59 protein-coding genes (1 of these 59 cut by a window edge) are annotated in these 56,110 nt (G+C 63.4%); 30 read left to right on the forward strand and 29 right to left on the reverse strand.

What is annotated here, in order from left to right; genetic code table 11:
• A partial coding sequence (gene gatC / locus V7D81_RS07770; protein WP_324315580.1) for an Asp-tRNA(Asn)/Glu-tRNA(Gln) amidotransferase subunit GatC occupies positions 1-192 on the reverse strand: 192 nt, incomplete at its 3' end.
• A gap of 141 nt (positions 193-333) precedes the next feature.
• Between gatC and V7D81_RS07775 the strand changes: the two genes are divergently transcribed.
• The 10 genes from V7D81_RS07775 (at position 334) to V7D81_RS07820 (ending at position 10,684) form a co-directional block, all read left to right on the forward strand.
• Positions 334-1,377, forward strand: coding sequence for a rod shape-determining protein (locus V7D81_RS07775; RefSeq protein ID WP_324315581.1), 1,044 nt, complete (start codon positions 334-336; stop codon positions 1,375-1,377).
• 116 nt (positions 1,378-1,493) lie between these two features.
• Positions 1,494-2,495, forward strand: coding sequence for a rod shape-determining protein MreC (gene mreC / locus V7D81_RS07780; RefSeq protein ID WP_324315582.1), 1,002 nt, complete (start codon positions 1,494-1,496; stop codon positions 2,493-2,495).
• 42 nt (positions 2,496-2,537) lie between these two features.
• Entirely contained in the window at positions 2,538-3,017 is a 480-nt protein-coding gene (gene mreD, locus V7D81_RS07785; protein WP_324315583.1) for a rod shape-determining protein MreD, read from the forward strand.
• Between the two features lie 106 nt (positions 3,018-3,123).
• The gene (mrdA, locus tag V7D81_RS07790) at positions 3,124-5,124 is read left to right on the forward strand and encodes a penicillin-binding protein 2 (RefSeq protein WP_324315584.1); all 2,001 of its coding nucleotides are present in this window, start codon (positions 3,124-3,126) and stop codon (positions 5,122-5,124) included.
• A gap of 16 nt (positions 5,125-5,140) precedes the next feature.
• On the forward strand, positions 5,141-6,280 hold the full coding sequence (gene rodA, locus V7D81_RS07795; protein WP_324315585.1) for a rod shape-determining protein RodA: 1,140 nt from the start codon (positions 5,141-5,143) through the stop codon (positions 6,278-6,280).
• Positions 6,281-6,317: 37 nt separating this feature from the next.
• Positions 6,318-7,292 carry a lytic murein transglycosylase B gene (gene mltB / locus V7D81_RS07800; protein ID WP_324315586.1) on the forward strand — a complete coding sequence of 325 codons (975 nt, stop codon included), beginning with the start codon at positions 6,318-6,320 and terminating at the stop codon, positions 7,290-7,292.
• Positions 7,292-8,167, forward strand: coding sequence for a septal ring lytic transglycosylase RlpA family protein (locus V7D81_RS07805; RefSeq protein WP_324315587.1), 876 nt, complete (start codon positions 7,292-7,294; stop codon positions 8,165-8,167). Before mltB ends, V7D81_RS07805 begins: the two co-directional genes overlap by 1 nt.
• Positions 8,168-8,289: 122 nt before the next feature.
• On the forward strand, positions 8,290-9,519 hold the full coding sequence (locus tag V7D81_RS07810) for a D-alanyl-D-alanine carboxypeptidase family protein (protein ID WP_324315588.1): 1,230 nt from the start codon (positions 8,290-8,292) through the stop codon (positions 9,517-9,519).
• A 17-nt stretch (positions 9,520-9,536) separates the two neighbouring features.
• A complete protein-coding gene (locus V7D81_RS07815; RefSeq protein ID WP_324315589.1) occupies positions 9,537-10,403 on the forward strand; it encodes a D-amino acid aminotransferase in 867 nt (288 codons plus the stop codon).
• Between the two features lie 11 nt (positions 10,404-10,414).
• Complete coding sequence (locus V7D81_RS07820; RefSeq protein WP_324315590.1) at positions 10,415-10,684, forward strand: YbeD family protein; 270 nt, start codon at positions 10,415-10,417, stop codon at positions 10,682-10,684.
• Positions 10,685-10,906: 222 nt separating this feature from the next.
• Here V7D81_RS07820 and V7D81_RS07825 read toward each other — a convergent pair whose 3' ends face one another.
• The 9 genes from V7D81_RS07825 to V7D81_RS07865 form a co-directional block, all read right to left on the reverse strand.
• Positions 10,907-11,893 carry an NADPH:quinone oxidoreductase family protein gene (locus V7D81_RS07825; protein WP_324315591.1) on the reverse strand — a complete coding sequence of 329 codons (987 nt, stop codon included), beginning with the start codon at positions 11,891-11,893 and terminating at the stop codon, positions 10,907-10,909.
• A 49-nt stretch (positions 11,894-11,942) separates the two neighbouring features.
• Positions 11,943-12,608: a lipoyl(octanoyl) transferase LipB gene (gene lipB / locus V7D81_RS07830; RefSeq protein ID WP_324315592.1), complete on the reverse strand. Its 666-nt coding sequence runs from the start codon at positions 12,606-12,608 to the stop codon at positions 11,943-11,945.
• Positions 12,609-12,626: 18 nt separating this feature from the next.
• Positions 12,627-13,619, reverse strand: coding sequence for a lipoyl synthase (lipA, locus tag V7D81_RS07835; protein ID WP_349257631.1), 993 nt, complete (start codon positions 13,617-13,619; stop codon positions 12,627-12,629).
• Between the two features lie 168 nt (positions 13,620-13,787).
• Positions 13,788-15,038: a tetratricopeptide repeat protein gene (locus V7D81_RS07840; protein WP_324315594.1), complete on the reverse strand. Its 1,251-nt coding sequence runs from the start codon at positions 15,036-15,038 to the stop codon at positions 13,788-13,790.
• A gap of 129 nt (positions 15,039-15,167) precedes the next feature.
• On the reverse strand, positions 15,168-15,590 hold the full coding sequence (locus tag V7D81_RS07845; RefSeq protein ID WP_324315595.1) for an ExbD/TolR family protein: 423 nt from the start codon (positions 15,588-15,590) through the stop codon (positions 15,168-15,170).
• Between the two features lie 33 nt (positions 15,591-15,623).
• Positions 15,624-16,010 (reverse strand): ExbD/TolR family protein, encoded by a 387-nt coding sequence (locus V7D81_RS07850; protein ID WP_324315596.1) that lies wholly within the window; start codon positions 16,008-16,010, stop codon positions 15,624-15,626.
• Positions 16,011-16,091: 81 nt separating this feature from the next.
• Positions 16,092-16,844: a MotA/TolQ/ExbB proton channel family protein gene (locus V7D81_RS07855; protein WP_324315597.1), complete on the reverse strand. Its 753-nt coding sequence runs from the start codon at positions 16,842-16,844 to the stop codon at positions 16,092-16,094.
• A 75-nt stretch (positions 16,845-16,919) separates the two neighbouring features.
• A complete protein-coding gene (locus V7D81_RS07860) occupies positions 16,920-17,561 on the reverse strand; it encodes an energy transducer TonB (protein WP_324315598.1) in 642 nt (213 codons plus the stop codon).
• A 519-nt stretch (positions 17,562-18,080) separates the two neighbouring features.
• Entirely contained in the window at positions 18,081-18,695 is a 615-nt protein-coding gene (locus V7D81_RS07865; protein ID WP_324315599.1) for an energy transducer TonB, read from the reverse strand.
• A 174-nt stretch (positions 18,696-18,869) separates the two neighbouring features.
• On the opposite strand from V7D81_RS07865, the gene V7D81_RS07870 reads away from it, so the two are divergent.
• Together V7D81_RS07870 and V7D81_RS07875 are read left to right on the forward strand one after the other, a co-directional pair.
• Positions 18,870-21,167 carry a TonB-dependent receptor gene (locus tag V7D81_RS07870; protein WP_324315600.1) on the forward strand — a complete coding sequence of 766 codons (2,298 nt, stop codon included), beginning with the start codon at positions 18,870-18,872 and terminating at the stop codon, positions 21,165-21,167.
• Between the two features lie 87 nt (positions 21,168-21,254).
• Positions 21,255-21,935 carry a Fe2+-dependent dioxygenase gene (locus V7D81_RS07875; protein WP_324315601.1) on the forward strand — a complete coding sequence of 227 codons (681 nt, stop codon included), beginning with the start codon at positions 21,255-21,257 and terminating at the stop codon, positions 21,933-21,935.
• 3 nt (positions 21,936-21,938) lie between these two features.
• On the opposite strand, the gene murU is transcribed toward V7D81_RS07875, so the two are convergent.
• A complete protein-coding gene (murU, locus tag V7D81_RS07880) occupies positions 21,939-22,604 on the reverse strand; it encodes an N-acetylmuramate alpha-1-phosphate uridylyltransferase MurU (RefSeq protein WP_324315602.1) in 666 nt (221 codons plus the stop codon).
• A complete protein-coding gene (locus V7D81_RS07885) occupies positions 22,601-23,650 on the reverse strand; it encodes an aminoglycoside phosphotransferase family protein (protein ID WP_324315603.1) in 1,050 nt (349 codons plus the stop codon). Before V7D81_RS07885 ends, murU begins: the two co-directional genes overlap by 4 nt.
• Positions 23,651-23,902: 252 nt before the next feature.
• On the opposite strand from V7D81_RS07885, the gene V7D81_RS07890 reads away from it, so the two are divergent.
• From V7D81_RS07890 to V7D81_RS07920, 7 genes are all read left to right on the forward strand, one after another.
• Positions 23,903-26,047 carry an LPS-assembly protein LptD gene (locus V7D81_RS07890; RefSeq protein ID WP_324315604.1) on the forward strand — a complete coding sequence of 715 codons (2,145 nt, stop codon included), beginning with the start codon at positions 23,903-23,905 and terminating at the stop codon, positions 26,045-26,047.
• An 82-nt stretch (positions 26,048-26,129) separates the two neighbouring features.
• Entirely contained in the window at positions 26,130-27,437 is a 1,308-nt protein-coding gene (locus tag V7D81_RS07895) for a peptidylprolyl isomerase (protein WP_324315605.1), read from the forward strand.
• 46 nt (positions 27,438-27,483) lie between these two features.
• A complete protein-coding gene (pdxA, locus tag V7D81_RS07900; protein WP_324315606.1) occupies positions 27,484-28,476 on the forward strand; it encodes a 4-hydroxythreonine-4-phosphate dehydrogenase PdxA in 993 nt (330 codons plus the stop codon).
• 1 nt (position 28,477) lies between these two features.
• Positions 28,478-29,269: a 16S rRNA (adenine(1518)-N(6)/adenine(1519)-N(6))-dimethyltransferase RsmA gene (gene rsmA, locus V7D81_RS07905; RefSeq protein ID WP_324315607.1), complete on the forward strand. Its 792-nt coding sequence runs from the start codon at positions 28,478-28,480 to the stop codon at positions 29,267-29,269.
• Positions 29,270-29,333: 64 nt separating this feature from the next.
• Positions 29,334-29,765, forward strand: a complete 432-nt coding sequence (locus V7D81_RS07910) for a universal stress protein (RefSeq protein WP_324315608.1) — start codon at positions 29,334-29,336, stop codon at positions 29,763-29,765.
• Positions 29,766-29,851: 86 nt separating this feature from the next.
• Positions 29,852-30,235: a Co2+/Mg2+ efflux protein ApaG gene (apaG, locus tag V7D81_RS07915; RefSeq protein ID WP_324315609.1), complete on the forward strand. Its 384-nt coding sequence runs from the start codon at positions 29,852-29,854 to the stop codon at positions 30,233-30,235.
• Between the two features lie 112 nt (positions 30,236-30,347).
• Positions 30,348-31,190 (forward strand): symmetrical bis(5'-nucleosyl)-tetraphosphatase, encoded by an 843-nt coding sequence (locus V7D81_RS07920; protein ID WP_324315610.1) that lies wholly within the window; start codon positions 30,348-30,350, stop codon positions 31,188-31,190.
• A 1-nt stretch (position 31,191) separates the two neighbouring features.
• Here V7D81_RS07920 and V7D81_RS07925 read toward each other — a convergent pair whose 3' ends face one another.
• A complete protein-coding gene (locus V7D81_RS07925; RefSeq protein ID WP_324315611.1) occupies positions 31,192-31,869 on the reverse strand; it encodes a hypothetical protein in 678 nt (225 codons plus the stop codon).
• Between the two features lie 118 nt (positions 31,870-31,987).
• Here V7D81_RS07925 and V7D81_RS07930 point away from each other — a divergent pair, with 118 nt between their 5' ends.
• The 7 genes from V7D81_RS07930 to glmS all read left to right on the forward strand — a co-directional run bounded on the left by V7D81_RS07930 (position 31,988) and on the right by glmS (position 38,922).
• Positions 31,988-32,500 carry a 3-hydroxyanthranilate 3,4-dioxygenase gene (locus V7D81_RS07930; protein ID WP_324315612.1) on the forward strand — a complete coding sequence of 171 codons (513 nt, stop codon included), beginning with the start codon at positions 31,988-31,990 and terminating at the stop codon, positions 32,498-32,500.
• A gap of 7 nt (positions 32,501-32,507) precedes the next feature.
• A complete protein-coding gene (gene kynU, locus V7D81_RS07935; RefSeq protein ID WP_324315613.1) occupies positions 32,508-33,791 on the forward strand; it encodes a kynureninase in 1,284 nt (427 codons plus the stop codon).
• Positions 33,788-35,158, forward strand: coding sequence for an FAD-dependent oxidoreductase (locus V7D81_RS07940; protein ID WP_324315614.1), 1,371 nt, complete (start codon positions 33,788-33,790; stop codon positions 35,156-35,158). Before kynU ends, V7D81_RS07940 begins: the two co-directional genes overlap by 4 nt.
• A gap of 199 nt (positions 35,159-35,357) precedes the next feature.
• Positions 35,358-36,203: a PhzF family phenazine biosynthesis protein gene (locus V7D81_RS07945; RefSeq protein ID WP_324315615.1), complete on the forward strand. Its 846-nt coding sequence runs from the start codon at positions 35,358-35,360 to the stop codon at positions 36,201-36,203.
• Positions 36,204-36,290: 87 nt separating this feature from the next.
• Complete coding sequence (locus tag V7D81_RS07950) at positions 36,291-36,677, forward strand: hypothetical protein (protein ID WP_324315616.1); 387 nt, start codon at positions 36,291-36,293, stop codon at positions 36,675-36,677.
• 103 nt (positions 36,678-36,780) lie between these two features.
• A complete protein-coding gene (locus V7D81_RS07955) occupies positions 36,781-37,053 on the forward strand; it encodes a hypothetical protein (RefSeq protein ID WP_324315617.1) in 273 nt (90 codons plus the stop codon).
• Positions 37,054-37,101: 48 nt separating this feature from the next.
• The gene (glmS, locus tag V7D81_RS07960; RefSeq protein ID WP_324315618.1) at positions 37,102-38,922 is read left to right on the forward strand and encodes a glutamine--fructose-6-phosphate transaminase (isomerizing); all 1,821 of its coding nucleotides are present in this window, start codon (positions 37,102-37,104) and stop codon (positions 38,920-38,922) included.
• Positions 38,923-38,969: 47 nt separating this feature from the next.
• Here glmS and V7D81_RS07965 read toward each other — a convergent pair whose 3' ends face one another.
• The 3 genes from V7D81_RS07965 to V7D81_RS07975 form a co-directional block, all read right to left on the reverse strand.
• Positions 38,970-39,845 (reverse strand): MBL fold metallo-hydrolase, encoded by an 876-nt coding sequence (locus V7D81_RS07965; protein WP_324315619.1) that lies wholly within the window; start codon positions 39,843-39,845, stop codon positions 38,970-38,972.
• A gap of 280 nt (positions 39,846-40,125) precedes the next feature.
• Positions 40,126-41,169, reverse strand: coding sequence for a hypothetical protein (locus V7D81_RS07970; RefSeq protein ID WP_324315620.1), 1,044 nt, complete (start codon positions 41,167-41,169; stop codon positions 40,126-40,128).
• A gap of 82 nt (positions 41,170-41,251) precedes the next feature.
• Positions 41,252-41,674 (reverse strand): hypothetical protein, encoded by a 423-nt coding sequence (locus V7D81_RS07975; RefSeq protein ID WP_324315621.1) that lies wholly within the window; start codon positions 41,672-41,674, stop codon positions 41,252-41,254.
• A gap of 387 nt (positions 41,675-42,061) precedes the next feature.
• Here V7D81_RS07975 and V7D81_RS07980 point away from each other — a divergent pair, with 387 nt between their 5' ends.
• Genes V7D81_RS07980 through V7D81_RS07990 form a run of 3 tightly spaced genes read left to right on the forward strand, consistent with a single transcriptional unit; the run spans position 42,062 to position 44,695 of the window.
• Positions 42,062-43,333, forward strand: coding sequence for a peroxidase family protein (locus V7D81_RS07980; RefSeq protein WP_324315622.1), 1,272 nt, complete (start codon positions 42,062-42,064; stop codon positions 43,331-43,333).
• A gap of 52 nt (positions 43,334-43,385) precedes the next feature.
• Positions 43,386-43,661 carry a hypothetical protein gene (locus tag V7D81_RS07985; protein ID WP_324315623.1) on the forward strand — a complete coding sequence of 92 codons (276 nt, stop codon included), beginning with the start codon at positions 43,386-43,388 and terminating at the stop codon, positions 43,659-43,661.
• Positions 43,658-44,695, forward strand: a complete 1,038-nt coding sequence (locus tag V7D81_RS07990) for a hypothetical protein (RefSeq protein WP_324315624.1) — start codon at positions 43,658-43,660, stop codon at positions 44,693-44,695. The genes V7D81_RS07985 and V7D81_RS07990 overlap by 4 nt, the downstream gene beginning before the upstream one ends.
• Positions 44,696-45,099: 404 nt before the next feature.
• Here V7D81_RS07990 and V7D81_RS07995 read toward each other — a convergent pair whose 3' ends face one another.
• The 8 genes from V7D81_RS07995 to V7D81_RS08030 form a co-directional block, all read right to left on the reverse strand.
• The gene (locus tag V7D81_RS07995) at positions 45,100-46,071 is read right to left on the reverse strand and encodes a GGDEF domain-containing protein (protein ID WP_324315625.1); all 972 of its coding nucleotides are present in this window, start codon (positions 46,069-46,071) and stop codon (positions 45,100-45,102) included.
• Positions 46,068-46,769 (reverse strand): 23S rRNA pseudouridine(2604) synthase RluF, encoded by a 702-nt coding sequence (rluF, locus tag V7D81_RS08000; RefSeq protein ID WP_324315626.1) that lies wholly within the window; start codon positions 46,767-46,769, stop codon positions 46,068-46,070. The genes V7D81_RS07995 and rluF overlap by 4 nt, the downstream gene beginning before the upstream one ends.
• Before the next feature lie 105 nt (positions 46,770-46,874).
• Positions 46,875-47,249 (reverse strand): YkgJ family cysteine cluster protein, encoded by a 375-nt coding sequence (locus tag V7D81_RS08005; protein WP_324315627.1) that lies wholly within the window; start codon positions 47,247-47,249, stop codon positions 46,875-46,877.
• The gene (locus V7D81_RS08010; RefSeq protein WP_324315628.1) at positions 47,242-47,742 is read right to left on the reverse strand and encodes a dihydrofolate reductase; all 501 of its coding nucleotides are present in this window, start codon (positions 47,740-47,742) and stop codon (positions 47,242-47,244) included. Before V7D81_RS08010 ends, V7D81_RS08005 begins: the two co-directional genes overlap by 8 nt.
• Positions 47,743-47,749: 7 nt before the next feature.
• Entirely contained in the window at positions 47,750-48,316 is a 567-nt protein-coding gene (locus tag V7D81_RS08015; RefSeq protein ID WP_324315629.1) for an SET domain-containing protein, read from the reverse strand.
• A gap of 61 nt (positions 48,317-48,377) precedes the next feature.
• On the reverse strand, positions 48,378-49,172 hold the full coding sequence (gene thyA / locus V7D81_RS08020; protein ID WP_324315630.1) for a thymidylate synthase: 795 nt from the start codon (positions 49,170-49,172) through the stop codon (positions 48,378-48,380).
• Between the two features lie 4 nt (positions 49,173-49,176).
• Positions 49,177-50,046 (reverse strand): prolipoprotein diacylglyceryl transferase, encoded by an 870-nt coding sequence (lgt, locus tag V7D81_RS08025; RefSeq protein ID WP_324315631.1) that lies wholly within the window; start codon positions 50,044-50,046, stop codon positions 49,177-49,179.
• 24 nt (positions 50,047-50,070) lie between these two features.
• Positions 50,071-51,306, reverse strand: coding sequence for a class I SAM-dependent rRNA methyltransferase (locus V7D81_RS08030; RefSeq protein WP_324315632.1), 1,236 nt, complete (start codon positions 51,304-51,306; stop codon positions 50,071-50,073).
• Positions 51,307-51,347: 41 nt separating this feature from the next.
• Between V7D81_RS08030 and V7D81_RS08035 the strand changes: the two genes are divergently transcribed.
• Positions 51,348-53,423, forward strand: a complete 2,076-nt coding sequence (locus V7D81_RS08035) for a thioredoxin domain-containing protein (protein ID WP_324315633.1) — start codon at positions 51,348-51,350, stop codon at positions 53,421-53,423.
• Between the two features lie 127 nt (positions 53,424-53,550).
• Here the strand turns inward: V7D81_RS08035 and V7D81_RS08040 are convergent, their stop codons facing one another.
• The 5 genes from V7D81_RS08040 to V7D81_RS08060 form a co-directional block, all read right to left on the reverse strand.
• The gene (locus V7D81_RS08040; protein WP_324315634.1) at positions 53,551-53,949 is read right to left on the reverse strand and encodes a TfoX/Sxy family protein; all 399 of its coding nucleotides are present in this window, start codon (positions 53,947-53,949) and stop codon (positions 53,551-53,553) included.
• Positions 53,950-54,144: 195 nt separating this feature from the next.
• Positions 54,145-54,621 carry an HIT family protein gene (locus V7D81_RS08045; protein ID WP_324315635.1) on the reverse strand — a complete coding sequence of 159 codons (477 nt, stop codon included), beginning with the start codon at positions 54,619-54,621 and terminating at the stop codon, positions 54,145-54,147.
• A gap of 4 nt (positions 54,622-54,625) precedes the next feature.
• Positions 54,626-54,967: a DMT family protein gene (locus V7D81_RS08050; protein WP_324315636.1), complete on the reverse strand. Its 342-nt coding sequence runs from the start codon at positions 54,965-54,967 to the stop codon at positions 54,626-54,628.
• Entirely contained in the window at positions 54,964-55,686 is a 723-nt protein-coding gene (locus V7D81_RS08055) for a 2-phosphosulfolactate phosphatase (RefSeq protein WP_324315637.1), read from the reverse strand. The genes V7D81_RS08050 and V7D81_RS08055 overlap by 4 nt, the downstream gene beginning before the upstream one ends.
• A 169-nt stretch (positions 55,687-55,855) precedes the next feature.
• Positions 55,856-56,110, reverse strand: the 3' end of a protein-coding gene (locus V7D81_RS08060) for a type III PLP-dependent enzyme (protein ID WP_324315638.1). The gene runs 981 nt beyond the window's last position; 255 of the gene's 1,236 nt are visible here — the last part of the coding sequence; its start codon lies off the right edge, out of view; the stop codon is at positions 55,856-55,858.

Genomic DNA, 56,110 nt, shown 5'->3' on the forward strand with positions numbered 1-56,110 from the left:
GCGCATGCGTTGCACCTGGTCCTTGAGCGGATGCGCCATCGGTTCGACGCTCGCCGTGTCGGCCGCATCGAGCTGTTCGACCAGGTTGAGGATCTTCGACAAGCGGTCGACGTACTCGGGCATCTCGGCGTCGGTGATCGCAAGCCGCGCGAGATGAGCGATGTTCTCGACGTCTTTACGGGTAAGGCTCATTGACGGTTTCCGCGAGGATCAGAAAACAGGGAAAAATCCCGGAAAAAAGCGCGCGCAATCATACACCTCGCCTTGTGCAAAGTCCTACCCGTTGTTAGAGTACCGCACCTTTTTCGACCGTCGTTCGCCTGCACAACAACCATGTTCAAGAACCTTCGCGGCTACTTCTCGAACGACCTGTCGATTGATCTCGGAACGGCAAACACACTGATCTACGTGCGCGGTCGCGGCATCGTTCTGAACGAACCGTCGGTCGTCGCCATTCGCGAAGAACCGGGCCGCGCCGGCAAGAAGATCGAAGCCGTCGGCCAGGAAGCGAAGAACATGCTCGGCCGCACGCCGGGACACATCACCGCCATCCGCCCGATGAAGGACGGCGTGATCGCCGACTTCACCGTCACCGAGAAGATGCTGCAGTACTTCATCGAGAAGGTGCACGGCAATCGCATGATGCGTCCGAGTCCGCGCGTGCTGATCTGCGTGCCCTACGGTTCGACGCAGGTCGAACGTCGCGCCATCCAGGAATCGGCCGAAGGCGCCGGCGCCCGCTGGGTACGACTGATCGAAGAACCGATGGCCGCGGCCGTCGGCGCGGGACTGCCGGTGCATGAAGCCCGCGGCTCGATGGTGCTCGACATCGGCGGCGGCACCTCCGAAGTCGCGGTCATCTCGCTGAACGGCATCGTCTACGCCTCGTCGGTGCGCATCGGCGGTGATCGCTTCGACGACGCCATCATCAACTACGTGCGTCGCAACTACGGCATCCTGATCGGCGAAGCGACCGCGGAAAAGATCAAGATCGAGATCGGCTCGGCCTACCCCGGCCAGCAGGTCAATGAAATCTCCGTGAAGGGCCGCAACCTCTCCGAAGGCGTGCCGCGCAGCTTCACGCTCAACTCGAACGAAATCCTCGAAGCGCTGCAGGAACCGCTGGCCGGCATCGTCGGTGCGGTGAAGGTCGCGCTCGAACAGACGCCGCCGGAACTCGGCGCGGATGTGGCCGAACGCGGCATTGTGCTGACGGGCGGCGGCGCCCTGCTGCGCGACATCGACAAGCTGCTGATGGAAGAGACCGGCCTGCCCGTCGTGGTCTCGGAAGATCCACTCACCTGCGTCGCCCGCGGCGGCGGCCGCATGCTCGAACTCATCGACGAGCACGGCCCGGCCCTGTTCAATCTGGAATGATCGCCGGACATTCACTACTCCGCGTGATTCAACCCGCAGGGCATTTCCTCGCCACCGTCCTGCTTCCTTCTTCTCTGGCCAGCAGCCAGTAGCCCAGCGCCCAGCGGCCCTCTTCCGTGGTCACCCTCAGCTCCGACAGTCGTCCGATCATCGGCCACGGACCCGCGCTGGGGGCCCGCTTCTTTTTCCTCGCCATCGCGTCCATCGCGCTGATGGTGGCCGACCATCGCGGCGGCTACATGGAAGTGACGCGTTCCTGGCTGCAGACCGCGGTGAATCCGCTGTACGTCGTCGTGCAGGTGCCGGGACAGTTCTGGGGCTGGCTCACCGGCAGCTTCTCCGATCGCAGCCGCCTGCGTACCGAGAATGCCCAGCTCAACGATGAACTGCGTACCGCACGCGTGAAGCTGCTGCGCTTCGATGCGCTGACCGAGGAGAACCGCCGCCTGCGTGCGATCCGCAATGCCTCGCAGGGCATGGGCGAACGCACGCTGATCGCCGAGATCGTGCGGGTCGACGTCGATCCCTACCGGCATCGCGTCCGCATCAACAAGGGCAGTCAGGATGGCGTCTTCAAGGGCCAGCCGGTGCTCGATGCGTTCGGCATCGTCGGCCAGGTCACGCGGGTCGATGAAATCGGCGCCGAAATCATCCTGATCAGCGACAACGAACACGCGACGCCCGTGCAGGTGAACCGCAACGGCATCCGCTCGATCGCGGTCGGCACCGGCGACATCCATCGCCTGAACCTGCCGTTCCTCACGATCGAATCCGACGTGAAACCGGATGACCTGCTGGTCTCCTCCGGCCTCGATGGCATCTTTCCGGCGGGCTATCCCGTCGCCACGATTACGAAGGTCGAACGCGATCCATCGGCAACCTTCGCCGTCGTCGAGGCGCGTCCGCTCGCACAGCTGGACCGCGCTCGTGAAGTGCTGCTGCTGTGGGTCGATCCCTCGACGCAGCCGGCACCTCCCGCACCCGCGGTCAAACCGGCAAGGCCCGCGCCGTCCACTGCACCGGCAAGTCCTCCGCCCACGACGGCCTCGCCTGCAACGACGGAACCGACGTCCGCTCCCGAAGCATCCGACGAACCCACCACTCCGCCGCCCCCATGATGCACAGCACGGCCCTGGCCTTCGTTCACGGAGATCGCCTTCATGGCTGACGGCGGCTCGAGCGGACTGCGCATTACGATCACGACGCTGCTGGCGCTGATCTTCGCCATCGCACCGCTTCCCGACGTCATGAACCAGGCGAAGCCGCCGCTGCTGCTGCTGCTCGTCATCTACTGGTCGCTGAGCGCGCCGCGCATCGCCGGACTCATGTTCGCGTGGATGTGCGGGTTCGCCATCGACGTCGTGAAAGGCCCGCTGTTCGGCCAGCACGCGGTCGCGTACCTGCTGATCGCGTACCTGACGCACAAGTTCCAGCTGCGCATGCGCATCTTCCCGATCTACCACCAGACGCTGACCGTCTTCATGTTGCTGGCGCTGTACGAGTTCGTGGTGTTCTGGATCGACGGCATCATCGGCCCGGCCGTCACCGGCTGGATGCGCTGGGTGCCCGTCATCACCGGCACGCTGCTGTGGCCGCTGCTCGTTGCGGTGCTGGATACTTGGAACAGGGCGAGAAGATGAGCATGGCGACAGGCCACAGGCCACAGTCAGAACGGCTCCGTATCTCCGGCTCTCATTCTGGCCAGCAGCCTGTCGCCCGTAGCCTGTAAGCCTGTCGCCCCTCCCCATGTCCCGCTCCGTCCGCATCAAGGATCACCACGCCGAACAGCGGCTGTTCGACCAGCGCGCCATTGCCGCGTCGATCCTGATTGCGCTGGCGATCTGCGCCGTGATCGCCCGCCTGGTATGGCTGCAGATCGTCAAGTACGACTACTTCGTCGATCTGTCGCAGGGCAATCGCATCAAGGTCGAGCCGATTCCGCCGAACCGCGGCCTGATCCTGGATCGCAATGGCGTGCCGCTCGCCACCAACGCGCCCTCCTACCAGCTCGAACTGCGTCGCGAACAGGTGCCCGACCTGGATGCGACGCTGCAGGGGCTCGCCGATATCGGCCTGATCGATCCCGACGACATTCCCGCGCTCAAGAAAGACATCCGCGGCCGGCGCATCTTCGATGCGGTGCCGATCAAGCTGCAGATGAACGAGGAAGAACTGGCCCGGTTCGCCGCGCGCCGTTACGACTATCCCGGCGTCGACATCACGCCGCGACTGACCCGTTTCTATCCGCTCGGCGAAAGCAGCGTCCATGCCATCGGCTACGTGGGCGCCATCAGCGAGGACGACAAGAAATCGCTGAACATCGACGACTACGCCGGCTCGACCCTCACCGGCAAGAACGGCGTCGAGAAGCAGTACGAAAAGGAACTGCACGGCACGACGGGCCTGCAGCAGCTGCTGGTCAATGCCCAGGGCCGCACGGTCGAACGCATCGGGCGATCGAAGGTGGACCTGGTGCGCAAGGAACCGGTCGCCGGCAACGATCTGTTCCTCACCATCGATCAGCACGTGCAGCAGATCGCCGAAGAATCGCTGCGCGGACAGCGCGCCTCGGCGGTCGCCATCGATCCGGCCAACGGCGACGTCCTCGCATTCGTCAGCACGCCGGCCTTCGATCCGAATCTGTTTGCGCGCGGACTCAGCCGCGCCCAGTACGTCGCGCTCACCGACGATCCGGAACGGCCGATGTACGACCGGGCGCTGCGCGGCGTCTATCCGCCCGGCTCGACGGTGAAACCGCTGATGGCGCTCGCCGCACTGGAATACGGCGTCGTGACGCCCGAACACACCGAGTACTGCCGCGGCCTCTTCCGGCTGCCGCGGGTCAGCCGGCCGTGGCGCGACTGGAACTTCGACAAGGGCGGTCACGGCACGGTGAACATGGAGAAGGCGATCGCGACTTCATGCGACGTCTACTTCTACGACATGGCCAACCTGCTCGGCATCGATCACATTCACGACTACCTGGCGCAGTTCGGCATGGGATCGCCGACCGGCATCGACATTCCCGGCGAGAAGACCGGGATCCTGCCGTCGACGCAATGGAAGCGGAACAACTTCCGCCAGGCCGAGATGAAGGTGTGGTACCCCGGCGATACCATCAGCGTCGGCATCGGCCAGGGCTACATGTCGGCGACGCCGCTGCAGATTGCGCACTTCGCTGCGATCATCGCGGCCCGCGGCCAGCGATTCCAGCCGCGGCTCGTCAGCGCCATTCGCGACGTGAAAACCGGCGAGGTCCGCAAGCTGCCGCCAGTGCCCCTGCCTGCCGCCAGGACGTCCGATCCGCATGCCTGGGACATCGCGATCAAGGGGATGATCGACGTCACCAATGCGCCTTACGGCACCGCGCGGGCGCTGAGCGTGAATCTGCCGTACCTCCTCGCCGGCAAGAGCGGCACGGCACAGGTCTTCAAGGCCGCATCGAACCAGCGCGTCCGCAAGGCACACGAACTCGATGTGCACCTGCGCGACCACGCGCTGTTCATCGCGTTCGCGCCCGCCGACGCACCGATGCCGAAGATCGCGGTGGCCGTCGTCGTGGAGAATGCGCCCGGCGGCGGCGGCGCATTTGCAGGTCCCATCGCGCGACGCATCATCGATTCCTATCTGCTCACGCCGGAGCAATGGGAAGAACAGGAAGCGAAGCGCAAGGCCGCAGCCGCCGCGGCGGCCCAGCGCGCTGCACCGCGAACGACACCGCCGCCCGCTCCGGCCCGTACAGACTGATCCGGCAACGACGCTCATGGACATCGGCTCACTCGACTCCTCGCGAACGCAGCGCACCCTGACCGGATCGGCGCGGCTGCTGCTCGCGCTGCATCTCGACGGCCCGCTCTTCATCGCCCTGTCGCTGCTCGCCGGCATCGGCATCATCGTCGGCTTCAGCGCCTCGGGGCGCAGTCTCGGCATGCTCGAAGCCCAGGTCGCGCGCTTCATTCTGGCCATGCTGGCGATGATCATGCTCGCGCAGATTCCGCCGCGACTGATCCGCGGCGCGACGCCGTGGGTCTACGGCCTCGGACTCACGCTGCTGCTGATCGTGATGACGACGGGTCACATCGCGATGGGCGCGCAGCGCTGGCTCGACCTGGGTTTCATCCGCTTCCAGCCTTCGGAGATCATGAAGATCGCCGTGCCGCTCGCGTGCGCGTGGTATCTCAATGATCGACCGCTGCCGCCGAGTTTCACGTCGGTGATCGTCGTCGCCGCGGCCATCCTCATTCCGACGATCATCATTGCCGAACAGCCGGACCTGGGCACGTCGCTGCTCGTCGCCGCCGCGGGCGGCATGGTGATCCTGCTCGCGGGCCTTTCGGGAAAGCTGATCGCGGGTGTGATTGCGATGCTGATCCCGACGGTATACGTCGCGTGGGAATACCTGCTGCACGACTATCAGCGCCAGCGCGTGCTGACGTTCCTCGATCCGCAGACCGATCCGCTCGGTTCGGGCTACCACATCATCCAGTCGCAGATCGCCATCGGCTCCGGCGGAGTCTTCGGCAAGGGCTATCTCAACGGCAGCCAGGCGCAGCTGGAGTTCCTGCCCGAGAGTTCCACGGACTTCATCTTCGCCGTGATCGGCGAGGAGTGGGGACTCATCGGCCTCGTCACCGTGATCGCGCTGTATCTGTTCGTCATCGGCCGCGCGCTCTATCTCGCGGCGGAATCGCAGGACACGTTCTCCCGGCTCGCCTCCGGCAGCCTGGCACTCACATTCGCCGTGTACGTCTTCGTCAACACGGGCATGGTCACGGGCCTGCTGCCCGTCGTGGGCGTGCCGCTGCCGCTGATCAGCTACGGCGGTACCTCGATGGTGACCCTCATGGCCGGCTTCGGTATCCTCATGTCGTTGTGCGCGAAGCGGAAACTCGTGGGTCGATGAGACTGCAACCTTTGTTCTACTGCGGTGTCCCAACGACGTGACTCAGCCGCCTACAGCCACTGCCCTGCTTGCCTGCATCACACTGAGCAGCCCCGCTCTCGCCGTCGACACCAGTCGCAGCGAAGTCCGCGAGTTCATCGCGGAGATGCAGCGCGACTACGAATTCGATCCGGACGCGCTGACCCGGCTGCTGTCGAAGGCCGAGACCAAGCAGAACATCCTCGATGCCATCAGCCGGCCGGCCGAGCGCGTCGTGCCCTGGCACGAGTACCGCCTGCAGTTCCTGAACCCACAGCGGATCCAATACGGCGTCCGCTTTCGCGACGAGCATCCGGAACGATTGAAAGCGATCGGCGACGCACAGCTCGCCAACACGGTGCTCGGCATCCTCGGCGTGGAGACCTCGTACGGCAGGATCACGGGCAGGTTCCGGGTCATCGACGCATTGACGACGCTGGCGTTCGACTACCCGCCGCGCGGCGAGTTCTTTCGCAGCGAACTGCAGCAGTTCCTGCTGCTCACGCGCGAAGAAGCCGTGGATCCGCTCACCGCGCTCGGATCGTATGCCGGTGCGATGGGCTCGCCGCAATTCATCTCGAGCAGCTATCGCAAGTACGCGATCGACGCCGATGACGACGGTCGTCGCGACCTGTGGTCCAGCTGGGACGACATCGTCGGCAGCGTCGCCAACTATCTGCGCGCCTTCGGCTGGCGACAGAACGAAGAAGTCGTCGTCGAGGCCGCCGTGGCGGCCGAGGACATCGATCGCTTCAGCGCCGGCCGGATCGAACTGAACGAAACCGTGCAGTCGCTGCGGACCAAGGGAGCCAGATTCGAGACACGCATGCCCGACGACGCGCCCGCCATGCTCGTCATCGCGCAGGGCAAGGACGGTCCCGTCTACCGCGTCGGCTTCAACAATTTCTACGTCATCACCCGCTACAACCGCAGCACCATGTACTCGATGGCGGTGCACGACCTCGGCGAAGCCGTCGCGGGAGCATCGCGCTGATGCATCTCGCGCCGGCACAGAGCGGCTGCGATCCATCACGACCGACCGGCTGTCACGCAGCGCTGCGCATTGCAGCGGCCCTGGTTGCAATCGCCGTGATTCTCGCCGGCTGCACGACGCCGGCGCCGCGCCCCGCGCCGCGTGCTCCCAGCGAACCGACGCACGTTCCGATACCGCCGCCCACGCTGCCGCCGCCGAAAGACATCGAGGCCATTCCGGACGCCGTTCCCAGGCCCGAGCCGCGCTCGGCGAGAGGCAATCCGCCGTTCTACAACGTCCTCGGCAAACGCTACTTCGTGCTCGCGACCGCCGATGGCTATCACGAGCGCGGCGTGGCCTCGTGGTACGGCCCGGGCTTCCACGAAGCGCGCACCTCCAATGGCGAGCCCTACGACATGTACGCGATGACGGCAGCGCACAAGACCTTGCCACTGCCGACGTACGTGCAGGTGACGAATCTGAAGAACGGCCGCAGCGTCGTCGTGCGCGTCAACGATCGCGGACCGTTCAAGGACAGCCGCATCATCGACCTGTCCTACACGGCCGCCGCCAAACTGGACATGCTGCGCGAGGGCACGACGTTCGTCGAAGTCCGCGAGCTGACGCCCGTCGCGGACGTTCAGGAAGAGTCCGCACCCGCCACGGCCCTGTATGTACAGGCGGGCGCTTTCAGCGCGGAGAGCAATGCAGCGAACCTGCTGGCGCAGCTTCGCTCGAAAGGCATCAGCAAGGGATTCGTGCGGGCGGATGAAATCAACGGCAAGCCGATGTACCGCGTACGCATCGGCCCCATTCCCAGCGTGCCGGAGTTCGATCGGGTGCTCGCACGGCTGAAATCCCTGGGTATTGCCGATGCGCAACTCGCGCTCGACTGAGCGGATCGCCGGCAGGTCCGCTGCCCCGATCCGCCACATTTCCGCCTGGATTCGTCTACATTCCCGCAGCACTGCTCGTTAGAATCCGGCCTGCCTCCGCTTCGTCGAAAATGGTGATGTCGATGTCCGAACGCCTCCGCCACAGGCTTCTCGCCGCTTTGATTGCCGCTTCGGGTCTGCTCGTCGGAGCATGCTCGGATTCCTCCGCGCCCACCGCCACTGCCAGCGTTCCCGCGCCGATTCCGAACGTCATCGCGCAGCAATCCGGCGAAACTGCGCCGCCCCCCATCCCCGCGGCGCCGCAGATCCAGGCGCGCGCCTACTACCTCATGGATTTCGTGAGCGGCCAGGTGCTCACCGCGAGCAACGAGAACGAGCGGCTCGAACCCGCCAGCCTCACCAAGCTGATGAGCGCGTATGCGGTATTCCATGCGCTGAAAGATGGCCGCATCAAGCTGGCCGACCTGGTCACGATCAGCCCGCATGCGCGTGCGCAGGAAGGTTCGCGCATGTTCGTGAACGTGGGCACGCAGGTCAGTGTCGAGGACCTCATCCAGGGCATGATCGTGCAATCGGGCAACGACGCCACCGTTGCGCTGGCGGAGCACGTCGCCGGCAGCGAACCGGTGTTCGTCGATCTCATGAACCAGTACGCGCAGAAGCTCGGCATGTCGGCCACGCATTTCGAAAACTCGCCGGGCATGCCGCATCCGGAGCACTACACCACGGCGCGCGACATCGGCCTGCTCTCGGCGGCGCTGATCCGCGACTATCCCGAGTACTACAAGTGGTACTCGCAGCGTAAGTTCACCTGGAACAACATCACGCAGCCCAATCGCAATGGCCTGCTGGACCGCGACCCGACGGTCGACGGCCTGAAGACAGGTCACACCGAGAGCGCAGGCTACTGCCTGGTGTCTTCAGCCAAGCGCGAACGCATGCGCCTGGTCTCCGTCGTCATGGGCACATCGAGCATGCGGGCGCGCGAAGACGCCAGCGCCGCATTGCTGAACTACGGCTTCCGCTTCTTCGAAACGCGGCGCCTGTTCGCAACCGGCGAAACCGTCGTTTCCGCGCGGGTCTGGAAGGGGGAAGCCGAAGAAGCCAGCATGGGCGTGATCGAAGACGTGTACGTCACCTTCCCGCGCGGCCAGGAAAACACGCTCAGCGCTGCGGCGGACATTCCCGATCCGCTGCTGGCGCCGCTGTCGCCATCGCGCACCGTCGGCAAGTTGCGCATCCTGCAGAACGGTCAGCCGATCGGCACGTATGCATTGCATCCGCTGGCGGAAGTGAAGGAAGCCGGCTTCTTCGGGCGCATGATCGACGACATGAAACTCTGGCTGAAATAGTCCGTCAGGCAGCCTCCATGCCCTTCCCCGTCTGCTATCTCAACGGAGAATTCCTGGCGCTGCAGGAGGCACGCATTTCGCCGCTCGACCGCGGCTTCCTGTTCGGCGACAGCGTGTACGAGGTGTTGCCGGTTTTCGATGGCCGCATGTTCCGTTTCCGCGAGCACTTCGACCGGCTGGCACGCAGTCTGCGCGAGATCCGCATGGCATCGCCCCACTCGCACGAAGAATGGCTGGTGCTGCTCGAACAGCTGATCGAGCGCAATGGCGGCAGGAACATGTATCTGTACGTGCAGGTGACGCGCGGCACGGAATTCGGACGCAGTCACGAGTTTCCGGCGAATGTCCGCCCCACGGTGTTCGCGCTGGCTTCGCTGCTGCCGGTGTTCACTGCCGAACAGCTGGAAAAGGGCTTGAGCGCCATGACGGTCGAGGATTTTCGCTGGGGCCGCTGCGACATCAAGAGCACTGCCCTGCTGGCGAACGTGCTGATGAAACAGCAAGCCATCGATGCCGGCGCGCAGGAAGCACTGATCGTTCGCGATGGCGAAGTGCTCGAAGGTTCTTCCACCAGCGTGTTCATCGTGCGCGACGGCGTGCTGGTAACGCCGGCCAACAGTCACCGCATCCTGCCCGGCACGACTCGCGATACGGCCCTGGAACTGGCGACCGGCATGATCCCCATCGAAATCCGCAGCATCGCCGTCGATGAGCTGTCGTCCGCCGATGAAGTCTGGATCGCTTCGGCGACCCGCGATGTGCTGCCCGTCACCCGCATCGATGGTCGACCAGTCGGCAGCGGCAAACCCGGTCCGCTATGGCACAAGGTCAGCGCGGCATTCGGGCAGATGCGCCAGCGACTTGCCGGCACTCCTGCACTTTAGGTGAACCGCCCATGTCGGATGCAATAGACACCCTGTTCGAATTCCCCTGCGATTTCCCTCTCAAGGTGATGGGAAAACGCAGCGACGATTTTCGCAGCCTCGTAGTCGGCATCATCCAGAAGCACGCGGGCCCGGTGCCGCCGGACAAAATCGTGGAGCGCCCCAGCAAGGACGGGAATTACCTGAGCCTCACCTGCACGATCCACGCACAGAGCAAGGCCCAGCTGGATGCCATCTATCGCGAACTCACGTCCTGCGAGCGGGTGCTGGTGGCGTTGTGAGTGCGGAATCCGGAGTTCGGAGTTCGGATTTCACACGGAGTTCACGGAGGCCACGGAGATCGGAAGAAGAAATTTCCACGGGGAGGAATGGGAACACGGGGAGCACGGGGATAAGAAATTTTCTGTTCCGAACCCCGTGCTCCCCGTGTCCCCCGTGGAAATTTTTCTTCTCTTCTCCGACCTCCGTGCCCTCCGTGATCTCCGTGTGAAATTCTTTCTTCTTCAGTCGTCCGACGCGACGCGGATGACGACCTTGCCGGTCGAGCGTCGCCCGTTCAGCACGTCGAGCGCCTGCGTGAAGCTGTCGAGTCCGTTCATCTCGGTGATGTGTGGCTTGATCCGGCCTTCTTCGAAGAGCTGGAACAGCGCCTTCAGATTGGCCGCGTGAACCTCCGGCTCGCGACGCGTGTGCGCGCCCCAGAATACGCCGACCAGTGAGCAGCCCTTGAGCAGGGCGAGATTCAGAGGAACCGCCGGGATCTTGCCGCCCGCGAATCCGATCACCAGGTAGCGGCCGTTCCACGCCATGCTGCGCACGCATTGTTCGGCGTAGTCGGCGCCGACCGGATCGTAGACGACGTCGATGCCGCGATCAGCGGTGAACTCCATGACCTTCGACTTGATGGTGTCCTTCGTGTAGTCGAACACCGCATCGGCGCCGTGCGCTTTGGCCAATGCAAGCTTCTCTTCAGAACTCGCCGCCGCCAGCACGCGCGCGCCAAGCGCCTTGCCGATCTCGATGGCCGTGATGCCGACACCGCCCGCGGCGCCCAGCACCAGCAGCGTTTCGCCGGCCTTCAGGTTCGCTCGCTGTACCAACGCGTGATACGTGGTGCCGTAATTGACGAGGAAACCGGCTGCGGCGCTCATGGACATCGAATCCGGCAGCGGGATCAGGCTCGCCGCACTGACGACGCATTCCTCCGCCAGCCCGCCGGTTCCTGCCATGGCCAGCACGCGTGCGCCGGGCTCGATGTGCAGGATGTCCGGGGCGACCTCGGTGACCACACCGGCAGTTTCGTTGCCGGGCGTGAATGGCACGTCGGGTTTGATCTGGTATTTCCCGGCAACCTGCAATGCATCGGGAAATCCGAAGCCGACGGCGTGAACCTTGAGCCGGACATGTCCCGGCTTCAGTTGCGGGGCCGGCAGATCTTCGACGCCGATCTGGGGAGGAGGTCCGTAGCTGCGAAGAACGACTGCACGCATGACGATACTCGACTGCTTGTGTGGATCGACGTCGCGAACCGGCCCGCCATCACATCCAGTTCGGTGTGTCCGGCAGGCGCAGTTCACGCAACAGATGCGGCGCAAGGCCGCGGGCCGCCTCCGGCACACCGACCTTCACACCCTGCGCTTCGAGATCCGTGACCTCGAGGCCCGCATATCCGCAGGGATTGATGCGCCGGAACGGAGCCAGATCCATGGACACGTTCAGCGCGAGACCATGATAGCTGCAGCCGCGACGGATACGCAGGCCGATGCTGGCGAGTTTGCGTTCGTTGACATACACGCCCGGCGCATCGCGCCGACCGGCGGCAGCAATGTTCCGCTCTGCGCAAAATGCGATCACGGCATTTTCGAGTGCAACCACCAGTTCGCGCACGCCGATGCCGAGTCTTCTGACATCGATCAGGGGATAGACCACGAGCTGTCCGGGACCGTGGTACGTCACCTGACCGCCGCGGTCGATCTGCACCACAGGAATATCGCCGGGCGCGAGCACGTGCTCGTGCCTGCCATTCATGCCCAGCGTGAAGACGGGTGGATGTTCGAGGAACCAGATCTGATCGGCATCGGCCGATGAGCGCGTGTCCGTGAAGGACTGCATCGCGCGCCAGGTGGGCTCGTATTCGACCCGCCCGAGCCATCTCATCGCTGCGCGGCCGGCTGCAGGATGGCTGGACGCGGCACCGGATCTCATGACATGCGGCGCGACGGGTCAGCCGCCGGCTTGCGTCTTCGGTCGTGCGCCGAGACCGGCATTGTTGCGTTCGAGCGCGCGCTCGGCGCGGTAGCTCGAACGCACCAGCGGCCCGGAAACGCATTCCAGGAATCCTTTCGACAGGGCCCACCCGCGATAGCGCTCGAACTCCTCGGGTGTCACCCAGCGCTCGATCGGCAGGTGATTCGGCGTCGGACGCAGATATTGTCCGAGCGTGAGAATGTCGACGCCCGCGGCGCGGATGTCATCCATGGACTCGGCGATCTCGGCGTCCGTTTCGCCGAGCCCCAGCATCAGACTCGTCTTGGCGAGGACGTCGGGGCGATATGTCTTGGCATGTCCGAGCACTCGAAGCGTCTGTTCGTAGCTCGCTCGCGGATCGCGCACGGGGTGCGTGAGACGCCGGACGGTTTCGACGTTCTGCGCAAATACCTCCAGCCCGCTGCCGACGACGGTTTCCACGTCGGTGAGATTGCCCTGAAAGTCCGGCGTGAGGGCTTCGACTGCAGTCGCAGGATTCACGCGCTTGATCTCGCGCACGCAGGCTGCGAAATGCGCCGCACCGCCATCGTCGAGATCGTCGCGATTGACCGAGGTCAGCACGACGTACTTCAACTTCATCAGCTCGACGGTGCGGGCGCTGTTGCGCGGTTCATCCTGATCGAGCCAGCCGCGCGGATTGCCCGTATCCACCGAACAGAATCGGCAGGCACGCGTACATACCGCGCCCATCAACATGATCGTGGCCGTGCCGGCATTCCAGCATTCGCCGATGTTCGGACACTTGGCCTCCTCGCACACCGTGGCGAGGCGATGCTCCTTCACCAGAGCCCGCACGTCGTCGAACTTCGAACCTGCCGGCATCGGTGCGCGCAACCACTGGGGCTTGCGTCCGAGCATCAGGGGATCCGCTCCGGCAGTCGCCTTGATACCGTCCTTGATGGCAGAAAAACCCTGCGGGGTACGGTATTTCTCGCCGCTGCGGGTCATTGCAGCAGGCCGGCCGTCGGCCGAGGGGATGATCGGGATGCCTTTGAACTGACTCACGTATTGGATCGAACCCTTGTCTTGCTGCGGCATTCTACCGGCCGGCAGCGGGGTTCCCAAATGAAAAGCCCGGCAGAGCCGGGCCTTTCATCACCGCGGTTTCAGGCCGGGTTATTGATATGTGCGCAGCGTCCAGAGGTTGGCGAGATCAGCCCACTTGCCGTCCTGCTTCACGGCCTTGAAGCTCTGACGGGCTGCGTCCTTCTGACCCTTCTTCAACTGCGCCAGTCCGAGGCTGATCTGGGCCTCATCGATATCGGTCACGCCGCCCTTCTTGATGCCCGCCTGCAGCGAAGCAATGGCTTCGTCGTACATGCCGTAGCTCAGATACGCCTGGCCCAGGCCGACGCTGGCCTGTCCCTGCGTCGCCTTCTCCGCGTCCTTGGCCTGCTGGGCCAGGGATGCGCGGTCGGAGGCAGCCTGTTTCTTGGCTAAATCATAGAGGCGCGTATAGCGGCCCTGTTCGGTCTTGTCGTCGCTCTTGAGCGTGCCGTTGTCCATGCCCTTCTGCATGGTCTGCTCGGCCTCGCCAGGAACGCCCGCCTCGATCGCGAGCTGCGACATCTCCATGTAGTCGCCCTTGTCCTTCAGGACGCCGACGTCGCTCATCAGGCGATAGAAGCCCAGCGCCACGCGATCACTGTTCTGCTTGCGACGATAGATGTCGGTGAGGTTTTCCCAGTATTCGGGTTTCGGGTAGTAACGGACCATCTTTTTCAATGCGTCCGCCACGCCATCCTTGTTGTCGAGCTTGAACTGCGAGCTCAGCACGATCTGGATGTAGTTTTCCTTGGGCACCTGGCCGTTCTTTTCGGCGTGCGACACGACACCGTTCATGACGCTCGCCGCGCCCTTGTAGTCTTCGAGCAGGTAGTTCGCCTGACCAAGCAGCACGGCCACGTCTTCGGAATTCGGGTTCTTGGCGAGCCATTTCTTGGCCCACTCGGCAGACTTGCTGTACTGCTTTTCCTGGAAATACATCTGGGCCACGGCCTTGGTGCGGTCGTCGACCTGATCGGCAGGAACCAGACCGGAATTCAGCATGCGCTCGAATACCGGCGCGGCCTGGCCGTACTTCTTCTGCTGAACGAGGATGTAGCCGAGAAACTCATCGATCTGATAGTCCTCGGCGGGAGTCTTGCCCGAGACGGCCTGCGCCTTCTTGATCTCGCCCAGCGCGGTGTCCCATTGTTTTGCGGCCATCGCCTTCTGTGCAGCGGCCAGCGGCGTAGCCACTTCCTTGCGCAGTTTGGGCTTCGCTGGTTCGGCAGCCTGGACCACCGTCGGGGTGATGACGGCAACCGCGGAGACCATACCGATCGCTACGCTGATCGCAGCCGCAATGCTTCTTACTCGGGTCATAGCACTTCCCAAAAATCTGAATCTGGCGAACTGATATCGCGAGTTCATGCTCGCGATTCGATGCTTAACAGGCCCTGAAACGAACGACGGGGTGAAGAAGTTCACCCCGTCGGAGAAAGTCTGGCAACGTTAATCCAGAAATTGTTCGTTGCCGACGAAGCCGATGCGCTGCATTCCACTTCGCTGCGCCAGAGCCAGTACCTTGGCAACCGTATCGTAGTCTGCGCGACGATCGGGTCGTACGTGCAACTCAGGCTGCGGGCTCTTGCGCGCTTCGACCTGGAAATAGCTTTCCAGCGTGCTCAGCTGCACCAGCGAACCGTTCCAGATGATCGAACCGTCCCAGTCGATATCGAGACGGACCGGCTCGATCACCTCGTCGGGGGGCGGAAGACTGCTCGCTCGCGGCATGTCCAGCTTCACCGCGTGCGTCATCACCGGCAGGGTGATGATGAACATGATCAGGAGCACCAACATGACGTCGATCAACGGCGTCGTGTTGATTTCCATCATCGGCTCGCCTTCACCGCCGCCGCCTACACTCATTGCCATGGTCGTTACCTCAGTCTCTGTTGGAACGGCGGATCAACGACCGCCGGCATCCGGTTCTGTAATGAAGCCGACCTTCATGATTCCCGCCCGCTGTGCGTCGAGGATCACGCGGCCAACGTGCTCGTACTTGGTACGTTGGTCGGCGCGAACGTGCACTTCAGGTTGAGGCTTGATGACCGCCACTTCCTTCATCCGGTTCAGCAGAGCGGCGTTATCAGCGACCAGGGCCGCGTTCCAGAACACCTGGCCTTCCCGGTTCACCGAGATGCTGATGTTCTCCGGCTTCGTCTGCGTCGGCACGTTATGCACCTGCGGCAACTCGAGCGGAACGGTCTGCGTGATCACGGGAATCGTGATCATGAACACGATGAGGAGAACCAACATGACGTCGACCAGCGGCGTCGTGTTGATCTCGTTCATCGGACGCTCGTCTTCGTCGACGTGCGTATTCAGCTCCGTAAATGCACTGCTCATTAGTCAGCTCCGGAAGACAGTAGAGCGTTACTTGCGAGCGGCAGCGCCGGCGGGCGCGCCAGCGGCAGGACGAGCAGCGCCAGTAGCCTGACCTTCAACGCGCGCACCGCTCACCAGGTAGGAGTGCAGATCGGCGGTGAAGTACTTCAGCTTCTCGGTGATGTCCTTGTTGCGACGCAGCAGCCAGTTGTAACCCATGACGGCCGGAACGGCGACGAACAGACCGAGCGCGGTCATGATCAGCGCTTCGCCGATCGGGCCGGCGATCTTGTCCAGGCTGGCCTGACCGGCGAGGCTGATCGAGATCAGGGCGTTGTAGATGCCCCACACCGTGCCGAACAGACCGACGAACGGCGCGGTCGAACCGACCGTCGCGAGGAGCGACAGGCCATTGGTCATGCGGCTGGTGATGCTGTCGACAGAGCGGTACAGCGACACCGTGATCCATTCGTGCAGCGGGATCTGATCCGTCAGACGGCCTTCATGGTGCTGGGCAGCGCGGACGCCGTCCTCGGCAACCATCTTGAATGCGTTTTCCTTGCTGAGCTTGCTGATGCCGTCACGCAGGTTGCCGGCGGTCCAGAAACCTTTGTGCACTTCAACGTAGTCCTTGCGAAGACGACGCTGGTCCCACAGCTTGGTGAGGATGACGTACCAGGAAGCCAGCGACATGATGACCAGGAGGTACAACACGCCGGTGCCGACGGCATCGAGCTGCCTGTAGAACGCCTCAAGGCCAAAGGGATTTTCTGCGACCTGGGTGGGTGTTTCTGGAGCCATGGAACAATGTCCTCTACTTGAAAAGCCTGTGACCTGAGAGTTGAGAGTTGGGAATCGTTGAACTTATGCCGTGCGTCAATCCGTGAGCTTGAACGTGACGGCGAACTGTCCCCACATGGGAACAGGCTTGCCATTTTCGGTTCCGGGCACCAGACGCCACGATCGCTTGACCTCGCGCACCGCGGCTTCGTCGAGCTTGGGGAAGCCGCTGGACTGCTTCACCCTGACGTCGCCGGCCCGACCGTTCTCCATGACATACACCTCGAGAACGACGGTGCCGGTTTCGCCCGCACGACGCGAAGACGGTGGATATTCCGGCTGCGTCAGCGGACGGCGAGGATCTGATTTCGGCGCAGTGCGCGCTACGGCAACCGGAGCGGGCTGCGGCGGCGGCTGCGAGACTGGCGCCGTATTCGTGACCGTGCGGATTGCAGTGGGCGGCGGCGCTTCACTTGGAATTTCGATCGCCACTTCGGGCGGCGGTACGAACGGAGGCGGAGTTTCGATCTTCGGCGGCGGAGGCGGAGGCTCGTCCTTCGGCTTCGGCGCGTCTTCGATCATTCGGGTTTCGATGGGACCGAGAACAGCATCGATCACGCGGTGGGACATGCCACTGGCAAGTAGCCAGAAGAACAGTGCGTGCAGCCCCACGATCAGGAGAAAGACAATCCCGCGTCGCGTGAGAAAGGATGACGATGCTGCTGGTGCGTAGGCCATGCTGTGCCGCTCGGATTAAAACGGGGTCTGAAACAGCCCCGCGCTTCTAAATGCGTAACCGTGATCTTTGGTATCGCCCGAGTATGCGTCTTGCGCATACATCCCCGTTCCCAGGGCCGAACGGATCGACGTAACGTCTGGGATTCCATTAACGGAATTGACATTACAGTCCACGCAGACCGCAGAACGCCGCGCAAGGTATAAAGTTTCCGTTAGGAAGGCAAGCACTCCTGAGAAGGAACCAGTACCGAAAATTTCGAGCGCACAGGCGCTGAATTTCGAGCGCACTGCTTTGGAAAGACAGCCGTTCGAGTCGCTTTGAAAAAAGCCACAAACTGCGAATTTGCCGAAGACTCAGGACAGCGCGCCTGCTGCTGACCTCTCAACGACCCACGCCGTTTCGACTGTCCACGTAGACAGGACATCGCAGGAATTTGTTCCACTCGACGGATCTGCACACGTCCGCAGGACGGTGCTGCCGCACTGCGCCATGCCGCCCGTCGCGACACCGATGACCGATCAAACGGAACTGCGGTTGAGCGAAAACTCTATTGGAATAAGCACAAAAGCGCGCCGCGGCGAACCATCCTCGACATAGGGCCGGAACGCGGCCCGCTCCACTGCTTCGCGCGCTGCATGATCGAGACGGGCAAACCCGCTGGAGGTTTCGACTTCGATACTGCACGCAGTGCCCCGCTCATCGATCAGCACCCGCAGCACGACCATGCCCTGCTCTCTGAGCTTGCGCGACTTGGGCGGATAGCGCGGCACCGGTTCACGCAGATATTCGACGCTGGAGATCAGCCTCGGCGCACCGGCATCGGCGGCTGCCGGTGCGACCGCGGCTCTTACCGGAACCGTAATTGCTCTCTCGGAGGGCGCCGCAACCGGGATTTCGATCAATGGCACATCCGGCATTGGAGTAACGATGGCGGCGACGACCGCCTTAACTTCCGGTGGCGTCCACTTCTTCTGTGTTGCCGGCACCGCAACGAAGCGCACCTCGACAGGCCTGGATGGCAATGCAAGGTTGAGACGGGGACCGATCGAGAGCAACGCCCCTATCGCTGCCGCATGAACGAGCACGATGCCCGCGGCAACGGTCAGGTGACGAGAGCGGTCCTGGGCAAACACGTGAGTGACCCTTGATCAAAGGGATGACCGGGAAATGATGCACGCTTGCGTGTCGCGTTGCAAATGAGAACGTTTCTCACTTATAGTCGCAACGCTCAGCGTTTCTCGCAAGCATCGTGACGGCAAGCCATCGCCAGCTGTCCTGCAATCACATAATTCAGGGAGCTTATTTCGATGCGCATCTCGAACCTGTCGCGGCGTACGCCGCTGGCGGCCGCAATCCTCGCGACACTGCAGACCGCAGCAATGCAATCCCATGCAGCCGAAACGACCAACGCTCAGCAGCTGCCGAAAATTTCCGTCGGCGCTGAGGAGGAGTCGTACAAGCCGGAGACGGTCTCCTCGCCGAAGTACACGGAGCTGCTGCGCGATACGCCGCAGACCGTCACCATCGTCAATCGCGAGGTGATGGACCAGCAATCGCTCGTCGGCCTGCGCGACGTGCTGACCACCCTGCCCGGCATCACCTTCGGCGCCGGCGAAGGCGGCGGCGGTTACGGCGACAGCGTGAATCTGCGCGGCTTCAGTGCGAACGCCGACATGACGATCGATGGCGTGCGTGACAGCGCCCAGTACACCCGCAGCGACAACTTCAATCTCGAAGCGGTGGAACTGGTCAACGGCGCGAATTCGGTGTTCTCGGGCGCCGGCTCGGTCGGCGGCACGATCAACCTGGTGAGCAAAGCCGCAGGCCAGGGCGATTTCAACCGCTTCTCCGCGAGCGGCGGCACCGACAGCTATGTCCGCGCGACTGGCGACGTGAACCACCAGATCAACGACGGCACGGCGGTGCGCCTGAACGTGATGGCGCATCAGAACGACATCCCGGGCCGCGACTACGAGGAAGCGAAACGCTGGGGCATCGCGCCGTCGATCGCCTTCGGCCTGGGCTCGGATACGCGCTTCACGCTGAGCTATCTGCATCAGAAGGACGACAACATTCCTTCTTACGGCGTGCCGTATTTCCAGAACCCGTACAACAACGGGCCGCTGCCGGAAGCCGATTCCAGCAACTACTACGGCTTTCACAACTTCGACGAGCAGGAGATCACGGTCGACTCGCTGACGTCGGTCATCGATCATGACTTCAGCGAAGGCTTCGCGATCCGCAATCTGACCCGCTGGTCGCAGATCGATCAGCTCACGCGCGTCACGCCGCCGCAGGGAACGTGGTGCCTGTCGAGCGGCATCAATGTGTCCAACGGCAACGCCTGCGCCACTCCCGGCATTTTCACGCAGGCCGGCCCCGCGGGTAATACGCGCGACAGCCGCAATACCATCCTCTACAACCAGACCGACGCGACATTGAGCTTCCGCGCCGGCTACATCGATCACGACCTGGTCATCGGCCTGGCGCTCACGCACGAGACCTACGACCTGATCTCCGGCAACTCGCTGCGCAACGCCGATGGCACGAGCGTACCCCTGCCGCCGAAGAGCATCGCGAACCCGGATTCGACCTGGAATGGCCCCGTCAACTTCATCGTGTCCGGCACGACGGACGGTGAACTCGACAACCGTGCCGTCTACCTGTTCGACACGCTGAAGTTCACGCCGCAATGGTGGCTGACGCTGGGCGCGCGCTATGAAAACAACGAGGGCAGCACCTATGCGACCAGCGTCGCGACCAACGGCGCCGTCACGGCGAGCCGGCCTGCAGAGAACTCGGATGACCTTTTCTCGTATCGGACGGCTCTGACCTTCAAGCCCGTGGAAGCAGGCACGATCTATCTCTCCTACGCCAACAGCAAGACGCCGTCCAAGGCGTCGGTGAACGGGGCGTGTCAGCCGGTGCAGACGACCAGCAACACCGGCCAGCTGCAAGGCAATGCCAACTGCGATGCCGATCCGGAAACCGCGATCAATATCGAACTGGGCACCAAGTGGGACCTGATCGATGATCGACTGGCGTTGACAGCCGCGGTCTTCCGCAACGATCGACAGAACTACAAGGTGTCCGATCCGCTCAACCCAGACAATCCCTCCGGCGAGCAGCAGCTCGATGGTCGCGCACGCGTCGATGGGCTCTCGCTCGGTGCGGCAGGCAACGTCACCAACGCCTGGGGCATCTTCGCGAACTACACGTACCTGGACAGCGAAGTGCTGCAGAGCGTCTCGGACTACGCCCTGGGACAGGGAGCCGATCCCCAGAAGGGCAATCCGCTGACCAGCGTTCCCAAGCATTCCGCCAGCGTGTGGACCACGTATGTGTGGAATGGATTCACGTTCGGTTATGGCGCCACCTACCAGGGTGAGGTCTATCTCAACAACAACGCCGCCGTGCTCTACAAGACGCCGGACTACCTCGTGCATCGACTGATGGTCGGCTATGACTTCAATCGCAAGCTCGGTCTGCAGCTCAACATCAACAACGCAACCGACAAGGAGTACTACGAGCGCATCCGCAACAACGGCTGGGCCACTCCAGGCGCGGCCCGCAATGCGATCCTGACGATCAACGGCAACTTCTGATCGTTTTGTCCGGAGACAAAGCCCTGTCCGTTCGCGGGCAGGGCTTTTTTCCATTTATAGTGCCGACATCTTTCGCAGACGCACACCATGATCATCGCGATTCCAGACGTTCTGACGGCCCAACAGGTCACCGACGCCCGCCAGCAGATGGACAGCGCCGAGTGGATCGATGGTCGCGTCACTGCCGGACACCAGTCTTCGCGCACCAAGGACAACGTGCAGCTGCCGGAAGGCACTCCGCTCGCACGCAAGCTCGGGGACATGATCATCGCCGCGCTCGAACACAGCCCTCTGTTCGTTTCCGCTGCCCTGCCGTTGAAGATTTTCCCGCCGCTGTTCAATCGCTATGGGAGCGGACAGTCGTTCGGCATCCACGTCGACAATGCCGTGCGCCAGATCCGCGGCACACTGCATCGCGTACGCACGGATCTCTCGGCCACGCTGTTCCTGTCGGCACCGGAGGAATACGACGGCGGGGAACTGATCGTCGAAGACACTTACGGGCCGCACAGCGTCAAGCTGCCCGCAGGTCACATGGTCCTGTATCCGGCCAGCAGCCTGCACAAGGTGCAGCCGATCACGCGCGGCGCGCGCGTCGCTTCGTTCTTCTGGATTCAAAGCATGATCCGCGGCGATGCCGAGCGCACGATCCTGTTCGACATGGACCAGGCCATCCAGCGATTGAACCGCGACTCGCCCAATCACCCCAGCGCCGTGCAACTGACCGGCGTGTATCACAACCTGCTGCGTCGCTGGGCCGAGGTGTAGCGCTCAGCGGGTCAGCTCGGCATCCAGTTCGGCCAGTTGCGCCGGCGTGCCGACGTTACGCCAGCGCCCGCGATACAACTCGCCGCTGACCCGGCCTTTTGCGATCCATTCGCGCATCAGCGGTGCGAGCGGGAAGCGACCGCGACTGCAGCCCGCAAAGAATTCGCCGCGGAAAACGCCGATGTTGGCGTACGTGAACCGCTCGCCGGCGGTGACGAGACGGCCCTCCGCGAGCGCGAAGTCGCCGCGGGAATGAAAATCCGGGTTGGGCACCATCACGAAGTGAGCCGCGTCACCGCTGCCGAGGCTGCGGGCGACGCGCGACAGCGGGCAGTCGGTCCATATGTCGCCGCTCACCACCAGGAACGGTTCCGGCCCCAGCAGGGGCAATGCCTCGACAATCCCGCCGCCGGTTTCGAGTGCGGCATCGCCCTCGTCGCTGTAGGCAATCTGCACACCGAAGCGAGCACCATCTCCCAGCGCGTCGCGAATGGATCCGCCGAGCCAGGCGAGATTGACCACGATCTGCGTGATGCCCGCCGCGGCCAGCGCCTCGATGTGGTACTGCATGAGCGGCTTGCCGGCGACCGGCAACAGCGGTTTCGGCACCGTGTCGGTCAGCGGTCGCATGCGCTCGCCGCGTCCCGCGGCCAGGATCATCGCCTTCATCGGGATGCGGACGCGGCCTGGTTCAGCTGCGGCATGACGCGCTCATCGATGAACTCGCGCAGGAACTGCAGTTCGGGATAGCTGCCGCTGACGACGCGAACGTAGTTCAGCGTGCGCGGAATGTCATTCAGATAGCCTGGCTTGCCGTCGCGATGCCACAGGCGCGCAAAAATGCCGATGGCCTTGAGATGCCGTTGCACGCCCATGAAATCGAACCAGCGCAGGAACGCCTTCTGGTCCGATCCCGTGTCGACACCGGCCGCTCGCGCGACTTCGCGAAAACGGGTCACCCAGCCATGTACGCGCTCGATGGGCCAGGCGACATAGCAGTCGCGCAACAAGGACACGAGGTCGTAAGTCACCGGACCGTAGACCGCATCCTGGAAATCGAGGATGCCCGGATTGGCGCCGAGCTTGCCGCCGCCCACCATCAGATTGCGCGAGTGATAGTCGCGATGAACGAACACCCGCGGCTGGGCCAGGGCTTCCGCCACGAGTGCATCGAACACGCGCTGCAGATTCGCGCTGGCCGCAGCATCGAACGTCAGTTTCAGATGAGTGCCGCAGAACCACTCGGGGAACAGCGTCATTTCACGCCGCAGCAGCGCATCGTCATATGGGGGCAGTTCCACGGCGTGCTCGCGCCCGTTGGCCTGGATCTGCACCAGCGCGTCCATCGCGTCGTGATACAGACGATCCGCATCGCCGCCGCCGTCGATCTCGGCCAGGTACGTCCGGCCGCCGAGATCCGAGTTCAGCAGAAACCCTTCGGCGAGGTTGGTTTCGAGGATGTGCGGCGCGTTGACGCCCGCCGCGACCAGCATGTTCGCGACGCGGATGTAGGGCTCGATGTTTTCCTTCTCCGGCGGCGCATCCATCGCGATCCACGTCTGTCCATTGCGGCTGACGCGGAAATAGCGGCGGAAGCTCGCATCGGCAGAAGCCGGCGCGATGGCGAAATCGCGCGATCCGAACAATACCGACAGCCATTGCTTGAGTTGTTCGAGTCGCCGATCGGACGGCTCGACACCGACGCCATTACTCACGGATGCACCTGCTCATGAATCCTCTGCTTCGTGACTTCGCGTTGCACAGATGATCGGCGCGGCCACGAGCGAACGCGACGCACTGAAACTCTGCTGCGACCAGACCCAAATAATCTGAAACCTGGGGAGACGCCGTAATTATAATCGCGGACGATGCCGGGCCCACGTACGACAAACCATGCACTTCTTCGTCACCTTCGCGCGCTGACGATGCTGACCGCGTCGGGTGCCTGGGCCGTGCCCGGTCCCGTCATGAGTGCAGACTGCCCGGAGCCGGTCAAGCTGCAATCGGCGCCGGTCGCGCAGACCGCGGCTGCGGACGATACGCAGTCCGACATTCAGCTCGAAATGGACAGCTTCGAGGCCACGCGCGACGGACAGTGGGACCTGAAGGGCGATGTCGGCATCAGGCAGGGCCATCGCGAGATCAAGACCTCCGACGCCACCTACGATCCGCAGACCCGGAAGTTCTCGACCCGCAGTCCCGTCACCTATTCGGATCCGGGCATGAAGGTCCAGGGCAGCGGCGCGGACTTCGATCCCGACGGTTCAGTCACTTTCGAAGGCGCCCAGTTCGAACTGCCGGCGCAACCCGCCCGCGGCTCGGCCGCGCGCATTCATGCCAACCGGCAGGGTGAACTGAATCTGGACGATGTCCGCTACACCACCTGCCCGATCGGCAACGACGACTGGATCCTGAAAGCCTCGGACATCGACATCAGCCAGGAGGCCGGCATGGGCACCGGTCGCAACGTGCGCCTGGATTTCAAGGGTGTCCCGATCCTGTACACGCCCTTCATTTCCTTTCCGGTGAGCGACCAGCGCAAGACCGGCTTTCTGTTTCCGAGCTTCGGCACCTCCTCGCGCAGCGGCACGGAAATCGGCGCGCCCTGGTACTGGAACATCGCGCCCGAATACGACGCCACGTTCCTGCCGACGTGGTATTCGAAGCGCGGCGCGCGGCTGGACACCGAATTCCGGTATCTCTCGCCGTTCGGTCGCGGCACGTTCACGGCCGACTACCTGCCCGACGATCAGGAGTTCGGCGATTCGCGCCTGCTGGCGCATTTCGTCGATCAGTCCGATTTCAGCCGGCATCTACGCCTCGAAATCGATGCCGCGGACGTCAGCGACAGCCGCTGGTTCGAAGACTTCGGTCTCGGCCCCGAAGGCACGAGCGTCAGTTATCTGAATCGCGCCGCCAACCTGATCTATCTCGACGACATCTGGTTCGCGTCCCTGCTGGCGCAGAATTTCCAGATCATCGACACGACCATCGACGACTTCGACCGCCCGTACACGCTGCTGCCGCAGCTCGCGGTTCATGCGCACGCGCCCGGGCAGCCGTTCGGCCTGACATTGAACTTCGACGGCGAGATCTCGAACTTCCTGCGCGACGACGGCGTCACCGGCCTGCGCATGGACATCGCTCCGGAAATCCGCATGCCGTTGCGCGGCGCCGGCCTGTACCTCGAACCCGCCGCGAGCTGGCGCTATACGGCCTACGATCTGGACGACACGGCGCCGGGCATCGACCGCACGCCGCACCGCTCCGCGCCGATCCTGAGCGTCGACGGCGGCGTCGCCTTCGAAAAGAACTGGGGTCCGGGCGGCAAACGGCTGCAGACCTTCGAGCCGCGCTTTCTCTATCTGTACGTGCCCTACCGCAATCAGGATGCGCTGCCGGTCTTCGATACCGGCGCGCCCGACCTCAATCCCGTGCAACTGTTCCGCACCAACCGCTTCGTCGGCGCCGATCGCCTGGGCAACGCCAATCAGGTCAGCATCGGCTTCACGTCGCGACTGCTGGATTCGGCCACGGGACAGCAGTTCATCTCCGGCACGGTCGGTCAGGCCATCTACTTCGACCCGCCGCTGGTGACGCTGCCCGGCGAAACGATGGACGACACGGAGTCCTCGGACATCGTCGCCGAACTCGAACTCACGGCCTTCGAGAACTGGAACGTCAGCGCCGGCATCCAGTGGGATCCGGGCGAGACCCGCTCCGAGAAAGGCGACATCAATCTCCAGTACCGCCCGAACTTCGACCGCGTCGCCAATCTCGGCTACCGCTTCCGGCGCGGCAACATCGAGCAGGTGGACGGCTCGGTGGCGTGGCCGGTCGGCGAGCGCTGGGGCGCCTATGCGCGGATGGTCTATTCGCTGGAAGACGAGAAGACGCTGGATCAGTTCGCCGGTCTCGAATACCGCTCGTGCTGCTGGCGACTGCGCTTCGTGGGCCGACGCTACGTCAGCAACCGCGACGGTGATGTCGATACCAGCTTCCTGGTGCAGCTTGAACTTAACGGACTCTCCAGTGTCGGAGTCGGCGCGGATGCTTTCCTGGAACGGTCGATTCGGGGATACTCGATCAACCGACCGGGCGAGCAGGACTAAGCCGTTGATATTGCACCCGATCGAGTCTCAGACCGCGTCGCAGCCCGCTGCGTGCGCCACGTAATCCGACCGACCGATACCCATGAAAAATCTCTTCTCCGCTGCTTCGCTGGCGTTGTCCCTGCTGCTGTGCGGCAGCGCGTTTGCACAGACACGCGACCTGTCCACCAGCGGCGTGCCGCTCGACCGCATCGCGGCCGTGGTGAACGATGGCGTGGTCCTCAACAGCCAGCTCGACGAGCAGACCGAGGAAATCACCGCGCGCCTGCGCCAGCAGAACACCGAATTGCCCCCGCGCAACGTGCTGCGCCGTCAGATCCTGGAACGGCTGGTCGTCGAAGAAATCCAGATCCAGCGCGCCGACAAGCTCGGCCTGCAGATCTCCGATGAAATGCTCAACGGCGCACTCGAGAACATCGCGCGCAACAATGGCATCGCCTTCCCCGACCTGCCGCGCATGCTCGAACAGCAGGGCATCAACTATCGCGACTACCGCGACGAGATCCGTCGCCAGATGACGCTGCAGATGCTGCGCCAGCGCGATGTGATCGCGCGCATCAACATCTCGCCGCGCGAAATGGAGCAGGCGATGGCCCGCGCCAAGAACGCGCCGAACCAGAATTCCGAATACAACATCTCCCACATTCTCGTGTCGGTGCCGGTGACCGCCACACCGGAACAGATCGAGTCGCGCGAGAAGCGCATGCAGGAGGCCTACGAAAAGGCCAAGGCCGGCGAAGACTTTGCGCAGCTCGCCCTCACCTACTCCGACAGCACGACCAACATCGAGGGCGGTTCGCTGGGCTGGCGCAAGGGCTCGCAGCTGCCGTCGATCGTGGCCGAGCAGATCGTGAAGATGCAGGACGGCCAGATTTCCGAACCGATCCGCACGCCGAGCGGCTTCCACCTGTTCCGCCTGAACGAAACCCGCGGCGGCACGCAGCAGGCCGTGGTGACGCAGGTGCATGCCCGTCACATCCTGCTCACTCCCAACGAACTGGAAGACGATCAGACGCTCGAACAGCGCCTCAACGACATTCGCGCCCGCGTCCTGAAAGGCGAGGATTTCGCTGCCATCGCTGCGGTCACCTCGAAGGACCCCGGTTCTGCTCCGGACGGCGGCGACCTGGGCTGGGCCGGCCCGGGCTCATTCGTACCGGAATTCGAAAAGCAGCTCGATGCGTTGAGCGAGAACGAGATCAGCAAACCGTTCCGCACCCAGTACGGCTGGCACATCATCCAGCTCCTCGGCCGCCGCACTCACGACGTCACCGAGGACAAGCAGCGTCAGCAGGTGTATGCCCAGCTGCGCGAGTCGAAGGCGGAAGAAGAAACCGAACTGTGGCTGCGTCGCCTGCGCGACGAAGCTTTCGTCGACTACAGGATGTGACGGCGGCAACGGCATCCGCGAGGGCGATGACCTTCGCCGCTCTTTCATGAGACCGCCGCGCCTCATCGTCACCTCCGGCGAGCCTGCAGGGATCGGCCCCGATCTCTGTCTGCAGATTGCACAACGGGACTGGACCTGCGAACTGATCGTCGCGGCGGACGCCGATCTGCTGCAGGAACGCGCGCAGCGACTGCAGTTGCCCCTCCGGATCGAGCGTCACGACCTGCCGCAAAACGTTCCGGCGCGCGCCGGCATCCTCCGGGTACTGCATCATCCAGTGACTGCCGCCGTGCGTGCAGGTCAGCTCGACGTCGCCAACGCACGGTACGTGCTTGGGCTGCTCGATCTCGCTGCCGACGGCTGCCTGCGCGGCGACTTCGATGCCATGGTCACTGCACCGGTGCAGAAGAGCATCATCAACGACGCCGGCATTCCCTTCTCCGGTCATACGGAATATCTGGCGGAGCGCACCGGCGCCCCGCTGCCCGTCATGATGCTCGCCTGCCCCACGCTGCGGGTCGCGCTGGTCACCACGCACCTGCCGCTCAACGCCGTCAGCGCCGCCATCACGCCATCACTGCTGGAGCAGGTACTGCGCATTCTCGATCACGATCTGCGCCGGCGATTCCATCTGGCGGCGCCGCGCATCCTGGTCTGCGGACTCAATCCGCACGCCGGCGAAAGCGGGCACCTCGGTCGCGAGGAAATCGAAGTCATCTCGCCGGTGCTGACAGCCCTGCGACGCGAGGGACTGCAACTCATCGGTCCGGTTCCGGCAGACACCGCCTTCACGCCGCATCAACTGCAACAGGCCGATGCCGTGCTCGCGATGTATCACGACCAGGGGCTGCCGGTGCTCAAGTACGCGGGGTTCGGCGACGCCGTCAATGTGACGCTGGGCCTGCCCATCGTCCGCACCTCGGTCGATCACGGCACGGCCCTGGCGCTCGCAGGCACCGGCAAGGCCGACAGCGGCAGTCTCGCCGCCGCCATTGCCATGGCGATCGACATCGTGCAGCCGGCCCGGCCCGACGCCTGACATGCACGTTGCACGCAAACGGTTCGGGCAGCACTTTCTGCATGACCCCGGCATCATCGCCCGCATCATCGCAGCCATCGATCCCAAGCCCGACGATCCGATGGTCGAGATCGGTCCCGGTCTCGGCGCCATCACGCTGCCCCTGCTGCAACGACTGAAACGCCTGGACGCCGTCGAGATCGACCGCGACGCCATTCGCCATCTGCGCGAAGCCACGGCCGGCGCGGATGCACGGCGCGGCGAACTGCGAATCCACGAAGCCGACGCGCTCGAGTTCGATTTCGGACCACTGCATGAGCAGCCGATGCGCCTGGTCGGCAATCTGCCCTACAACATTTCCACGCCGCTGCTGTTCCATCTCATCGGCCAGCGCGATCGCATCCGCGACATGCACTTCATGTTGCAGAAGGAAGTGGTGGATCGCATGGCCGCCGGTGCGGGCGATGACGCCTACGGACGACTCTCCGTCATGCTGGCGCCCTGGCTGCGGATCGAACCGCTGTTCGACATCGGTCCCGGCGCCTTCCGCCCGCCGCCGCGCGTCATGTCGACTGTCGTGCGACTGTTGCCGCACGAGTCGCCGCCCTTTGCCGTTGCCGATCCTGACCGGTTTGCCCGGATCGTCGCCGCGGCGTTCTCGCAGCGACGCAAGACGCTGCGCAACTCGTTGCGGTCGCTGCTCGACGAAGAACAGATTCGCGCCGCCGGCGTCGATCCAGGCGCACGCGCGGAAGTGATCGCACCGGCGCAGTTCGCTGCGCTGGCCGAACGCCCCGGGAAAAATCCCGGCTGATCAGCGCGCCGGCCGGCCCTATACTCCTTGCTGCGCCCACAACCGCAACATCAGGAGAGCCGCCGTGAACGGGTACAAGAAGATCCTGCTGGCCGTCGACCTTTCGGATAACAGCCGGCTGGTGGGCGAACGGGCGAAAGCCATCGCCAAATGCTACGACGCCGACATCACGCTGCTGCACGTGGTCGAGTACGTTCCCGTGGAGCCCATGGGCGAGGCGCTGCTGCCGACGGTGCAGATCGAGAGCGAACTGGTCGATCGCGCCAGGACCAAACTCGCGGAACTCGCCGAGACGCTGGCGCTGTCGCAGGCGCCGCGCCTGGTCGAGACCGGCAGCATCAAGGCAGAGATCGTGCGCGCGGCACAGAAACTCGGCGCGGATCTGATCGTCCTCGGCAGCCGCGAACGTCACGGTCTCGCGATTCTGCTGAACTTCACCGAAGACACGATCCTGCACGCGGCGCCCTGCGACGTGCTGGCGGTACGGATTACATAAAGCCCCGCGCGTCGGCACGGATTTGATGGCGGGGTTCCGCGGTGCGCGCTGCTACAATGCCCGCGCCGCCCCATTCGCCCAACGCCATGACAGATCCGAGCCGCCACAAGATCCGCGTCGACGTCAGCACCAACTACGTCGACGATCAGTCGAAGCCCGACGAGAGCCACTACGTGTTCTCGTACACCATCACGATCCGCAACGAAGGCGATGTCCCCGCCCGACTGATGACCCGTCACTGGGTATTCACCGATGCGAACGGCAAGGTGAAGGAAGTCCGCGGCGAAGGTGTCGTCGGCGAACAGCCCTACCTGCTGCCCGGTCAGGGCTTCCGCTACTCCAGCGGCGCCGTGCTGGAAACCCCGGTCGGCGCCATGCAGGGCAGCTACCAGATGGTTGCCGATGACGGCGCGCATTTCGACGCGCCGATCGCTCCGGTGAGGCTGGCGATACCGGGGTTGCTGCATTGACGAAAGGTGACGGGCTGCAGGCGACAGGCTACAGCCCGAGCCGGACTCGCTCCTCTCCAGCTGTTGCCTGTAGCCTGTAGCCTGTAGCCTGTAGCCCGTAGCCTCCTCCGTCATGCCCACCTACGCCATCGGCGACATCCAGGGCTGCTGCGACGAGTTCGAGGAACTGCTGGAGCGCATCCGCTTCGATCCCGCTCGCGACAAGCTCTGGCTGGTGGGCGATCTCGTCAACCGCGGTCCGCGATCGCTCGATGTCCTTCGCAAAGTGCGGGCGCTCGGCGATGCCGCCGTCACCGTGCTCGGCAATCACGACCTGCATCTGCTCGCCGTCGCGCTGTCGCCGACGGAAAAGCTGAAACGCAAAGACACCCTGCAGCCGGTCCTCGACGCACCGGATCGCGACGAGCTGCTCGAATGGCTGCGACTGCGGCCGCTACTGCACCACGACGACACGCTCGGCTACACGATGATTCATGCGGGCCTGCCGCCGCAGTGGGACTTCGACACGGCGCGTAGCTGTGCGCGCGAGCTGGAGAATGCGCTGCGTACCGTCAGCACCGCCCGCGATCTGTTCGCCCACATGTACGGCGATCGACCCGATCGCTGGTCGGCGGATCTGCAGGGATTCGAGCGCCTGCGATTCATTACGAACTGCTTCACCCGCCTGCGTTTCTGCACGGCCGGGGGCGAACTCGATCTCACGTACAAGGGCACGCTCGAAGACGCGCCGTCACATCTCTATCCGTGGTTCCGTGCACCGCAACGCCGTTCGCACAATCTGCGCATCGTATGCGGCCATTGGTCGGCACTGGGCTATCACGATGGCGACGGCGTCCTGAGCATCGACACCGGCTGCGTCTGGGGCAGTTCCCTGTGCGCCGTGCGGCTCGATCGACGCGAGCCGCCCGTGATGGTGCCGTGCAGTTCTTCGGGCCTGTCGCCCGGGAACGAGTGAACTAGCTGGCCGGCTTGCCGACCACCGGCAGTCTTGCATCCGGCGGCGGCACGACCGTCAGTGCCTCGACTTCGAGCCGCGGCTGACCTATCGAATTCTGGTTGGGCATGCAGGACATGTTGTCCTTCACGATCCGGATCGACAGCTTGGGCAGCACCGAGCGCTTGAGCTGCTCGACCAGCTCGCAGTCGCCGGGCTCCAGGCGGAAGCTGCCGCGCGACAGCGAGACGGGCTTCCAGTACGCCGGAAACTGTTCCGTGCTTTCCGTCATCCGCTCGCCGCGCACGCGCGCCGCGAGCTCGCGCGTGCTACGGGTCTTTTCCAGTTCGGCCAGCGCTTCCGGCGTGGCCTCGATGGGCGCAGTCACATTGATCCGCACATGCGGCAGCCGCGCGATTTCGTTGCCGAAACAGCTCGTCGCACGCACCTTCACGTCCTTGTCGGCGCCGAGTTCGATCAGCAGCATCCGGACACGATCTTCCAGACTGCGACAGGCATAGAAGGTGGTGAAACTCTGGAAATAGAAGCTCAGCTCCTGGGTCTTCCAGATCGCCTGGACGTGCGGCGCGGGCGCATCTGCCGACGTCTCCGCCGCGAACGCATCGACACAGAACGAGAACGTCAGCAGCAGCGCACACAGGCGCGACAGCCGGTTCGAACTTCCAGATTTCGTCGTCACGGATTCTCCTTATGCGGCGGGCGTATTTGCGTAAGGCGCAGACCGTTGCGCATTCCGTCATCGCGCCCCGACCGCGGGATCAGGCGGCTATACTCTAGCCTTCTGCCGGAGACGCTGCATGAATGCACTCAAAGCCTTCAATTTTCGCGAGTGGATCGATGCCCATCGCGAATTCCTGAAGCCACCGGTGTGCAACCGACAGGTCTTCCGCCATTCCGAATTCATCATCATGGTCGTCGGCGGCCCGAACGATCGCGACGACTATCACGACGACCCCGGCGAGGAATTCTTCTACCAGCTCGAAGGCAACATGATCCTGCGGACCATGCAGGACGGCGCCCGCGTCGACATTCCCATCAACGAAGGCGAAATCCTGCTGCTGCCGGCGCGCGTACCGCATTCGCCGCAGCGCTTTGCCAACACCGTGGGGCTCGTCATCGAGCGCCAGCGCCGTCCCGAGGAACAGGACGGCTTTCTCTGGTATTGCAACTACTGCCAGTACCCGCTGTACGCCGAGTATCAGCACATCAGCGACATCGTCGAGCAGTTGCCGCCGATCTTCGAACGCTTCCACGGTTCGCTGAAGAACCGCACCTGCCAGGCCTGCGGCACTGTCGCACCGGCTCGCTGAACCAGGCATGACTTCCGCCGATCTCGATACGGCCCGACGGCTCGACGCACACGACGAACTTGCGAAGTTCCGCGCCGAATTTCACCTGCCCGCACGCCGCGACGGTTCGCCGGCGGTGTACTTCTGCGGTCATTCCCTGGGCCTCGCGCCGAAGAATGCCGCGATGATCCTCAACGAGGAATTCACGCACTGGAGCACGCTCGGCGTCGAAGGTCATTTCGAGGCGGCACGCCCCTGGCTCTCCTATCACGAACTGCTGACGCCGGGGCTGGCCCGCCTCGCCGGCGCGCTCGAATCGGAAGTCGTCGCGATGAATTCGCTGACGGCGAATCTGCACCTGATGCTGACGAGCTTCTACCGGCCCACGCCGGATCGCCCGCGCGTGCTCATCGAAAAGAGCGCCTTTCCGTCCGACCGCTACGCGGTTGCGTCGCAGATCGCGCAGCGCGGTTTCTCGCCGGCCGACCATCTCATCGAGATCGCACCCCGGCCCGGCGAAGCCACGCTGCGCGATGAGGACATCTGCGAACTGCTGGAGCGCGAAGGCCGCAGCATCGCCACCGTGCTGCTGCCCGGCGTGCAATATCTCAGCGGTCAGTTCCTCGACCTGGCGACGATCACCGCCTGCGCACAGCGACAGGGTGCGACCGTCGGCTTCGATCTGGCGCACGCCATCGGCAACGTACCGCTGCAGCTGCACGACTGGAATGCCGACTTTGCCGTCTGGTGCAGCTACAAGTATCTGAACAGCGGCCCCGGCGCGATCGGCGGCTGCTTCGTGCACGAGCGACATGCGCGAGCGTTCGACCTGCCGCGCTTTGCGGGCTGGTGGGGTCACGACAAGACTTCGCGATTCGACATGCCCGACCAGTTCCGTCCCATTGCCGGCGCCGAAGGCTGGCAGGTGTCCAACCCGTCGATCTTTTCCGCCGCGCCGCTGCTCGCCTCGCTCGCGCTGTTCGACGAGGCCGGCATGACGCGCCTGCGCGCCAAGTCGATTGCACTCACCGGCTTCCTCGCCGACCTGCTGCAGCAGCATCTGCATGCCGATGTCACGATCCTCACGCCGGCGAGTCATGCGGCCCGCGGCTGCCAGCTTTCGCTGCGGGTGAACCGCTCGCCCGCCGAGGCACGCGCGATTCACCGTGCACTGTCGGGCAACGGTTATCTCTGCGACTGGCGCGAACCCGATGTCATCCGCGTCGCACCGGTGCCGCTGTACAACACGTTCGTCGAAGTACGGGAGTTCGTCGAAGCATTGACCGCAACGCTCGCGGCCCCGCAATCATGACGGACCAACCCATTACGCTCATCGGCGCCGGCCTCGCCGGCACGCTGTTGTCCATCCTGCTCGCGCGTCGCGGTCATCGCGTACGCGTCTACGAACGGCTACCTGATCAGCGACGCGAAGCGATTCCCGCGGGCCGTTCCATCAATCTCGCGCTGGCTGCGCGCGGCATCGCCGCGCTGGAACTCGCGGATGTGATGCCGCAGATCCTGCCGTTGCTGATTCCGATGCCGGGTCGCCTGCTGCATCTGCCCGACGGCTCGCAGTCCTTCGTGCCTTACGGGCAGCGCGAGCATGAGGTGATCTACTCCGTGTCGCGACCCGGCCTGAACCGCATCCTGCTCGATGCCGCGGAGGCCGCCGGCGTCGAGCTGCATTTCCGCCAGAGTTCGGTCGATGCCAACCTGCATTCGCAGCAGGTACTGATGCGGGACGAATCCAGCGGCAATCCCTGGGAACTGCCGATGCAGCGGGTCATTGCCGCCGACGGCGCGGGCTCGCCCCTGCGTCGCGCGCTGGCCCACGGTCTTGAAACGCAGTTCACCGAAGACCTGCTCGAACACAGCTACAAGGAACTCACGCTGCCGGCCGACAGCTTCGGCAACCATCGCATCCACAAGAATGCGCTGCACATCTGGCCGCGCGGCGGCTTCATGCTGATCGCGCTGCCGAACCTGGACGGCAGCTTCACCGTCACGCTGTTCCTGCCGCAGACAGGCCCGGAAAGTTTCGCGACCCTCACGAACGAAATTGCCATCGACGAATTCTTCCACCGCCACTTTCCCGATGCGGCCGTGCTCATGCCGCAGCTCGCCCGCGAATTCCTCGCCCATCCCACCGGCATCATGGGTACGGTGCGCTGCGAGCGCTGGAGCTTCGAGGATCGGCTGCTGCTGATCGGCGATGCCGCGCACGCGATCCTGCCCTTCCATGGCCAGGGCATGAACTGCGCCTTCGAGGACTGCCGCGAACTCGATCGCCTGCTGCAGCAGCACACCGACTGGTCGCAGGCTTTCTCGGCTTTCGATCGCACGCGGCATCCCGACACCGACGCGATCGCCGACATGGCGTTCGAGAACTACGAGGAGATGCGCGATACCGTGCGTCATCCCAAATTCCAGCTGCAGAAGATCCTGTCGCTGGAACTCGAACGACGTTTCCCCGATCGCTTCGTGCCGCGCTATTCGATGGTCATGTTCCATGACGACATCCCCTACGCCGTTGCGTTCGAACGCGGCCGCATCCAGCAGGACATTCTCAATCAGCTGACCGGGTCCGCCGCGACGCTGGACCAGGTGGATTTCGATCTGGCGACGCAGCTGATCGAGCGGCGGCTGCCGCCGATTGCCGGAATCCGATCTGACGCGTAGTTCTTCTGTGGGGCCGGCTTCAGCCGGCCTTTTGCACTCGAACAGGCCGGCTGAAGCCGGCCCCACAGGAAGAAGGTCATCCCTCCTGTGATGCGCGCTTGAATCTTTCGTCTGTGCAGGTGCCGCCACCGCAGCACTGTGCATTTACGCTGCGTTGCCGAATCCACGACACTGCCGACACTTCGAACCAAGGTGTCGCATGGCCTCACTCGCATTCCGCATCGTCAATGTCTTCACTCAGGACGGCGGCAAGCTGACGGGCAATCCGCTGTGCGTCTTCGAGGACGGCTCCAGCCTCGACGATACGACGATGCAGGCGCTGGCCCGGCAGTTCAATCTGTCGGAAACCACATTCATCCTGCCCTCGGATCGTGCGAATGCGCGCGTACGCATCTTCACGCCGGACTACGAGATGCCGTTTGCCGGCCACCCGACGCTCGGCACTGCCTTCGTCTGTCGCGCGCTGCGCCGCGGCGATGATGCGCTGCGCCTGGAAATGCAGGCCGGCATCATTCCGGTCACGGCCGCCGGCGATCGCTGGACCCTGCAGGCGAACGCGCCCACCTGGCGCGAAGTCAGCGCATCGCGCGCCGACATCGCCAAGGCATTGCAACTGTCGGAAGCGGACATAGGCGACCGCCCGCTGTGGATCAAGGCCGGCAAGGAACAGCTCATCATTCCTCTGCGCAGCGAGGCCGCCGTTCGCCGCGTCCGTCCCCATGTCGAAGTGCTGTCGGGCATCCGCAATGATGAAGGCCAGGCGCATGCCTATGTGTTCGCCGAACGGGCGTCCGGCCGCCTGCTCTCGCGGTTCTTCTTTTCCGGCGGCGGCGCGATGCAGGAAGATCCGGCAACGGGTTCCGCCACGGCCAACCTCGGCGGCTGGATGCTCGCCAGCGGCCGTTCGCTGCCGCAGCAGTTCACGATTTCCCAGGGCGAATACGTCGGCCGTCCATCGACGCTGCTGCTCGAAGTCACCGCCGATGCTCGCATCCTCGTCGGTGGTGATGTGATCGAAATCGGCCGCGGCACGATCCAGCTGTAGGCGTACGGATATCTACGGAACCAACGCGCGCACTCATCCATCTATCGTCAGAACATCGCCTGCCGGGCGATGGTTGAAGGATGAGTCATGACGCACCCCGCAGCTTCTCCGGCACGCACATCGGCGGTGCGGCGTTCGATCTACGACGACATGCCGCTCTCGCAGGTGCTGTTCCGGTATCTGTGGCCTTTCTGGCTGTTCAAGAACGCCTCCGTCGGCGATCGCTTCGCGCGCGCCGCCGCCTACACGCACAACCGGCAGATGCGCATCTACCTGCCGGGCTATCTGCTCAAGTGGTTGTGCAACTGCATCATTGCCTTCGGACTCACTGCCCTGCTCGGCTCGCACTCGATGCGCTCGCCGGGGTTGTTATCGGTCATGGCGGCAGGTGCAGGTGTCCTGTTCACCTGCGGCCTGACGGTGCTGTTCGTGATCGGCTACATCTATGTGTACCTGAGCCGGAACGGGCATTGAACAGGAAGGCCGGCTGAAGCCGGCCCCACAGAAGAAGCGCATCCTGCCCGGATTCGGGCAAACTGCTTGGGAAATCCCCTCCTCCCAGGCAGAGTGCGCGCCCATGCCGGATCAGACCGACCTCGATGAACTCATCGCGTATCTGACCCGGACGACCCGACTGACGCCTTCCGAAGCCCGGCGCGCCGTTCACGAAGTCCTGAACTTCCTCGACGAAACGCCCGACGACTTCATCCGCAGGCGCCACCGGGCACTGCAGAGCGCCGGTTGCTCCAACAGCGAAATCTTCGCCCGCCTCGCAACCGAACTGGCCCAGTGGCGATTCCGCGCGTCCGGGTACAGCGAGCGACAGATCCGGCGGGTGATCTACGGATAACAGGCGACAGGCGACAGGCGACAGCTGTAACCAGCGGAGACTTCATCAATGTGCGGCATCGTCGGATACATCGGCAAACGCGACGCGACTCCCATCCTCATGGAAGGACTGCATCGACTCGAATACCGCGGTTATGACTCCGCGGGACTCGCCGTCGCGCGCAACGAGAAACTGCAGGTCATCAAGACCAAGGGCAAGGTGCGCGATCTCGAACGCATCCTGCCGGAGCGCATCAAGGGCATGACGGGCATCGCCCACACGCGCTGGGCCACGCATGGCGAACCGAGCGATCGCAACGCGCATCCGCACACGGATACGAGCGAACGTTTCGCCATCGTTCACAACGGCATCATCGAAAACGCCGCCTCATTGCGCACGAAGCTGGAAGCATCCGGCGTGACGTTCCGTTCGGAAACGGATTCGGAAGTCATCGCGCATCTGCTCGCCGCCTCGCCGGCCGACACGCTCGAGGACTCGTTGCGTTCCGTGCTGCGCCTCGTCACCGGCACCTATGGCATTGCCGTGCTGGATGCGCAGCGCCCGGAATCCATCGTGATTGCGCGCAACGGCAGTCCGGTCGTGATCGGCATCGGCGACAGGGAAATGTTCGTGGCTTCCGATCCGGCGGCACTGGTGCGCCATACTCAGAGCGTCGTGCATCTCGACGACGGCGAACTCGCCGTCGTGCGTGCCGACGGCTACGAAACCTCCACGCTCGACGGCGGCGCAACGGCGAAAACACCGCTCACGATCCCGTGGACCGACGAGTCCTTCGACAAGGGCGAGTTCTCGCACTACATGCGCAAGGAAATCGCCGAGCAGCCGGACGCCATCCGCCGCACGCTGAGCGGGCGTCTCGAACCGCGCTTCCAGACCACCCACATCGGCGGGCTCGAAATGGCGGCGCGCGAACTGCTCGAAGTGAAGCGCATCAAGATCCTCGGCTGCGGCTCGGCATACATTGCCGGCAGCCTGGGCGCACATCTGATCGAACAGCTCGCGCGACTTCCCGCCAGCGCCGAGCCGGCCTCCGAGTTCCGTTATCGCAATCCGGTGATCGAACAGGACACGCTGTACATCGCCGTCAGCCAGTCCGGCGAAACCTTCGACACGCTGGCCGCCGTGCAGGAAGTGAAGCGCAAGGGCGGACGCGTGCTCGGCATCGTCAATGTGGTGGGCAGCACCATCGCGCGCGAATGCGCTCGCGGCATCTATCTACATGCGGGGCCGGAGATCGCCGTGGTATCGACGAAGACCTTCACCAGCACGGTGGTGGCCTTCGCGCTGCTGGCCGTGCATCTCGGCCGACTCAAGGATCTCTCGACGGCGCAGGGCGCGCGGTTGCTCGCCGCGCTGCAGGCGCTGCCGGACCAGGTAGCAACCATCCTCAACCAGGAAGCACGCATCGCGACCCTGGCGCAGCGCTTTGCCCGGCACGAAAACGCCTACTTCGTCGGCCGCGCTGCCGGCTTTCCGATCGCCATGGAAGGCGCTTTGAAGCTGAAGGAGATCAGCTACCTGCACGCCGAAGCCTACCCGGCCTCGGAGCTGAAACACGGCCCGCTGGCACTGATCAGCCCCGAGACCCCCACCGTGATCGTGATGCCGCGCGACGATCTTTACGCCAAGAATCTTTCGACCATCGAAGAGATCCGCGCACGCAGCGGCCCGACGTTCGTCATCACCCAGCCCGGCGATCCGCTGCCGATGCCGGTCGACGCCGTCATCGAAGTGCCGAAGTCGGAAGCTGTGCTGGATCCGCTGCTGCTGAATATTCCGCTGCAACTGCTCGCGTACCACGTGGCCCTGGCGCGCGGCAGGAACATCGATCAGCCGAGGAATCTGGCGAAGTCGGTGACGGTGGAGTGAGAGAGCTCGATCCATTTGCCCCGCTGGGCATCGGGGCCTCGCCTCACTCACTGGGCCGTCAGGTCCCGGTAGAAGCGGCCGACGTATGCATCCGTCGGCGCCCCGGGCGCGATGAGCGCCTGCCACTTTTCGAATGGCTTCTCGGCGACGAGCTGCTCCATGGTTTTACCGGCGGAAATGCCCGCTGCCACGATCGCCTTCATTTCCTTCAGAACCTCGAGGCCACGCACCACGTCTGCGCGCGATGAAACCGGGCCATGGCCCGGGATTACTTTTGCATCTGCTGGAATCTGAGGCAGCACGAACTCCAGCGCCTCAATCAGGCCGACGATGGTGCCGCCGCTGCTTCCATCGACGAACGAAGCCGCCGGCGACATGAAGACGTCCCCCATCGCGACAACGTTCGACCTGGTGAAGAAGACGACGACATCGCCATCCGTGTGACCGGCGGGAAGTTTCAGCAGGCGAATGTTTTCGTCGTTGAAGAACAGATTGAGCTCGCTCTCAAAGGTCACCGTCGGGAGCGCTTCTGCCGCCCGCTTGCGCGCGCCGCTTGCCATGCGAGTACGCACGTTACGATGCGCAATGATGGGCGCCACTTCCTGGAAGGCATCGTTTCCGCCCGTGTGGTCCTCGTGAATATGGGTGTTGATCACGAAACGAAGCGGCTTGCCCGAGATGCTCTTGAGAGTCGCCAGGATCGAGTCCGCAGCGCTGGCGTTCAGGTCGTCATCGACCATCACGATTCCGTCGTCGCCCACGGAGGCGACGATATTGGCCACCGACCCACGCAGCACGTAGACGCTGCCCGCAACGGGTTCCGCCGTGATCTTCGCGGCGTCGTTACCTTGCGCTGCCTCCAACGTCGCGAAGAGCGCCGTGAGGATCAGGCACCCGCTGATGGTCAGATGATCTGGCCGCATTCGTGTACTCCTGAAATTGCTGGGACTTTCGCCGCTATATTCTGACGAGGACCCCACCGATTCCAACAAGCCTCTCCACTCTTCGCGCTCCGCCGAGGGCCGCGGCGGCGGAAATCTCGACGGTTGAACCGGAATTGGCGTCCCGCTCTGTTCAATATCAGCAATCTGTTCGACGATCGCTACTTCCCGGACGCGTGCAGCCTAGATCGCGTGACGCCGTGAGAACCGCGGATGCGGCAGTTGCGGGTGGGAAGTCGTGGCGAGGGAGCGAGGGTTCTGATCAGGCGCGACTGTCGGATGCAGGTGACGCTGGTTTCGCGGAGTGCACCATCGCCGAACCCGCGCATCCTGGCGCGTGGAGTACCCGGATTTCGGCACGGCGCGTGAGCGCCTCCTGATCTTCGAGCGTCAAGCCCGGCAGTCGGTCGATGTAGATTCGCCTGTTGACCATTGCCGCCATGGAATCGTACCGGGGTTCCCGGGGCATTCTGACGAGCCCTGCCTCGAACTCCGGACTATGTCGAACCACTGCGCGCACCGCACGTCCTCGATCTCGCGCTGCCCGAAGATTGAGCTGATCTGAGTCGTCACGGATTCCTCCCTTCGCGGTTTCGAACTCGCGCGAGCTTGCGAACCCTTCAACTTGGACGACGACGGCATCTTCTCTTGCTGATGCGTCCGAACATTGAACCAGCATCGACAGGAATGTCCGGATCGCCTTCAGCTGTTCTCCTGCGTCATCCAGAACTGTTCCTTCTTCCCAGATGGAGCGGTCGCTCGCGAGAACGGATTGCGGCACGAGCGCGGTGTTCGCCTGTTCGCTTGCGAGCTTCGCATTCTTCGAGAAGAGGATCGGCAGAATCACTACGGGTGCATCTGATGTAGCCCGGACCATGACGGGTTGAAGTCGCAGTGTGTCGGTGCTCGTCATTATTCGCGTCACTTCGCCCGCCGCAATCTCCACCGGGAAACCAAGCGCGAGGAATGCAACGAAGAGCTTGGCCGCTTCAAGAAGCGCTTCAATCGGTGCAGGCCTGCCAAGCTGCCGATATGCACACGCGAGAGCCGCGATGATCTTGTCTGCATAGGATGCGAAGACCGCGATGGATATGGTCGCCGCGGTCGCCTTGAGGCCACTGCTGAAGGTGTTCGGAAGACTGTCCGCCAGCAACCGGCCCATGTGCAGGCCGCAGATGACGGCCGCAGCCGAAAACAGGAGCGAAAGTGCGGCTGCCCATACGTTGTCGATCTGCGGTGCTGCTTGCACCGACGCCGGCGACGCCAGCAACGCAACCTGTGGCGAATCTGTGGCGCGATAGCTCATGCGCCTCCATGGGCGTAGCCGATCGACGATGGAGTACTCGCGCATTGCCTGGCTCCTATGTCCCTGCGTCGGTGCCGCGGCGCTACCTGCCGGCAATGGTACCCGCACTGTGGTCGGCGACCACGACGTCGCTCCTCGCAGCCGCCGACGTCACCGGCGTCGCTGCCGGCGAGTAGCGGTTGCGGACGAAACCTTCGATGAAATCGGTACCAGCGTACCCGGTCGCGACCAGGGCGAGCAGGAACTGCTTGAATTGCACAGACGACTGTCCATCGACGAGTTTCGCGGGATCATCGACCAGTGTCAGTGTCGCGAGAACACCCGCTACTGCGCCGACGAGCAGACTGACGACCAGCCGGCTTGGTGAGAAAATTTCTCGTGCCGACGTATGAAGGGACTGTGCCTCGTCGAACACCTTCTTCCAGCCGACAATGCCACGTGCGGCCTGACCAATGGCTCCCAGTACGGCGCCGAGAGCAATGATGTTTATCCAGTCGTTGATCATGACGATTCCTTACCGTGCTTCGGTTGTGACCTGACAGGTCCCTGGACAGCATCTGTTGCGAGCGCGCTGTTGATCTCACTGGCCCGCACCTGGTTCGCGTGCGCAATGCGGGTGAGATATCAGCGCCATCGCTGACAGATTCCTTCGCGGGTCGAAACACAAACCGGGCGCATGCAGGGAAACCGTCGCACGACGCCTTCGGGCATGCGTTCGCCACTGATGAATCTGCCAGGAGGTCTTATGCACGGCGCTGACAATCGTGGCGAAACTCTGACTGGACGGGGCGTATTCCGCAGTCCTGGTCGATTCGGTCGCATGTTCCCGGAGCTGTCGAGCTTGACGCAGTTTTCTCCCGGGCCGATCGCCCTTGGAGCATCGACGGGGCCCATGGATGGCGGCAATCCGCCTGCAAGCGATACCAGCCAGAACAATCCACGCATCCGTGCGGGCTACACGTTCCTCGGACAGTTCATCGACCACGACATCACGCTCGATGTCACATCAAGCCTGGAGCAGGAAAACGATCCTGATGCGGTCGAGAACTTCCGAACGCCTGCGCTTGAACTCGATTCGCTGTATGGCATGGGCCCATCGGTGCAGCCTTATCTGTACGATCAGTCACGGCAGTTCACCTTTCTTCTTTCTCCCGACGGGACGGATCTGCCGCGCAATTCGCAGGGTCGGGCGCTCATCGGCGATCCCCGCAACGACGAGAACATCATCGTCTCGCAGCTGCATCAGCTGTTCCTGAAATTTCACAACAAGGTCTTTACCGATTTCACCGACCGGTCAACTTCGCCGGAAACGCGCTTTCGAGAGGCGCAGAGACTGGTTCGCTGGCACTACCAGTGGATCGTCGTTCACGAATTCCTGCCGCGTGTGCTGGGTTCGGTGAGCACGGCGCGCATCTTCCGCGATGCGCCATTCAAGTTCGGCGAACGACCATTCATGCCGGTCGAGTTCAGTGCCGCTGCGTATCGCTTCGGCCATAGTCAGGTCCGACCCGGATACGGCCTTGGGCCCGGCCGCGGTGCCGCACTCTTTCCTACGCCGGATGCGGCGGGCGAGGTGCCGCCTCCGGGCACATCCGATTTGCGTGGTTTCCGGCCGGTACCGCCGCCGCTTGCAGTGGACTGGAGCGCCTTTTTCGGTATCGGGGCGCAGGCAAGCAAATTCATCGACACGAAAATTTCCACGGTGCTGCTGCAACTACCCACGGGTGTCGTCAGCGCAGAAACTCCGGTACACCTCAGGAGTCTCGCCGTACGCAATCTGCAGCGAGGTCTGGCCCTGCAGCTGCCTTCCGGGCAACGAGTGGCGGAGCTTCTCGGCATTACTCCTCTTGCAGCCGAGGATCTCTGGGCGAATGTTCCCAATGGCACGGGCGAAGCACCGCTGTGGTTCTACATCCTTCGCGAAGCCGAGGTTCACGCCGGCGGGCAGCGGCTCGCGGGAGTCGGCGCCGAAATCGTCGGTCGTGTATTCCAGGCGCTACTCGCCTCGGACACGAAGTCCTTCCTTTCCCTGTCTCCGGCGTGGACGCCAACGCTGCCCCGCGCCAGCGACCGGACCTTCACCATGACAGACCTGGTCAACCTGACCCTCGGTACGAGCATCGCGGGTGAGGACGTCAGTACCCTGCCAGGAGAAGAGGTCTGACGACCAGCCAGCCCGCGATCGATATCGGGAATCAACATGAGGAGCAGATGCGATGGCAACGAAGAAAGTCGACATCAAGATCGACACCGGCGCGGCGCGCTGGTGGATCGCCCTGGAGCCATCCAACAAGGAATTCAAGACACCGAAGAAGGAATACGGTCCGAGTCTCGAGACCGGCATCGAGCACTTGCTGGTGTACTACGTTCAAGGAAAGAAGGACAAGCCATTGAAGATCACAGTGACCTGCGACGGTGCAGAACTGGCCAGGGTCAATCGCAAGATCGGGCCCAATGGGTTTGCGTATGGGCACAAGGAGTTCACGCCATGAGCGCAGGGCGGTCTCTCTGCCTCCTCGCACTGACGATTGGAAGTATCGCCTGCGTCGCGCATGCCGCAGACCCGCAGGCGACCAATCTTGCAACGACTATCGCGTCAGCGGACAGCGCGGCCGATCAATCCTTCGGCAAAGCGAGACCGCGGCTCGATGTAACAGCCGGCAAGGATGAGAAGCGAGCGGTGATTTCGTTCGGCCATGTGTCCACTGCAGGCCTGCAGTGGCAGGCGAAAGTATCGTCTCCATGGGACGACGACGAGTCCCAGGGCCAGCCGGCGACGCTGGACGGCCTCGCAAACTCGGCGAAGCTCGAAGTCTCACTCTCATCAGTCGTCTTCTCGCTCCCGGATACACTCAATGCATCGGAACTCAAGGCCGCCTGTGAGGCGGCGCGGGCCGATGTGGGCGAGACAGCCGCCGAGTGCGATGAGCGCCTCTATGATCGGGTCACGAGCAGACTGGTAAGGCGCCAGATTGCAGACGCCTATTTCGGCAAGCGCACGGTTCCACTGCTGATGTGGTCCATCAACGGCGCCGTCGGTGTGGAAGATTTCAAGACGCTGAATCTCGACGCAAGCGAGAATCGGCACAGGGAAACACAGACATCCGCGGGCTTCGATGTCGGTGGACTATGGCCCGGCTCGCTTGCCTCCGTGATTCTTGGCTATCGATGGCAGAACGCGATGCAGAACGCCAGAGACACACAGGCCACCGTGTGCGTACCGATCGAAGGATCGACGGCAGAGAAGTGCAAGCAGGGCTTCCTTGGTCGGCCTGTCGATGCAGACAAGAGCCTCGTCTCGCTCGAATTCAGGAAACAGGTGGGGGATTCGATCGCGTTCACCGTGAAATACACGCGCGACTTCGAATCGGACGTGAACGGCATCGACGTCCCGATCTATCTCATCAAATCGAGCGAGAACGCGTTCTCGGCAGGAATACGTCTGGGCTGGACCGACGATCCGCAGCAGGACGACGATGTCACTGCGTCCATATTCGTTTCCACCGACTTTTCCCTGATGCCCTGACCGCGCTGCGTCGGATGGAACACCCATCGACTTGAAATCGGTGGGCCCTGTGAATCCTTGGCGTGCCACGCCTTGCTGCGAAGAAGACGAATAACCCTAATGAAGGGCTAACCGGAGAAAATACGCCGAATACCAAAGGCCACATTAGACATGAAGCATTCCATTCACAGGCTCGTGGGACACCGAATCACGGGATTTGTAATCGGCTCATCTTCTTTTTTTCGCAGCCATCTACTTCTTGAACATGCCTTTCTTGGATTCAAAACAGGCAAGGTGGCTGTTCAAGTTGACTCTTACCCTGTTCCTGTTCTGGTTGCTCTTTTTTGCGCCCTCCGTGGGTAACGGAGAAGAGGACAAGAGAAGAGAGGTAGGCAGGAAGCCAACGGCCGAGGACCGGTGAAACCTCAGTAGCAGACCCTGTTCCGACCGGTGCGCTTGGCTTCGTACAGCTTGTCATCCGCACTCTTGTACAGGCCGTCGGGCTGCATCCCACCATCGAGCACGGCGGCGCCGATGGAAATCGTGACCTGGATTTCCTTGCCTTCCGCCGCGAACTTGTGAGCGGCGACCAGCGTGCGCAATTCTTCAGCAATCGACGCGGCACTCGGCAGATCAGTCTCGGGCAGGATCGCGCAGAACTCCTCGCCGCCGTAGCGACCGAGCTTGTCGTTCGGCCGCAGGCGCTTCTGCAGGATCGACGCCAGCCCGCGCAGCACGGAATCGCCCGTCAGATGTCCGTGCGTGTCGTTGATGTTCTTGAAGTGGTCGATGTCGAGCATGAGGACCGCGAGATGACGGCCATGCCGCATCGCCCGCGGAATTTCGTCGCTAAGCATCGTGTCGAGCTGCTTGCGGTTCGACAGATTCGTCAGGCCGTCGGTGACGGTCATGCGGAAAATGATTTCGTGATACTGCGATTCGACATCCGAGCCTGACAGGAACTTGAAGATGGTGTCGCCGACCTTGAGCTGGTCGCCGCGCTTCAGCGGGTACTCGCCGCTGGCGCGGAAATCGTCGTTCACGAACGTGCCGTTGGTGGATTCGAGATCGATCAGGATCAGCCCGTCCGGCCGGTGCTCGAGGCGCACGTGCCGGCGCGAGACGCAGTCGCTGGGCAGGACGATGTCATTGTCGCGGCCGCGGCCGATGGTCGTGACCGGCCGGTCGAGGATGTGACGGCGGCCAAGTTCGGCATGCGACGGGGAATAGATGACGACCAGACAATCCGCGCCGGAACGACGCAGCGGCAGCGAGTCCAGGCCGGTGACTCGGGTCTTGAGGTCGTATTCGGAATCCACGCGATTCGAACGGCTGCCGTGACTGGCGGCAAGGGTAATGCTCCGCGGCGCGGATCGCCAGCGGACCAATGGGGTCATCCGGGCGCGAGCCCGGCATCCTGCAGCAATGCGCGGACCTCATCGCGCGTCAGATCGCGCCATCTGCCGGTGGGCAGGGAGCCCAGTTCGATGTGCATGATCCGCACGCGCTGCAGTCGCACTACCTTGTAACCGAAGAACGAGCACATGCGCCGGATCTGGCGATTCAGGCCCTGGGTGAGAATGATCCGGAACGTCGCCGGCCCTTCGCGTCGGATGCGGCAGGGCTTCGTCACGGTGCCGAGGATGCGCACGCCGCTGGCCATGCCGTTGAGGAAGATCTCGGTCACGGGCCGGTCCACGGTCACGACATATTCCTTCTCGTGCTCGTTCTCCGACCGCAGGACTTCGTTGACGATGTCGCCGTGATTCGTGAGCAGGATGAGTCCTTCCGAATCCCGGTCGAGCCGGCCGATGGGAAAAATTCGTTCGCGGTGACGCACGAAGTCGACGATGTTGCCGGGCACGTCGCGCTCGGTCGTGCAAATCACGCCGACCGGTTTGTTGAGCGCGATGTAGACGTGCTGCTTCGCGGCGCCGATCTGGCGTCCGTCGACGCAGACGACGTCGCCCTCTTCCACCTTGGTGCCCAGCGTCGCGACCTGGCCGTTCACGGTCACGCGTCCGGCTTCGATCCAGCTGTCGGCTTCGCGCCGCGAGCTGACGCCGGTTTCGCTGATGAATTTGTTGAGGCGCATGGGAGGGGAGGGGCTACAGGAGACAGGCTACAGGCTACAGGCTACAGTCAGAGAGGGCTCGTTCTTGCTGTAGCCTGTAGCCTGTAGCCTGTAGCCTCGCTCATCTCACGCCGACGGAATGAAATCCTCGTCCGCCTGGTGTTCGCGCTCGAACTTCAGGAACTCGTAGTAGCCGCAGCGGTTGCCATACGGATACTTGCGGCAGACGTTCGGGCGCGCCTCGTACACGGTGCAGCGACGTTCGTCGGTGTCGAAGAAGCGGCAGATGGTCTTGTACACGTGATCGCGCTGATGACGCAGGATCTGTTCGTCGGCTTCCTTGGTCTTGTAGTGATAGGTGAAGCGCTTCTTCGCTTCCGTCTTCGACAGCCCGAAATGCTTCGCGAGACGCTCGATGTCGTACTCGCTCACCGCGATGCGCGCATGACTGCAGCAGTAGCCCGGACATTTGCTGCAGTCGAAGCGAGGTTTGTCACTCATGGGAGGCAATGCGATCGAGGGTGATGAAGGTGAATGCATGGGCGTGACGTTCATCGGCAGGATGCTGCCCGACGATCGTTTCGCGCCATTGGGCGGGATCGAGAATCGGAAAGAGCGTATCGCCATTGATGTCGGCATGCACGCGCGTCAGATGAATGCGATGAACCATCGATAGTGCATTGCGATACAGCTGCGCGCCGCCGATCAGCATGATTTCCGGCGCGCCGCGTGCCGCGACCAGTGCAGCATTCAGCGAACCGACCACGACGCAGCCCGGGATGGCGAGCCCCGGCTGACGCGACACGACGATATTCGTGCGGCCCGGCAACGGCTTGCCGATGGAATCCCAGGTCTTGCGTCCCATCACCACCGGCTTGCCCAGGGTGATTTCCTTGAAATGCTTCAGATCGTCCGGCAGACGCCAGGGCAACTGGTTGCCACGGCCGATGACGTTGTTTTCGGCCGCAGCGACGACGATGGTGAGTGAGGTCATGCGAAGGTCAGTGCTTGCGCTTCTTCGCGGCCTTTTTCTTCGGCTTTTTCTTGTCCAGCGGTTCGCGATCCAGCATGGTGCCGCGACAGCGCTTCGCCCCGCAGCGACAGGCGTACAGCGCCAGTTCTTCCGGCTCGTCGGTGCTTTCCCAGGTGAGCTGGTAGTCGTAGCCGAGTTCCTCGCCCGGCTTGATGTCGCGGATCGCGTCGATGAACACGCGGCTGCCTTCGATCACCGTCTCGCAATTGGCATTGCAGTGATGATTGATGAAGCGCGCGTCGTTGCCGTTCACGCCGGCGTCGATCACGGTGCGATTGCTGGCGATGAACAGGAACGTGTGTCCGTCGTCGTCGCCCTTCACTTCATAGCGGTCGTCCGCCTCGCGATGCGAAATGCGTTCGCCGAGGTATTCGATGACGCGCGTGCCTTTCTTGATGGGCTTGAGTGCATACACGCCCTTGCCATGGATCGGCGAATTGCGCGCCTCGACCAGCGGCGAGCTGACGATGGCGGGCTGGGACTTCTTGCGAGGCTTGCTGCGCTTGGTTCTCTTCGGGGGCGATTTTTTCGGCATGCTTCTCAACCAATGGAAGGATTCTTTTCCGGCCAGCGACCGGCAGACCCGTCGGCCCGCCTCACACCGCGATCGGCGCCTTGATGGCGGGATGCGACTGATAGTCGACGACTTCGAAATCGTCGTACTCGTATTCGAAGATCGAGGGCGGCTTGCGCTTGAGGACGAGGCGCGGCGCGGCAAACGGCGTTCGCTGCAACTGCTGATCGGCCTGTTCGAGATGATTCAGGTACAGATGCGTATCGCCGCCCGTCCAGACGAATTCGCCGACTTCGAGGTCGCACTGCTGCGCGAACATGTGGGTCAGCAATGCATACGAGGCGATGTTGAACGGCACGCCGAGGAAGATGTCGGCGCTGCGCTGGTAGAGCTGGCAGGACAACTTGCCGTTGGCGACCCAGAACTGGAACAGCGCATGACACGGCGTGAGCGACATCTGCTCCAGCTCCGCGACATTCCAGGCATTGACGATGATGCGGCGCGAATCCGGATTGCGGCGGATCAGGTCGACGGTGCGGCTGATCTGATCGATGGCCGGGCCGTTCGGCGTCGGCCACGAACGCCACTGCTTGCCGTAGATCGGACCGAGCTCGCCCTGCTCGTCGGCCCACTCGTCCCAGATGGTGACGCCGTGATCGCGCAGGTACTTGACATTGGTGTCGCCCTTCAGGAACCACAGCAATTCGTAGATGATCGAGCGCAGGTGCAGCTTCTTGGTCGTGAGCAGCGGAAAGCCCTGCGCGAGATCGAAGCGCATCTGGTAACCGAATACCGACAGCGTGCCGGTACCGGTCCGATCTTCCTTTCGGACGCCGGTGTCGCGGACGTGACGCAGCAGGTCGAGGTATTGGCGCATCGGATCACTTCGTCGCGAAATTGCCGCTCGGCTCGTTCCGGCGGTACGCGACGATCAGCATGATCAGACCCGCGACGATCATCGGCGTCGAGAGGATCTGGCCCATCGTGACCCAGTCGAACAGCAGGTAGCCGCGATTCTCATCGGGCACGCGCACGAATTCGACGGCGAACCGGAACACGCCGTAGCAGAGCAGAAACAATCCCGCCGGCGCAAGCCGCGGACGCGGCTTCATTGTGTAGATCCAGAGAATGACGAATACGACCAGCCCTTCCAGCACGCCTTCATAGAGCTGCGAGGCGTGCACGTGCAGCACGCACGGATCGATGTTGAAGCGCTCGCACATGCGCAAGGCTTCGGCCTGCTGCGACGGGTGCAGCGTCGCCGGATCGACGATGAATCCCCACGGCGACTGCGTCGGCTTGCCCCACAGCTCGCCGTTGATGAAGTTGGCGCAGCGCACCGCGAAGATGCCGATGCCCGGCAGCGGCGCGAGAAAATCCAGCACATCGACGATCCTGCGGCGCTGGCGCCGCGCAAACAGGATTTCCGCGAGGATCACGCCCACGAGCCCGCCATGGAAGGACATCCCGCCTTCCCAGATCCGCAGGATCATCAGCGGGTCGTCGATCAGCCGTTCGAAGCCGTAGAACAGCACCCAGCCGATGCGTCCGCCGAGAATGACGCCGAGCGCGCCGTAGAAAATGAGATCGTCGACGTCGGTCGGCTTCCAGGTCGATCCCGGCTGCGCCGCGCGACGCCGGCCGAGCCACCAGGCCACGGCGAAGGCGATGACATACGTCAGCCCGTACCAGCGGATCGCCAGCGGGCCGAGGGAAACGATGATGGGATCGATCGCGGGATACTGGATCATTCCGGACTCATTGTTGTTGTCGGCTCACTCCTGCACGGTGCGGCAGAAGTAGGCTTTGAGATAGCGGGTCTCCGGAATCGCCGGATGCAGCGGATGATCCGGCGCCTGCCCGCCCACTTCGACGATCTGCACGAAGCGGCCCACATGACGCGCCGCACGCTGGATCGACGCGACGAGGCTGTCGGGTTCGAGGTGCCAGGAACAGGAGCAGGAAACGAGGATGCCGTCGCGCTCCAGCAACTGCATCGCGAGCTGGTTGAGGCGCTTGTAGGCGGCCTCGCCCTTCGGGATGTCCTTGCGGCGCTTGATGAAGGCGGGCGGGTCGATGACGACGACATCGAAACGGCGCTTCTCGGCGTGCAGCGATTCCATGACGTCAAAGGCATCGCCGCGGATCACGTTGGGCTTGAGACCGTTGGCTTGCGCCGTGGCCTGCAGATTCTCCAGTGCGATGGCGGATGAATCGACGCAGGTCACTTCGGTGGCGCCGGCACGCAGCGCACCGAGACCCCAGGCGCCGAGATAGCTGAAGACATCGAGTACGCGGGCGCCGCCGACGTACTTGCGCAGCGCAAGGCGGTTGGCGGCCTGGTCGTAGAACCAGCCGGTCTTCTGGCCTTCGCTCACCGGCACGCGGAACGCGATGCCGCCCTCTTCCACCGTCAGGGTTTCCGGAACGTCGCCGAAGGCGGTTTCGACGTAGCTGGGCAGACCTTCGAGTTCGCGGGCGCCGCTGTCGTTCTTCCAGAGCATCGCCACCGGGCCGATCACCTTGGTCACCGCGGCTTCGATCTCGGGCTTCAGCGCTTCCATTCCGGCGGTGCCGATCTGCCCGACGATCACGTCATCGAAACGATCCAGCACGAGGCCGGGCAGTCCATCGGACTCGCCATAGACGAGGCGATAGAACGGCCGCTCGTACAAGGCCCGTCGCAGCGACAGCGCGACCTGCAGGCGATGCACGATGAGCGATTTGCCGGGCAGGAAATCCGGGGAGCGCCCGAGGATGCGTGCGCTGATCAGCGAACGCGGATTCACATAGCCGTAGCCCAGGAACTTGTCGCGGTCGCTGACGATGCGACACAGCTCGCCGGGCTGGAACTTCGTCAGCGGCGTACGCGCGGTGTCGACCTCGTTGGAAAACACCCACAGGTGCCCCGCGGAAAGACGTCGATCCTCGCCGCGCTTGAGGCGCAGTTCGGCAATGTCGGCCGGATCGGCCGCCGCAGGGGCGGTATGGGTGGCGTTGGAAGTGTTCATCGCTATAGTGGCCGGGATTCTAGCCGAGTGACGCTCTTCCCATGCACCCTTCGAAGCCCTCGGGCAACCGCGCGAATCGGCTGGCCGGCGAGACCAGCCCCTACCTGCTGCAGCACGCCGGCAATCCCGTCGACTGGTATCCCTGGGGGCCGGAAGCGCTGGAACTGGCGCGTCAGCAGAACAAGCCGATTCTTCTGTCGATCGGCTACTCGGCGTGTCACTGGTGCCATGTGATGGCCCACGAATCGTTCGAAGATCCGCACACCGCCGCGGTCATGAACGAGCTGTTCGTCAACATCAAGGTCGATCGCGAAGAACGCCCCGATCTCGACAAGATCTACCAGATCGCCCACCAGATGCTGATCCAGCGCGGCGGCGGCTGGCCGCTGACGATGTTCCTGTCGCCGCAGGATCAGCGGCCGTTTTTCGGCGGCACCTACTTCCCCAATGAATCGCGCCACGGCATGCCAGCCTTCGTCGATCTGCTGCGGCGAGTCGCGGAGTTTTATCGCACGCGCGCTGACGATATCGCGCGCCAGAGCGTGGCGCTGCAGGAAGCCTTCAACGAACTCGCGCCGCCCGCAGCTTCCGCCGATACCGAACTGACCTCGGAACCTATCCTGGTCGCGCGCGAAATGCTGGCGCGCGAATTCGACAACCAGTTCGGCGGCTTCGGTACGGCGCCGAAGTTTCCGCATCCCACCAATCTCGCCTTCCTGCTGCGCACCTGGCGGGCCACGGCGACCAGCGAAGAGCCGGACCTGCGCGCGCTGTACATGGCGACGCTCACGCTCACGCGCATGGCCGAGGGCGGTCTCTACGATCAGCTCGGCGGCGGCTTCGCGCGCTACTCGGTCGATCAGTACTGGATGATTCCGCACTTCGAAAAGATGCTGTACGACAACGGCCCGCTGCTGGCTCTCGCCGCGCAATGCGCCGCGGCCACCGGCGATCCGCTGTTCTGCCGCGTCGCCGGCGAGACGGCCGACTGGATCATCCGCGACCTGCAGTCGCCGCAGGGTGGTTACTGGTCGACGCTCGATGCCGATTCGGAAGGTCACGAAGGCCGGTTCTATGTCTGGGATACGCAGCAGGTGCGCGAGCTGCTGCCGCCGGACCAGTACGAGATTTTCGCGCGGCGATTCGGCCTCGATCGCGAGGCCAACTTCGAAGGGTCGTGGCATCTGCACGCCTATCGCCCGCTGGAGGAGATCGCCGCGGAATTGCAGATCCCGCCGGAAGACGCACAACGAAAGCTCGACGCGGCGCGCGCGACGCTGCTGGCCGTTCGCAATCAGCGGATCTGGCCGGGGCGCGACGAAAAAGTGCTGACCGCGTGGAACGGCCTGGCCATCACGGGCATGGCAATCGCAGCGCGTACCTTGCGTCGACCGGAACTCACCGAGTCCGCCACCCGCGCGCTCGATTTCATCCGCGAGCATCTCTGGCACGACGGCCGGCTGCTGGCGGTCTACAAGGACGGCCAGTCGCGTTTCCCGGCGTATCTCGATGACTACGCCTTCGTTCTCGAAGCCGTACTCGAACTGCTGCAGACCCGCTGGCGCAGCGAGCATCTGCAGTTCGCCACCGATCTGGCGGAGACATTACTCGCGCACTTCGAAGACCCGGAACACGGCGGCTTCTACTTCACGGCGGACGATCACGAAGCCCTGATCCATCGCTCGCGCTCGTTCGCGGACGAGGCCATTCCTTCCGGCAATGCCGTCGCCGCGCAATCGCTGAACCGCCTGGGACTGCTGCTGGGCGAGACGCGCTATCTCGACGCTGCCGAGCGCACGCTACGCGCCGCCTGGTCGTCGCTGGAACGCTATCCGCACGGGCATGCCGCCATGCTGATCGCGCTGGAGGAGCATCTCGAACCGCCGGAGATCATCATCATCCGCGGCGCCGACGCTGACTCATGGCGCGATGAACTGGCGAAGCTCTACACGCCGCGTCGCCTGACCTTTGCGATTCCTGCGAATGCGACCGACCTGCCGCCTGCGCTGCACGCGAAGGCGGCGATGCCCGGGACGGTGGCCTATATCTGTCGCGGCATGACCTGTTCGGAGCCGCTGCATTCGCTGGCAGCGGTCGCGACGCTGACGAACGGATGATGTTTCTTTCCCCCTGTGGGGCCGGCTTCAGCCGGCCTGAGAGCTGTCAGGCTGAAGCCTGACCTACAGGAAGAAGGCCGGCTGAAGCCGGCCCCACAGGCAGAGAGGAAGCGGCGCGAGCCGCCGATTACTTGTCGGTCTTTCTCTTCGCCTGCTTCGCATGCCGCGAGCGCTCGATACCCGCCAGCTGCTTGATGCGCGCGGCTTCGATCGCAGCGCGCAGCGCCCGCTCGCCCCAGACCTTCAATTGCTCGGGATCGTTCACGATCTCCTCGGGCACCTGATGATGATCGGTGGTCAGATCGTAGGCATTGGGATACGGCTTGAACTGACGGCAGCCGCGCGACAGGTAGTCGTCGCGATTGGAAGGCCCGGTGTGCAGGTACAGCGCATCGTCCGCGACGATTCCCAGCAGGCGATCGTCGATGAAAATTCCGATCACACCGAAGATCGAACGATTCGAGATCGAGCCGAGAAACGACAGTTGCCCGGTGATCTGACTGGCAAGGCTCGATTGAATCCGCATATCGAGCAGCACTCTCCGGCTGTGTTCATGCGCCATACCGCACATGATTGAACATTGTTCTTTACCGGCGTACTGGCAGTCCTCTCGCCGGTGCGGCGTTCCTGCTTGCCGCCGCGCTCGAAAGTGTACCGCTCCCAGCCCATCTGTACACACGCGCGGCGCCGTGTGCCGACGCATCAAATGCGTTTATGCCACTTAGTCGCAATGCTTCGCCCGCGCGAGTTCACAATCCCGCGCCAGCATCTGTACGTTATGACGAATCGCATCGCGCAGTTCGCCATGCACGAGCGGGTCGAACAGCGGTGCCTGCGACCAGTCGTAGGCCCAGGGATTGCCGGTGCGCATCGCTTCGGGTTCGTCGGCGTAGCGCGGATGGACATGCGCGTGCAGCGCCGGTTCGAGGTTGCCGAACATCGCGTAGTTGATCCGCAGTGCGCCCGTCGCTCGCATCACGGCCTCGCCGAGTGTCGACACGTCGATCATGAACTGCGCGCGCGCGGGCGCCGCAAGCGCATTCAGATGCGCTACGACAGGATCGGGAAGCAGCAGGCAGTAACCGCGCAGCACCTGCCGTTGTCCCATCACCGCCCAGCCCGACGCCATTCTCGCGATCACGGACGGGTCATCGCCGCGGCGACAGGCTTCGACCATGCGATGAATGGCGGTAGTCATGGCATCACTTGCGGAAGATGAAGTAGACGGCGCCGAGCATGCACAGCGCGGCCCACAGGTAGTCCAGCTTCAGCGGCTGACGCATGTAGATCAGAACGAACGGCACGAACACCGTCAGCGTAATGACCTCCTGCAGGATCTTGAGCTGCGGCAGCGTCATCACGGTGTAGCCGATGCGGTTCGCCGGCACCTGCAGCAGGTATTCGAACAGCGCGATGCCCCAGCTGACCAGCGCCGCGACGATCCACGGCTTCTGACTCAGGTTCTTGAGGTGCGCATACCAGGCGAAGGTCATGAAGACATTGGACAGCGTCAGAAGAATGACGGTGCGCAGGACGGGATTCATTGGAGGATCTCAGGCAGGACGGGAATCGCCTTCAGGAAAGGCACGGTCGACGCCGTCTGGAGCTGCAGCACGAAATCGAAGTGATCGACCTGCGTGCACAGTTCGAAATCGCGTTCCGGGGCCCAGGTCGCGGCAGGGTCGAAGAACTTGGCCGCACCGGCGGCGGAGCGCAGTCGATCGCGCACGGAAGTGACATCGGGATCTTCGCCGGCGAGCCGCTGCTGCAGCAATTCGGCACACAGATCGTCCTCCTCGGCGCGCTCGCGCGCCTCGTGCCCCATCCGCACGAGCGTCACGAGCGCCGGGCGACGCAGACGGATGTAGCGCACGATGGCGGCGGCATTCACCAGCGCACCCGTAATCACTTCATCGGCCTGCTGCGCCCCGGTCAGTCCCTGCGTGCCGGCATGCGTCGTGTGAATGAGCGTGCGGCCTTGCAGATCGAGCCGCTCGACCTCGGTGGGCGAATTGCCGGCATCGAAGCCAGGCAGCGGCCGGGCGTGACGCTCGCCGATGAGCAAAGAGCCGGGAATGCTTTCGCGTAGCGCGCGCGCCTCATCCACCGAAGCGACGGGAATGATGCGGCTCGCCCCTCGCGCATGGGCATGGCAGGCCACCGAGAAGGCGCGAAAGACGTCGATGACGACGACGAGCCCCCGCGCCTCGCGCGCGCCAGCGACGAAATCGGCGATGCGGATCTTCGGAATCGGGTTATTCATCGGAAAAGAATAGCCGCAAAAAGGCGCAGAGAACTCAGCCGCTTTGCTGTGGGGCCGGCTTCAGCCGGCCTCTGAAGAGTCAGGCTAAAGCCTGACCTACAGGGAGAACGAAAAAGGCCCGGTGCTTGCGGCACCGGGCCTTCAACTCATCGCTACCCGTGCATCGCTCTCAGGCCGCGCTGCGTCCGCCTGCCGCCTTGCGCAGGGACACGACGCGCTTGGCGTCGACCGGGCGTTCGTGCATGACCACGACCTTGGCGCGCTTGAAGAAGTTGAAATCGGTCGCGCTCGCCCAGGTGTAGGCGCCCATCATGCGGCCGACGACCAGGTCGCCGACTTCCAGCTCGGGCAGCAGGATGTCGTCGTCGATCACGTCGATCGAGTCGCAGGTCGGGCCCGCGAGCACGCTCGGGAACAGCTCGCC

The sequence above is a fragment of the Povalibacter sp. genome (genome assembly GCF_036735925.1).
In the GTDB taxonomy this organism is placed as follows: domain Bacteria; phylum Pseudomonadota; class Gammaproteobacteria; order Steroidobacterales; family Steroidobacteraceae; genus Steroidobacter.

What these genes read in the sequence shown, in the direction of transcription:
- V7D81_RS07895 (WP_324315605.1), top strand. Translation starts at nt 26,130, where the DNA reads ATGAAAAATCTCTTCTCCGCTGCTTCGCTGGCGTTGTCCCTGCTGCTG.
- V7D81_RS07985 (WP_324315623.1), top strand. Translation starts at nt 43,386, where the DNA reads ATGGCAACGAAGAAAGTCGACATCAAGATCGACACCGGCGCGGCGCGC.
- V7D81_RS07850 (WP_324315596.1), bottom strand. Translation starts at nt 16,010, where the DNA reads ATGAACGAGATCAACACGACGCCGCTGGTCGACGTCATGTTGGTTCTC.
- V7D81_RS08055 (WP_324315637.1), bottom strand. Translation starts at nt 55,686, where the DNA reads ATGAATAACCCGATTCCGAAGATCCGCATCGCCGATTTCGTCGCTGGC.
- V7D81_RS08015 (WP_324315629.1), bottom strand. Translation starts at nt 48,316, where the DNA reads ATGCCGAAAAAATCGCCCCCGAAGAGAACCAAGCGCAGCAAGCCTCGC.
- V7D81_RS07825 (WP_324315591.1), bottom strand. Translation starts at nt 11,893, where the DNA reads ATGCGTGCAGTCGTTCTTCGCAGCTACGGACCTCCTCCCCAGATCGGC.
- V7D81_RS08035 (WP_324315633.1), top strand. Translation starts at nt 51,348, where the DNA reads ATGCACCCTTCGAAGCCCTCGGGCAACCGCGCGAATCGGCTGGCCGGC.
- V7D81_RS07930 (WP_324315612.1), top strand. Translation starts at nt 31,988, where the DNA reads ATGAATGCACTCAAAGCCTTCAATTTTCGCGAGTGGATCGATGCCCAT.
- V7D81_RS07875 (WP_324315601.1), top strand. Translation starts at nt 21,255, where the DNA reads ATGATCATCGCGATTCCAGACGTTCTGACGGCCCAACAGGTCACCGAC.
- V7D81_RS07845 (WP_324315595.1), bottom strand. Translation starts at nt 15,590, where the DNA reads ATGGCAATGAGTGTAGGCGGCGGCGGTGAAGGCGAGCCGATGATGGAA.
- V7D81_RS07815 (WP_324315589.1), top strand. Translation starts at nt 9,537, where the DNA reads ATGCCCTTCCCCGTCTGCTATCTCAACGGAGAATTCCTGGCGCTGCAG.
- V7D81_RS07810 (WP_324315588.1), top strand. Translation starts at nt 8,290, where the DNA reads ATGTCCGAACGCCTCCGCCACAGGCTTCTCGCCGCTTTGATTGCCGCT.
- V7D81_RS07945 (WP_324315615.1), top strand. Translation starts at nt 35,358, where the DNA reads ATGGCCTCACTCGCATTCCGCATCGTCAATGTCTTCACTCAGGACGGC.
- V7D81_RS07975 (WP_324315621.1), bottom strand. Translation starts at nt 41,674, where the DNA reads ATGATCAACGACTGGATAAACATCATTGCTCTCGGCGCCGTACTGGGA.
- V7D81_RS07980 (WP_324315622.1), top strand. Translation starts at nt 42,062, where the DNA reads ATGGATGGCGGCAATCCGCCTGCAAGCGATACCAGCCAGAACAATCCA.
- pdxA (WP_324315606.1), top strand. Translation starts at nt 27,484, where the DNA reads ATGAGACCGCCGCGCCTCATCGTCACCTCCGGCGAGCCTGCAGGGATC.
- mrdA (WP_324315584.1), top strand. Translation starts at nt 3,124, where the DNA reads ATGTCCCGCTCCGTCCGCATCAAGGATCACCACGCCGAACAGCGGCTG.
- V7D81_RS08040 (WP_324315634.1), bottom strand. Translation starts at nt 53,949, where the DNA reads ATGCGGATTCAATCGAGCCTTGCCAGTCAGATCACCGGGCAACTGTCG.
- V7D81_RS07860 (WP_324315598.1), bottom strand. Translation starts at nt 17,561, where the DNA reads ATGGCCTACGCACCAGCAGCATCGTCATCCTTTCTCACGCGACGCGGG.
- V7D81_RS07890 (WP_324315604.1), top strand. Translation starts at nt 23,903, where the DNA reads ATGAGTGCAGACTGCCCGGAGCCGGTCAAGCTGCAATCGGCGCCGGTC.
- rsmA (WP_324315607.1), top strand. Translation starts at nt 28,478, where the DNA reads ATGCACGTTGCACGCAAACGGTTCGGGCAGCACTTTCTGCATGACCCC.
- mreD (WP_324315583.1), top strand. Translation starts at nt 2,538, where the DNA reads ATGGCTGACGGCGGCTCGAGCGGACTGCGCATTACGATCACGACGCTG.
- V7D81_RS07820 (WP_324315590.1), top strand. Translation starts at nt 10,415, where the DNA reads ATGTCGGATGCAATAGACACCCTGTTCGAATTCCCCTGCGATTTCCCT.
- kynU (WP_324315613.1), top strand. Translation starts at nt 32,508, where the DNA reads ATGACTTCCGCCGATCTCGATACGGCCCGACGGCTCGACGCACACGAC.
- rluF (WP_324315626.1), bottom strand. Translation starts at nt 46,769, where the DNA reads ATGCGCCTCAACAAATTCATCAGCGAAACCGGCGTCAGCTCGCGGCGC.
- V7D81_RS07970 (WP_324315620.1), bottom strand. Translation starts at nt 41,169, where the DNA reads ATGAGCTATCGCGCCACAGATTCGCCACAGGTTGCGTTGCTGGCGTCG.
- glmS (WP_324315618.1), top strand. Translation starts at nt 37,102, where the DNA reads ATGTGCGGCATCGTCGGATACATCGGCAAACGCGACGCGACTCCCATC.
- V7D81_RS07995 (WP_324315625.1), bottom strand. Translation starts at nt 46,071, where the DNA reads ATGACCCCATTGGTCCGCTGGCGATCCGCGCCGCGGAGCATTACCCTT.
- V7D81_RS08010 (WP_324315628.1), bottom strand. Translation starts at nt 47,742, where the DNA reads ATGACCTCACTCACCATCGTCGTCGCTGCGGCCGAAAACAACGTCATC.
- V7D81_RS08045 (WP_324315635.1), bottom strand. Translation starts at nt 54,621, where the DNA reads ATGACTACCGCCATTCATCGCATGGTCGAAGCCTGTCGCCGCGGCGAT.
- V7D81_RS07855 (WP_324315597.1), bottom strand. Translation starts at nt 16,844, where the DNA reads ATGGCTCCAGAAACACCCACCCAGGTCGCAGAAAATCCCTTTGGCCTT.
- V7D81_RS07870 (WP_324315600.1), top strand. Translation starts at nt 18,870, where the DNA reads ATGCGCATCTCGAACCTGTCGCGGCGTACGCCGCTGGCGGCCGCAATC.
- V7D81_RS07920 (WP_324315610.1), top strand. Translation starts at nt 30,348, where the DNA reads ATGCCCACCTACGCCATCGGCGACATCCAGGGCTGCTGCGACGAGTTC.
- V7D81_RS07950 (WP_324315616.1), top strand. Translation starts at nt 36,291, where the DNA reads ATGACGCACCCCGCAGCTTCTCCGGCACGCACATCGGCGGTGCGGCGT.
- lipB (WP_324315592.1), bottom strand. Translation starts at nt 12,608, where the DNA reads ATGAGATCCGGTGCCGCGTCCAGCCATCCTGCAGCCGGCCGCGCAGCG.
- V7D81_RS07775 (WP_324315581.1), top strand. Translation starts at nt 334, where the DNA reads ATGTTCAAGAACCTTCGCGGCTACTTCTCGAACGACCTGTCGATTGAT.
- apaG (WP_324315609.1), top strand. Translation starts at nt 29,852, where the DNA reads ATGACAGATCCGAGCCGCCACAAGATCCGCGTCGACGTCAGCACCAAC.
- V7D81_RS08030 (WP_324315632.1), bottom strand. Translation starts at nt 51,306, where the DNA reads ATGAACACTTCCAACGCCACCCATACCGCCCCTGCGGCGGCCGATCCG.
- thyA (WP_324315630.1), bottom strand. Translation starts at nt 49,172, where the DNA reads ATGCGCCAATACCTCGACCTGCTGCGTCACGTCCGCGACACCGGCGTC.
- V7D81_RS07940 (WP_324315614.1), top strand. Translation starts at nt 33,788, where the DNA reads ATGACGGACCAACCCATTACGCTCATCGGCGCCGGCCTCGCCGGCACG.
- rodA (WP_324315585.1), top strand. Translation starts at nt 5,141, where the DNA reads ATGGACATCGGCTCACTCGACTCCTCGCGAACGCAGCGCACCCTGACC.
- murU (WP_324315602.1), bottom strand. Translation starts at nt 22,604, where the DNA reads ATGAAGGCGATGATCCTGGCCGCGGGACGCGGCGAGCGCATGCGACCG.
- V7D81_RS07840 (WP_324315594.1), bottom strand. Translation starts at nt 15,038, where the DNA reads ATGACCCGAGTAAGAAGCATTGCGGCTGCGATCAGCGTAGCGATCGGT.
- V7D81_RS08005 (WP_324315627.1), bottom strand. Translation starts at nt 47,249, where the DNA reads ATGAGTGACAAACCTCGCTTCGACTGCAGCAAATGTCCGGGCTACTGC.
- lipA (WP_349257631.1), bottom strand. Translation starts at nt 13,619, where the DNA reads ATGACCCGCAGCGGCGAGAAATACCGTACCCCGCAGGGTTTTTCTGCC.
- V7D81_RS07990 (WP_324315624.1), top strand. Translation starts at nt 43,658, where the DNA reads ATGAGCGCAGGGCGGTCTCTCTGCCTCCTCGCACTGACGATTGGAAGT.
- lgt (WP_324315631.1), bottom strand. Translation starts at nt 50,046, where the DNA reads ATGATCCAGTATCCCGCGATCGATCCCATCATCGTTTCCCTCGGCCCG.
- V7D81_RS07805 (WP_324315587.1), top strand. Translation starts at nt 7,292, where the DNA reads ATGCATCTCGCGCCGGCACAGAGCGGCTGCGATCCATCACGACCGACC.
- V7D81_RS07955 (WP_324315617.1), top strand. Translation starts at nt 36,781, where the DNA reads ATGCCGGATCAGACCGACCTCGATGAACTCATCGCGTATCTGACCCGG.
- V7D81_RS08050 (WP_324315636.1), bottom strand. Translation starts at nt 54,967, where the DNA reads ATGAATCCCGTCCTGCGCACCGTCATTCTTCTGACGCTGTCCAATGTC.
- V7D81_RS07965 (WP_324315619.1), bottom strand. Translation starts at nt 39,845, where the DNA reads ATGCGGCCAGATCATCTGACCATCAGCGGGTGCCTGATCCTCACGGCG.